Here is a 52,032-nt window from a genome sequence, read left to right on the forward strand (position 1 = left end):
TGACGCGACGTCAGCGCTTTTTGATCCTGTGCCGGTCCCCCGATGCGCGCGACTCGCGTGAACCACGTGGGTGATTGAGCACGCACCGCCATGTCGCCTTACGTTCGTCCCGCTGCGAGCCGCCGGGACAACGGCGGCTCCCCAAACGGGAGATCGGGGGTGCACAGTGCGCATCGGATTGCTTACGGAAGGTGGCTACCCGTTTGCGAGCGGTGACGCCGGACTCTGGTGCGACCGGCTCGTACGCGGGCTCGCGCAGCACGAGTTCGAGATCTACGCGCTCAGCCGCAGCCGGCAGCAGGAGGACGAGGGCTGGATCCCGCTCCCACCGCAGGTCGGCCGGGTGCGTACGGCGCCGCTGTGGACGGCCGAGGACGACGGGGTCACCCATGGTCGGCGCGCGCGCCGGCGCTTCGCCGAGTGCTACGGCGAACTGGTCGGAGCGGTGTGCGCCGGAGCCGACCCCGGATCGGACGCGGGACCCTCGGCATCCACGGGGCTTCCGGGGTCCTCGGGGGTACCGATGTCCGCCGGATTCTCCGGGTCCCCGAGGGCTGCCGGGTTCTCGGGAGAATCGCCGTCCCCGGGCTCTGCCGGGTTCTCGGGGGCGCCGTGGTCCCCGGGAGCCGACCGCTCCGACGACGTGGCGGACCGTTTCGGCAGTGCGCTGTACGGACTCGCCGAACTCGCCCGCGAGGAGGGCGGACTGGTCGGCGCCCTGCGCTCCGACACGGCCGTACGCACCCTGGAACGGGCCTGCCGCGCCCCCGGCGCGCTGCGCACGGCGCGCGAGGCGCGCGTGCCGGACCTGCTCGCCGTCGCCGCACATCTCGAACGCGCCCTGCGCCCCCTCTCCCTCGACTGGTACGGCGACGACGCTCTCGGCACGGTCGACCTCTGCCATGCCGCGGCCGGCGGCCCCGCCGCCCTGCCCGGGCTGCTGGCCCGCCACTTCTCCGGCGTGCCGCTGCTGGTCACCGAATACGGCGTCCAGCTCCGCTCGCACTACCTGCGGCCGGTTTCCGGCGCCGCCGCTCCCGCCGTGCGCGCGCTGCTCGCGGCCTTCAACGGCCGGCTCGCCACCGAGATCTACCGCCGGGCCGAGATCCTCACCCCCGGAAACGCCCACGCCCGCCGCTGGCAGGAACGGTGCGGCGCCGACCGGAGCAGGATCCGCACGGTCCACCCCGGCATGGAGGCCGGGCACTTCGCCGAGGCCGGCGAGTCCCCGGACCGCTCCGAGCCGGACACGCTGGTCTGGGTGGGGCGTGTCGAACCCGCCAAGGACCTGGTCTCGCTCCTGCACGCCTTCGCCGAGATCCGCAAGGAGGAGCCCACCGCGCGCCTGCGGATCGTCGGCGCTCCCTTCGGCCCCGAGGGTGAGGCCTACTCGCGTCACTGCCGGGCGCTCGCCGCGCAGCTCTTCCCCGACGAGGCGGAGGGCGTGCACGCCGTCGGCGACAACCCGGTCTCCTTCGCGGAGATCGGCGACCCGGAGGCCCCGGCCCTGCCCGACGCCTACGCGTCCGGCGCGGTCGTGGTGCTGTCCAGCGTGGTCGAGGGTTTCCCGATCAGCCTGATCGAGGCCATGTTCTGCGGCCGGGCCACGGTGTCCACGGACGTCGGCGCGGTGGTGGAGGTCATCGGCGGCACGGGCCTCGTCGTGCCCCCGCGCAACCCCCGGGCGCTCGCAGAGGCGTGCGTGGCGCTGCTGCGCGACCCGGAGCGCCGTGCGCGCCTCGGTGCCGCCGCACGCGCCCGGGCGCTCGAACTGTTCACCGTCGAGCAGAACATCGCGGCATTTCACAGCATTTACCTCGAGATCGTGTCGCACTGTCCGGTCCGCCGAGTCGTCCTCGACGACGCGGGCGAACCCCTGCCGTTCGCCGCGCCCGCCGAGTCCCACGTCCCCGGCCGCTGGACCGGCCCCACGGCCTCCGTCCTGCCCCGCCGCCTCCCCGGCTGGGCCACGGCCGCTCCGGTACGCGCGACGCCGATGGCGGCCGCGGAGGGGGCGTGATGAACGCGTCCGAGAACCGCTTCGAGGGTGTGGCCCGTGGGGATGGTCATGCCCCGGGAGAGCCCGTTGCTCCGGACCGACTCGGGATGCCCAGCGGCGGCGCCCCGTGGGACGCCCGCTCGGGGGAGTGGCTGCGAGGCGGGCCGTCCGAGGCGCCGCCGGCGACGGCCGACCTCGCGGCGGACGGCCTCGACGGCTCCACATCTCGGGCCCCCGCTCCCGCGAGTTCCGCCCCCACGACCGGCGTCGGCCTCTTGACGCCGACTCGGCGAGGGGACGGGCCCGGCACCGGGGCGAGCGCGACGCACGGGCCCGGTACCGGGGCGAGCGCGGCCCACGGGCTCGGCGTCGTAGCGGGTACGGAATCTGGGTCTGGCGCCGGGGGGAGCGCGGCCTACGGGCTCGGCATCGAGGTGGGTACGGCGCCTGGGTCTGGCACCGAGGCCCGTGCGGCACTGAAGCTCGGCGTCGAGGCGGGTTCGGCACCTGGGCTCGGCATCGAGGTGGGTACGGCACCTGGGTCTGGCACCGAGGCCCGCACGGCACCCGGGTCCGGCACCGAGGCCCGTACGACGCACGGCCCGGCGGATCCGCGGCCCGGGGAGCGACGTGCCCCCGCTCCCCGGCGCGGGGCCGGTGACCCGGTGAAAGCGTTGCTGCACCGCCACCGTGAGCTGTGCGAGCGCGCCGTCGACCCGCTGGAGATCGCGGCCGGTCTGGAGGCGCACGGGGTCACCGACCGGACCGCCGCCCGCTTCCGGCACCGGGACGTGTTCTCTCTCGCCGAGGAGCTGTACGCGCGCGTGCCGCGCAACGGCGACCCGCGCCCGGAACCCGAGCTGCTGCCCGCGCCCCGCGTCCGCGCCGGCTGGGTCCTGCTCACCGTTCTGCCGGGTGCGCTCGGCGCGCTCACCGTGGCCGCGCTGCGATTCACCCACGGACACCCCCGCCTGCCGGTGGCCCTCGGCGGCATACTCGCCGTCGCCCTCGCCACGCGCGCGGCACTGCGCCACGGACCCCTGGCCGGCGCGCCCGGCGCGCGCGCCCGGCGCACATGGGCCGGGCGCTCCACGGCGTGGGCCTCCCGCGCGTGGACGCTCTGGCTGCTGGCCTACGCCCTCTTCGGCGACGGTCTGCTCGACGCCCTCGTCAGGGGCGGTCCCGACGCCCTCCCCGGCGGAATCCCGGCAGGCCCCTGGCCCACCGCCACCGCGCCCGTCCTCGCCCTCACGCTCGCCTGCGCCCCGGCGGCCTGGAGCGCCCACCTGCTCAGCGCCGGCGCCCGCCGCAGGCTCGCCGGCAGCCGGGGCCTGGCGGACTTCACGTCGGCCGCGAAACCGCTGCTGCTCGGCACCCTCACCCTGTTCTTCGGCGCGCTCTCGGCGCTGCTCCTGCTGTGCGGCACCGTCCTGCGCGAACCCGCGGCCTACCCGCAGTCGCTCGCCCTGGGAGCCCTGCTGCTGCTCGCCCGGCTGCTCACGGTGCACCACCACCGGCGCGCCCCCGCCGTCGCGCTCGGCGCCGCGGCCGCCATGGAAGCGGTGGTCCTGGCCCTGCCGCTCGCCGCCCGGCTGCCCGGCTGCGCCTTCCTCGCGGCCCCGGCCCGGATCCTCGTGAACGCCTGGGGAGCCACCGCCGTCCCCGCCCTCGCCTGCGGCACCGCGGCCCTGGCCCTGTTGCTGCACGCCGCCCGCACGCTCACCCGGGCCTCGGCCCACGCACCCGCGGGAGCACCCGAGTGAACCGGTTGCCGCCGGTCCGACCCGGGCCACCCCGCCGGCCGCCCGGAGCGCCTGACGGCACCGGGCGACGACCGGCGGCGCCCGGTCCACGGCCGGAGGCCCGTACCACCCCCTTGAAGGAGACCACCAGATGACCACCTCCCGACCCGGAGCGCCCGGGGCCACCGGAACCTCCGGAGCGGCCGCAGGAGCCCTCGCAGCATCCGGTACCGCCGGCGAGCACACCCAGGGGGCCGCACGATGAGGGTCCTGCTGACCGGAGCCAACGGATACATCGGCCGCTTCGTCGCCGACCGTCTGCTGGCCGACCCCGCCGTACAGCTCACCGCGCTCGGCCGTGGCGACGACGCCGACGTCCGCTTCGACCTGGCCACCGGCAGCCCGGGCGCACTGACCCGCTTCCTCGACGCGGTGCACCCCGGGGTCGTCATCAACTGCGCGGGCGCCACCCGGGGCGGCGCCCGCGAACTCGCCCGGCACAACACCGTCGCCGTCGCCACCGTCTGCGAGGCCCTGCGGCGCAGCGGCTGCGGCGCCCGGCTGGTGCAGATCGGGTGCGGCTCCGAGTACGGCCCGAGCCAGCCGGGCTCGTCCACGGCCGAGGACGCCGTACCGCGCCCCGGCGGCCCGTACGGCGTGAGCAAGCTCGCCGCCACCGAGCTGGTCCTCGGCTCCGGTCTCGACGCCGTCGTCCTGCGCGTCTTCTCGCCCGCGGGCCCTGGCACCCCGGCCGGCTCCCCACTGGGCCGGCTCGCCGAGGCCATGCGCCGCGCCATGCAGTCCGGAGACGGGGAACTCAAGCTCGGCGGACTCGGCGTCCAGCGCGACTTCGTGGACGTACGCGACGTCGCGCGCGCCGTGCACGCCGCCTCGCTCTCCGCCGCACAGGGCGTCATCAACATCGGTTCCGGCCGTGCCGTCCGGCTGCGCGACGCCGCCGCGGTCCTCGCGCGCGTCGCCGGATACGGCGGCGCCCTGCACGAGCTCGACGCCCCGCCCGGCCCCCTGCGCGGCGCCATCGGCCACCCGCGCGTCGAATCCGACCACGTGAGCCCGATGGCGTACCCGTACCCCGACGGCTGCGGCAGCTGGCAGCAGGCCGACGTGCGCACCGCACGCGACCGGCTCGGCTGGCGGCCCCGGATCAACCTCGAAGAATCCCTGGCAGACATCTGGATGGAGGCGGCATGCCGCATCTGACCAGCACCACCGCAAGCGTGTCGAGCACCGGCGTGCGCACCGCCCTCGGCATCCCCGGGTACGCGCACCCGCTCGTCGCCCCCGCCCAGTGGGCCGAGCTCGCCCGCCCGGGCACCCCGCTGGACTGGGTGGTCCTCGACGTGGCCGGCGGCCCCGGCACCCGCCCCGACCCGTACTGCCTGGAGGCCGCGGGCCGGCTGCGCGACGTGGGCGTCCGCGTCCTCGGCCGGCTGGACCTCACCTACGGCGCCCGCGCCGTCGGCGACCTGCTCTGCGACGCCCACCGCTACCTCGACTGGTACCGCGTCGACGGCTTCCTGCTGGACCGCTGCCCCACCGGGCGCTCCGCCCTCCCCGAGGTCCGGCGCGCGATCACCACGCTCCGGGGGACCGGTGACGGCGTCCACATCGTCCTCGGCCACGGCGGCCACCCGCACCCCGGTTACGCGGAGAACGCCGACCAGTTGGTGACCTTCAGCGGCCCCTGGTCCGACTACCGCTGGTCGCAGGCCGCCGAGTGGACCGCGGACTATCCGCCCGACCGGTTCTGCCACTTCGTGCACGGCGTGCCCCTGGGCCATCTGGACGAGGCCCTGCGCATAGCCCGCTGGCAGGGAGCGGCGACGATCTACTTCACGGACCGCACCGACGGGGGCGGCCGCGCGGACCCCTGGGAGACCATGCCCGGCTACTGGGACGAGATCGTCTCGCGCATCGGAACGGGTGTCTCGGAATGAAGAAGGCCGTGGCAGTGTTACGGGGAGAACAACTGTAGTGATTGACCGACCAACGGAGTCCCCGTGTCGTTGCCACCCCTGGTCGAGCCAGCTCCTGAGCTCACCGTAGACGAGGTCCGCCGGTACTCCCGCCACCTGATCATCCCCGACGTCGGGATGGACGGGCAGAAGCGGCTGAAGAACGCCAAGGTGCTCTGTGTGGGCGCCGGCGGCCTGGGCTCCCCGGCGCTGATGTACCTGGCCGCCGCGGGCGTCGGCACGCTCGGCATCGTGGAGTTCGACGAGGTCGACGAGTCGAACCTGCAGCGCCAGATCATCCACAGCCAGGCCGACATCGGCCGTTCCAAGGCCGAGTCCGCGCGCGACAGCGTCAAGGGCATCAACCCGTACGTGAACGTGGTCCTTCACGAGGAGCGGCTCGAAGCCGACAACGTGATGGACATCTTCAGCCAGTACGACCTGATCGTCGACGGCACGGACAACTTCGCGACCCGGTACCTGGTCAACGACGCGTGCGTGCTGCTGAACAAGCCCTACGTGTGGGGTTCGATCTACCGCTTCGACGGACAGGCCTCCGTCTTCTGGTCCGAGCACGGCCCCTGCTACCGCTGCCTGTACCCGGAGCCCCCGCCCCCCGGCATGGTCCCCTCCTGCGCCGAGGGCGGCGTGCTGGGCGTGCTGTGCGCGTCCATCGGCTCCATCCAGGTCAACGAGGCCATCAAGCTCCTCGCGGGCATCGGTGAGCCGCTGGTCGGCCGGCTGATGATCTACGACGCCCTGGAGATGCAGTACCGCCAGGTCAAGGTCCGCAAGGACCCCGACTGCGCGGTGTGCGGAGAGAACCCGACCGTCACCGAGCTGATCGACTACGAGGCCTTCTGCGGCGTCGTCTCCGAGGAGGCCCAGGAGGCCGCCGCCGGCTCGACGATCACGCCAAAGCAGCTCAAGGAGTGGATCGACGACGGCGAGAGCATCGAGATCATCGACGTCCGCGAGCCGAACGAGTACGAGATCGTCTCCATCCCGGGCGCCAAGCTGGTCCCGAAGAACGAGTTCCTCATGGGCACCGCCCTGGAGGGCCTCCCGCAGGACAAGAAGATCGTCCTGCACTGCAAGACGGGTGTCCGCAGTGCGGAAGTCCTCGCGGTCCTGAAGTCCGCGGGCTTCTCCGACGCCGTCCACGTCGGCGGCGGCGTCATCGGCTGGGTCAACCAGATCGAACCGGACAAGCCGGTCTACTGACCGCCCTCCCCGCCCGCCGGCGGGGAGCAGAAGCCCACGGCACCGACCAGCTCGGCGGCCGTGGGCTTCTGCCGTGGCCGCAGCGCCCCCGCCACGGCAGCCCCCGCTGCTGCAGCGACCGCCGCGGCAGCCCTTGCCGCGGCGGCCCTTGCCGTGGCGGCCCGGGCCCGGCCGCGTCAGGAGCAGACCGTGCCGTCCTTCGGCACCGTCCCCTCCAGCAGATAGGCGTCCACCGCCGAGTCGACACAGTCGCTGCCGCTGCCGTACGCCCCGTGTCCCTCGCCCTTCCAGGTCAGCTCGACACCGACCCCTCTGCCCAGTTCGCCGGCCATCCGACGGGCGCCCTCGTACGGCGTCGCCGGGTCGCCGGTGTTGCCGACGAGCAGGATCGGCGCCGCGCCCGGAGCGCTGACCTCCGGGGTGTCGAACTGGCCGGACACCGGCCAGCCGTGGCACCAGCCGGCCGTGTCCCAGGCCAGGAAGGCGCCGAACACCGGCGAGATCCGCTCGAACCCGGCCAGTCGCCGCTCGGTCTCGGCGCCGGTCGGCCGCTGCCTGTCGTCCAGGCACGATATGGCCCGCTGGGAATGGGACGTGGTGCCGTAGCGGCCCGAGGAGTCCCGCTCGTTGTAGTCGTCGGCGAGCCTCAGCAGCCGCGAGCCGTCGCCCTTGCGCGCAGCCTGGAGCGCGGCGGTCAGCTCCGGCCATCTGGTCTCCCGGTACAGCGGCAGCACGATCCCGGTGACCGCGAGTGTCTGGGTCAGTTTCCGCCCGGACGACGTCGGCAGCGGCTCGGTGTCGAGCCGGTCGAGCAGGTCCGCGATCTCCCGCGAGCCCCGCTCGGGGTCCTGGCCCGTGGACTTCAGGTAGTCGTCGAGCGCCCTCTGGAAGCCGCGCGCCTGGTTCTCGGCGTGGCCCACCGTGTCCGCGGTCGGGTCCACCACCGCGTCGAGGATCAGCCGTCCCACCCGCTTCGGGAACAAGTGGGCGTACACCCCGCCGAGTTCGGTGCCGTAGGAGATGCCGAAGTAGTGCATCCGCGTGTCGCCGAGGACCTGGCGCATCACGTCCATGTCCCGTGCGGTGTCGGTGGTGGACACATGGCCCAGCAGCCGGCCGGCGGCCTTCCGGCAGCCCTCGGCGAAGTCGGCGGCGTCCCGGAAGTACGCCTTCTCCTCGGGCGGGGTGTCCGGGGTGGCGTCCACGTCCTCGGCGGCCTCCGTCTCCGGGTCGGCCCGGCACCGGATGCCCTCGCTCGCGCCGACCCCGCGCGGATCCCAGCTCACCAGGTCATAGCGCTCCCGGAGCGAGGAGACCGTGGCCGCGTAGTACGGCATCGACGAGACGCCGGAGCCGCCGGGACCGCCGAAGTTGAAGAGCAGGGAGCCGATGCGGTCGCCTCCGGTCGCCTGCGCGCGGATGAGGGCGAGGCCGATCGTCGCACCCTCCGGCTTCGACCAGTCCAGCGGCACGTTGAGCGTCGCGCACCGCCAGTCGCCATCCGGCGCCGGGGAGTCCGCGGTGGCCTTGCAGCGCCGCCAGTCCAGGTGCTGCGAGGTGAGGGACGCCGGGAGGTCCCCCGACGGCTTCGGCCCCGATGCCGACGCACGAGCCGTGTCCGTGCTCTTGCCCTCGCTCCCGCCCCCGGCTCCGTCCCCGCCCGACGAACCACCACCGCAACCGGCCACCAGCAGCGCCGCGGCCGCGGCGGCCGTCCAGCGCAGGAATCGCCACATGCGCACCCCCCTCACAGGCCCTTCGCGTCGTGCCGCGCCGGGCGTTCAGGCCATCGTAGGCGCAGCGGCTCGCGCCCGTTGCAGCCTGTGGATAACCCTCTGACCTGCACTTACTTGACGTGTGCCGGTTTCGCGGCTGTCGCCCGGGCGTCAGGAGCAGACCGTGCCGGCCTTCGGCACCTTCCCGTCCAGCAGGTAGCCGTTCACCGCCCCCTGCACGCACTTGTTCTTGCTGTCGTAGGCCCCGTGTCCCTGCCCCTTGTACGTCAGCTGCACGCCGACGCCCTTGCCGAGCGCGTCCACCATCTTCTTCGAGCCCTCGTACGGCGTGGCCGGGTCACCGGTGTTGCCGACGACGAGGATGGGTGCCGAGCCGGGGGCACGGACGACGGGATGGTCAGCGGCGCCCGGCACCGGCCAGTCGGTGCAGTTGACCATGCCCCAGGCGAGGTAGTCCCCGAACAGCGGGGAGGCGGCGCGGAATTCGGGCAGCTTCTTCTGCACGTAGTCCGCCGTGTAGCGGGGCTTCGCGTCGGCGCAGTTGATGGCGGTGTTCGCCGCGGTGAGATTGCTGTACTCCCCGTTCTCGGAGCGGCCGTTCATCGAGTCGGACAACAGCATGAGGACCTTGCCGTCGCCGTCGTACGCCTGCTCCAGTCCCTCGGTGAGGTACTCCCAGAAGTCCTTCGAGTACAGGGACTGCGCGATGCCGTTGGTGGCGGCGGTCTGGGTGAGCTGGCGCGGGAAGATGCCGGGGATCGGCTTCTTCTCCAGATCGCCCAGCAGCTTGGCGATGCGGTTCTTCACCTCTTGCGGGGTGGCCCCGATCGGGCACTCCGTGGTCTTCGACGTGCAGTCCTTGGCGAAGTTGTCGAGGGCGAGCTGGAAGCCCTTGGTCTGTCCGAGCGCGCTCTGCTCGGGGTTCTGCGTGGGGTCGACCACGCCGTCGAAGACGGCCCGGCCGACGTGCCGGGGGAACAGATGGGCGTAGACGCCGCCCAGCTCGGTGCCGTAGGAGATGCCGAAGTAGTGGAGCTTGTCGTCGCCGAGGACCTTGCGCATCAGGTCCATGTCGCGCGCCGCGTCCGTGGTGCGCACGTGCGGCAGGACCGGCTTGGAGTGCTTCTCGCAGGCCGCGTTGAACTGCTTGGTCCGCTTCAGCAGTTCCGCCCGCTCGGCGCTGTCGTCGGGTGTCGCGTCCTGCTGGAAGTAGGCGTCCAGCTGGGCGTCGTTCTCGCACTGCACCGGCGCGCTGCGGCCCACCCCGCGCGGGTCGAAGCTGACCAGGTCGTAGCGGGTGCGCAGGGCGCTGTAGTCCGGGGCGAACGCGGGCAGCGTGGATACGCCGCTGCCACCGGGGCCGCCGAAGTTGAACACCAGCGAGCCGATGCGCCTGTTCGCCGGGCCGCTGCTCCTGGCCCGGATCAGAGCGATGTCGATGGTGTCGCCCTTGGGGTGCGCCCAGTCCAGGGGCGCCTTCATGGTGGCGCACTGCCACTTCGTCCCGTTCGGCAGCGGGGACGGTGAGCTGCCGCCGCCCTCCGCCTCGGACGGTGCCGGGCAGTCCTTCCAGTCCAGCTTCTGCTTCGTGACGTCCCCGTCCTTCGGGCTGTCTCCGCATCCGGCCAGCAGGGCGGACAGCAGCACGGCTGTGGTCGTCAGGGCAGCGGCGCGCAGCCGGGAGGGGTTCGCCATGTCTCCATCCTGGGGGCGCCCGGGCCGAGGCGCGCGCGGGGCGCGGGCCGTACGAGGTACGCCCCCGCGCACGCCGCGCCCGTCCCCGCGGTGCTCCCACGAGGCCCCGCCGGTCATGCCGTGGCTAGAGGGCGCCCTTGCGGGTCAGGTGGTTGAAGGCCAGCCAGCCCGGCAGCACCGGCAGCCACAGGGTCAGCAGCCGGAACAGCAGCACGGCCGGGGCGGCGACCTCCTTCGGAAGCCCGAAGGCGATCAGGCCGAGCGTGAGGCTCGCCTCCACCGCGCCCACGCCGCCCGGGGTGGGCGCCGCGGAGCCGAGCGCGTTGCCCGCCAGGAAGACGACCGCGACGCTGGCGATGCTCAGCGAGGTCGTGCCGTTGCCGAACGCCCGGACGGAGGCGTCCAGGCACATCACGAAGCACGCGGTCAGCAGGAGCATGCCGCCGATGCCGGTGACGAGCTTCTGCGGCCGCTGGAGCACGTCGAGCATGCGCGGCACGACGCCGGCGAACAGTGAACGCACGCGTGTGACGACGAACTTCCGCAGGAACGGCACCGAGGTGACCACGAGGACCAGTACCGCCACGGTCAACAGGCCCGCGATGACCGTGCGGGACGGCGACAGGGACGGCGTCTTCTCGGTACCGGTCAGATAGCCGAAGGACAGCAGCATCAGGATGTGGCAGCCGAGCCCGAACAGCTGCGACGCGCCGACGCTCGCCACCGCGAGCCCCGGGCGCACACCGGTGCGCTGCAGGAAGCGGGTGTTGAGCGCCACGCCGCCGACGGCGGGCGGCGCCACGATCTTCACGAACGAGCCGGCGACCTGGGCCGCCACCGTCCTCAGGAAGGGGACGCGTTCCGGCACGAACCCCAGGAGCGCCATCGCCGCGGCCACGTAGCTGAGCGCGGAGAACAGCACCGCCGCGGCCACCCAGCCCCAGTGGGCCCGCGCGAACAGCGTGCCGAACTCGATGTGCGTGAGCTGTGTGAGCAGGTAGTACGCGCCGATCGCACCCGCGATGAAACTGATGAGCGTGCGCGGCCGCACCCGCTCGAGCCGGGCCGGCTCCACCGGGGCCTGCGGCCGGATCCGCAGCACCTGGTGCCGGATCTGGGTGAGCAGATCCTCCTCGCGGGCCTCCTCGAGGGCTTCGTCGATGGCCCGGCGCTCCGCGCGCTGTTCGGCGCGGACCGCCTTCTTGTCCGGCTTCTCGAGGACGGGCGACGCCGTCTCCGGCGCCTCCTCCAGGCGGGCTTGCTTGGCCTGCCGGGACGCCTCCAGCACGGCCTCGCGTTCCCGCTCGGCCCGCTCCCGGGCCAGTCGGCGCAGCGTCGCACGCGTGGAGCGCGTCAGCGCGATCGGCTGGAGCATCGGCAGGCAGTCGGCGACCGCGTCGGGGCCGAGCACGCCGACCGCGGAGGCCACCGCCCGTTCGGCGCCGGCCCGCAGGGCGAGCGTGGTGACCAGCTGGGCGACGTCCATGCGCAGCAGCAGATCGCCGGCCGCGATCTCACCGCCGCGCAGCTCGGTGAGGATCACCCTGCCGGAACGATCCACCAGAATCGCGTCTCCGGCCAGCCTGCGGTGCGCGATCCGCCGCGACTGCAGCGCCTGCACCTGCTGCCAGGTCTTGCGCAGCAGCTCGTCGGTGACGTCCTCGTCGGCCAGCGAGTCCAGCGTGCGGCCGCCGGTGTGCTCGTAGACGAGCATGACCGCGTCGGGGCCGAGCTCGGAGGTGGCGATCAGTTTGGGTGCGTTGGCGCCGGCCGCGATCGCCGCGTACGCCAGCAGGGCCTCCTGCTCCAGGGCCTGCCGCAGCGACTGGAGACTGGAGCGGGTGGCGAAGCCGCGCAGCGTCAGATTGCGCCAGGCGCGGTAGAAGAAGCCCTGCGCCTGCTGTTCCCGGTCGACGACCGTGACGTCCAGCGGCGGCCCGTCCTCCAGGGTGACGAAGTAGCGCCGGCCGCGGTCGCCGTTCTCCGTCTCGACGGCCTCCTCGCGGGAGGTGCTGACCGGGTGGAAGCCGACGTGCCGGAGACCCGCCATCAGGGTCTGCCCGGTGGGGCGGACGTTGGGGGAGCCGACCGCGTACAGGGTGCCGTAGGCGACGGTCCAGCCGATCAGCACCGTCAGGATGATCGAGAAGGGCGTCGTGTAGCCGGTGACGAGCATCGAGAACGCGTCGAGCAGCAGCACGATCCACAGCACCGCACGCCATCGGGGCCGCCGGGACATGCCGACGGCCGTCATGTAGGCGATGACGGGCGCCAGATAGCCGTGCACCGGGTCGGTCAGGGCGTGGATGTCGCCCGGCGAGGGCTGGGTGAGCGCCTCCTGGATCGAGTCCGGGGCGGCCTGCGCGACCCACAGATCGGTGGCGAGGGTGACTCCGTGGGCGAGGACGGCCGCCAGGACGCCGTCGGCGATGCGCAGCCCGTCCCGTTTGATCAGCCGTTCGATCGCGAAGGCGACCGGGACCAGGAGGATGGCGATGCTCGACGCCAGCCCCGCGATCTTGATGAGCAGGTCCGGGGCCTGCCCGGTGCCCTTGTTGATGTCCTGTTCGAGGCCCGAGGTGGTGCCGTGCGCGAACGCCGCGACCGCGAGCAGCACGCCGATGGCGAGCACGCCCACCAGGAGCCGCATGAGATCGGAGGGGCGGTGCACGCGTGCGGGGAGCAGCGGCTCGTCGCCCTCGACCTCCTCGGCGTGCGGGTCGCCGCCGGGACCGTGGCCGGGGGGCGGGGTCTTCGGCATGTGCGCCCCCTTGCCTGCGTCGTCGCCGTCCTCACGCGCGCGTGAGCCGTGATCGTCCTCATCCGCGCGTGCGTCGTGATCGTCCCCGCGCGCGTCCGAGCGGTGGTCCTCATGAGTCGCGCCGCCGTCCTCCCGCGCGCGCGTCCGGTCGTCGCTTCCACGTGGGTCCGTGGCGTCGCCCTGGTGCGGACCGGCGTCCGCGTGGTGCGCGTCGGTGCCGCCCTCGTGCGGGCGATCGGTCTCGGGACGTGCGGTGCCCTCAGGGGTGCCCGCCGCGCCGTCGGGGTGCACGCCCTGCCGCTTCATCTGCTCTTCTTGGTCTCGTATCACCGGTCACCGCCCGCACGATGGTGGCATGCTCCACCGGCACACCCGGCCATCAGGGTGCGTGTGCGCGGGCGCACAGTCTGCCGGAATCGCCGCCAAGGGGCGAGAGGACCGGTGCGGGCGGCCGGCGGCCGGATGTCGGTGGGGTGCGGCAGGATGGGACGAATGAGCGAGCAGAGGCCGGCCGGGGAGCCCCGCGAGGAGCACGCGGACGCGCTGCCCGAGTACGCCGAGCGGGTCCTCGAGGTCGCCGAGCGGGTGCCGCCGGGACGGGTCATGACGTACGGCGATGTCGCCGAGTGGCTGGCCGAAGGGGGCCCGCGCCAGGTCGGCCGGGTGATGGCCCTCTACGGAGGCGCAGTCCCCTGGTGGCGCGTGGTGCGCGCCGACGGTGTGCTGCTGACCGGGCACGAACTGCGCGCGCTCGCGCACTACCGCGCGGAGGGCACGCCGCTGAAGGAGGCGGGCAGGAGCACCGAGGGCCACCTGCCGCGCCTCGACATGAGACGGGCCCGGTGGGACGGCGGTGCGGGCACGGACGGTCACACCTGACAGCTTTCGCCATCGGAGACCGCCCAGGACGGCCTGTGGCCCGTACGGGTGACACAGGGGACGTCCGTGGCATGACGTACGTTCGTGAGGTGTGGGACGCGCGTGTCGTGAGCGTCGCGAGGGAAGAACCGGAAGCCCTGCTTCCGACCAGAGCGGCGGCGTAGCGTCGGCTGCGCGTGTCCCCCTCACCCCGCGGCCACCGCCCCCCGCGCCCGACCGACCGCCCGCCCGCACGACCACCAGGACCGGCCAACCACGTGAGCTCCTCTTCCTCCACCAGGCGCCTGCCGCACTCCCCGGTGCGGCAGGGGAGCCGTGGCGCTTACCGTCTGGTCCGTACCCCTGCGGCCACGGTGGATCCCCCCCGTCTGGACGCCGCGCAGCGCGCCGTGGTTGACCACCGCTCTGGACCGCTGCTCGTTCTCGCGGGCCCGGGCACCGGCAAGACCACCACCCTGGTCGAGTCCGTGGCCGCGCGGATCGCCCGGGGCGGCGACCCGGACCGCATCCTGGTGCTGACCTTCAGCCGCAAGGCCGCCGTCGACCTGCGCGACCGCATGGCCCTGCGCATCGGCGCGGCCCGCGCCCCCAGGGCGACCACCTTCCACTCGTACTGCTACGCACTGGTACGCGCCCACCAGGACAGCGGCCTGTTCGCCGAGCCGCTGCGGCTGCTCTCCGGCCCGGAACAGGACGTCACCGTCCGCGAGCTGCTCGCCGGCCAGCCGGCTCTCGAGCGGCTCGGACTGAACCACGTGCGCTGGCCGGACGAGCTGCGCGCCTGCCTGACCACGCGCGGCTTCGCCGACGAGGTCCGCGCGGTCCTCGCCCGCAGCCGTGAGCTGGGCCTCGCCCCCGACGCCCTCGACGCCTTCGCCCGTCGCATCGGCCGCCCCGACTGGCGGGCGGCCGCCGCGTTCCTCGCCGAGTACCTCGACGTGCTCGACATGCAGGGCGTGATCGACTACGCCGAACTCGTCCACCGGGCGGTCCTGCTCGCCCACCGCCCCGAGGCGGCCGCGCGGCTCACCGCCCGGTACGACGCCGTCTACGTCGACGAGTACCAGGACACCGACCCCGCCCAGGTACGGCTGCTGCACGCGCTGGCCGGCGGCGGGCGCACCCTGATCGCCTTCGGCGACCCCGACCAGTCGATCTACGCCTTCCGCGGTGCCGACGTCAACGGCATCCTCGACTTCCCCGAGGCCTTCCCGCGCGCGGACGGCCGCCCCGCCCCCGTCGAGGTGCTGCGCACCGCCCGCCGCTCCGGCGCCGGCCTGCTGGCCGCGACCCGCCTGATCACCCAGCGCATGCCGCTGCCCAGGTTGCCCGCCGACAAGGTGCGCGCCCACCGCGAGCCGGCCGCCGTACGCGACGGCGGACGCGTCGAGGTCTACACGTACCCGACGCCCGGCACGGAACTGGACAACATCGCGGACATCCTGCGCCGCGCGCACCTGGAGGACGGCGTCCCCTGGAGCGAGATGGCCGTACTGGTGCGCGCCGGGGCCCGCGCGCTGCCGACCCTGCGCCGCGCCCTCACCGCGGCCGGCGTCCCGGTGGACATCGACGGCGACGACCTGCCCCTGCGGCACGAGCCGGCGGTGGCACCCCTGCTGGCCGCCCTGCGGGCGGTGGCCACGGCCGAGGCACGCCGCCGCGGGGAGGAGCCCACCGCGGTGGCCACGGCCGAGGCACCACGCCCCGCGGACGAGCCCACCACATCTCTCGCGAACGACGGGACCGGTGCGCCTACCTCGCCCTCCGCGGTCGACCAGACCACTGCGCGCACCGCGCCTTCCGCGGTCGAGGAGCCCTCCGCGCCCACCCCGCCCTCCGCGATCGACGAGCCCGCCCCGCCCTCCGCGATCCACGAGCCCACCCCGCCCTCCGCGATCCACGAGCCCACCGCGCCCCCCGCCCAGGGTGAACCCCCCGCCCAGGGTGAACCGCCCGCCGGAGAAGCCGCGGCCGACGATCCGGCGGAGCGGGACCCGGACACATCCTGGCTCGGCACCGAGACCGCCCTCGCCCTGCTCGCCTCCCCCCTCGCCGGTATGGACACCGCCGATCTGCGCCGCCTCGGACGGGCCCTGCGCGAGGAGGAGCGCACCGCCGGGAACCCCCTGCCGCCCCCGTCCGACGAACTGCTCGCGCGGGCGCTCGCCGAACCCGAGCGCCTGGCCGTGCACGACCCGGCCTACGCGCGCGGGGCGCAGCGCCTGGGCGCACTGCTCCGCAAGGCCCGCGAACGCCTCTCCGGCGGCGGTACGGCCGAGGAGGCGCTGTGGGACCTGTGGGAGGGCACCCCGTGGCCCACGCGGCTGGAGCGGGCCGCACGGCGCGGCGGCGCGGCCGGCCGCAACGCCGACCGGGACCTCGACGCCGTGTGCGCCCTGTTCGCCACCGCCGCGCGCGCGGAGGAACGCACCGGCGGCCGCGGTGCCCTGAACTTCCTGGCGGAGATCGAGGCCGAGGACATCGCCGCCGACACGCTCGCGGGCCGCGCGGTACGTCCGGACGCGGTACGCCTGCTGACCGCCCACCGCTCCAAGGGGCTGCAGTGGCGGGTGGTCGTCGTGGCCGGGGTCCAAGAGGGACTGTGGCCCGATCTGCGCCGCCGGGGCTCGCTGCTGGAGGCCGACCGCATCGGCCGTGACGGACTCGCCGAACCGCTCACCCCCGGCGCCCTGCTCGCCGAGGAGCGCCGGCTCTTCTACGTGGCCGCCACGCGCGCGCGTGAGCGCCTCGTCGTCACCGCCGTGAAGGCACCCGCCGACGACGGCGACCAGCCCTCCCGGTTCCTGAGGGAACTGGGCGTCGAGGCGAAGGACGTCACCGGACGCCCCCGCCGGCCGCTGTCGGTCGCCGCGCTCGTCGCCGAGCTGCGCGCCACCACCGTCGACCCGCGCGCGTCCGAAGCGCTGCGCGAGGCCGCCGCCCGCCGGCTGGCCCGGCTCGCCGCGCTCACCGACGAGGACGGCCGCCCCCTGGTGCCGTCCGCGCACCCCTACCGCTGGTGGGGCATGTTCGAACCGACCGAGAGCAAAGTGCCGCTGCGCCACCGCGACCAGCCCGTCGTGCTCTCGGGCAGCGCCCTGGACCAGCTCGCCAACACCTGCGCCCTGCAGTGGTTCCTGGGCCGCGAGGTGAAGGCGGACGCGCCCGCCACCGCCGCCCAGGGCTTCGGCAACGTCGTCCACGTCCTCGCCGACGAGGTCGCGTCCGGCCGTACCCCGGCCGACCTCGACGTCCTGATGGAACGCCTGGACTCGGTCTGGAACGCGCTCGCCTTCGACGCCCCCTGGAAGTCGCGGCAGGAGAAGGACAACGCGCGCGTGGCGCTCGAACGGTTCCTGAACTGGCACGTACTGAACCGCACCGGCCGCACCCCCGTGGCCAGCGAACGGGACTTCGACGTCACCCTGGAGGCGGGCGACTACGAGATCCGCATCCGCGGCCAGATGGACCGCGTGGAGACGGACGGCGACGGCCGGGCCTACGTGGTCGACTTCAAGACCGGCAAACAGGCACCGAGCGCCGCCGAGGTCTCCCGCCATCCCCAGCTCGCCGTCTACCAGCTCGCCGTCCGTGAAGGCGCCGTCGACACGGCCTTCGACGGCCGCCGCCCGGAGCCGGGCGGCGCCGAACTGGTGCACCTGAGGCAGGGCGCCGCACAACGCGACGGCGGCGAGAGCCTGCCCAGGGTGCAGACCCAGGAGCCGCCGGCGGGGGAGTGGGTCGGCGAACTGCTGGCCGGCGCCGCGGGGAAGGTCCTCGACGAACGGTTCACGCCGAGCACCGGCCAGCACTGCACGCACTGCGCCTTCCGTGCCTCGTGCAGCGCCCGTCCGGAGGGACGCCACGTGGTCGAGTGAGCCGCGGCCGGGGCAGGGTGACGTACGGCACCCCACGCGCTGACCTGCGTCTCCTTCGCTCCGGGAGGCCGGTCCGTCCTCGGGTGTCAGTCCTCGCCGCTAGCCTCTTTCGACATGCCCGCCCGTATCACCGACCCCGAGCAGCTCAAAGAGCTCCTCGGCATCCCGTTCACCCCGGAGCAGACGGCCTGCATCACCGCGCCGCCCGCGCCGCAGGTGATCGTGGCCGGGGCCGGGTCCGGCAAGACCACCGTGATGGCCGCCCGCGTGGTCTGGCTCGTCGGCACCGGTCAGGTCGCCCCCGAACAGGTCCTCGGGCTGACCTTCACCAACAAGGCCGCCGGTGAGCTGGCCGAACGCGTCCGCAAGGCGCTGATCAAGGCCGGCGTCACCGACCCCGACGCCCTCCCGTCACCCGACCGCGGTTCCGCGACGGCGGCGCCGCACGCCGTCCCCTCCGCGTGGGACCCGGACAGCCCGCCCGGCGAGCCGGTCATCTCGACGTACCACTCCTTCGCCGGCCGCCTGCTCACCGACCACGGGCTGCGCCTCGGCCTGGAGCCCACCTCCCGCCTGCTGGCCGACGCCACCCGCTACCAGCTCGCCGCGCGCGTGCTGCGCGAGGCACCCGGCCCCTACCCGGCGCTGACCCGCTCCTTCGCCGACCTCGTCAGCGACCTGCTCACCCTCGACTCCGAACTCGCCGAGCACCTCGTCGGCCCCGGGGACCTGCGCGCCTGGGACACCGGCCTGCTGCACACCCTGCAGGGCGCCAAGCTCACGAATGCCGACCTGCGCAAGGTCCCCGAGGCGGCCGCGGCACGACGGGAACTCACCGAACTCGTCGAGCGCTACCGGGCCGCCAAACGCGAGCGGGATCTGCTCGACTTCGGCGACCAGATCGCCCTCTCCGCCCGCCTCGCCCGCGTCCCCGAGGTGGGCCGCCTGCTGCGCGAGGAGTTCCGCGTGGTGCTCCTGGACGAGTACCAGGACACCTCCGTCGCCCAGCGCGTCCTGCTCGCCGGCCTGTTCGGCGACGGCACCGGCCACCCGGTGACCGCCGTCGGCGACCCCTGCCAGGCCATCTACGGCTGGCGCGGTGCCTCCGTCGCCAACCTGGACGACTTCCCCGCGCACTTCGCCCACGCCGACGGCCGGACCGCCGCCCGGCAGGCGCTCAGCGAGAACCGGCGCAGCGGCGGCCGCCTCCTCGATCTCGCCAACGGCCTCGCCGAGCCCCTGCGCGCCATGCACGCGGGCGTGGAGGCACTCCGCCCGGCCCCCGGCGCCGAACACGACGGCACGGTCCGCTGCGCCCTGCTGCGCACCCATGCCGAGGAGATCGACTGGATCGCCGACTCCCTCGCCCACCTCGTGCGCACCGGCACGGCCCCCGCCGAGATCGCCGTACTGTGCCGCACCGCGAACGACTTCGCCGAGATCCAGGGCGCCCTCGTGGCCCGTGACGTCCCCGTCGAGGTGGTCGGCCTGTCCGGACTGCTGCACCTGCCCGAGGTCGCCGACCTCGTCGCCGTCTGCGAGGTCCTGCAGGACCCCGGGGCCAACGCCTCCCTGGTGCGGCTGCTGACCGGGCCCCGCTGGCGCATCGGCCCCCGGGACCTCGCCCTCCTGGGGCGCCGCGCCCGCCTGCTGGTCGCCCACGCGCGCGCGGGCGACACCGACGACCCGGACCGCCGGCTCGCCGCGGCCGTCGAGGGGGTCGATCCGTCGGAGGTGACGTCGCTCGCGGACGCCCTCGACACGTTCCTGGAGTCACCCATGCGGCAGGACTCCGAGGAAGGTGCCGACGACGGGCTGCCCTTCTCCCCTGACGCGCGCGTGCGCTTCGCCCGCCTGGCCGCCGAGCTGAGGGACCTGCGCCGCTCCCTGTCCGACCCGCTGATGGACGTCCTGCACCGCGTCCTCGCGGTCACCGGTCTCGAGGTGGAACTGTCCGCGTCCCCGCACGCCCTGGCCGCCCGCCGCCGGGAGACCCTGTCCAACTTCCTCGACGTGGCCGCGTCCTTCGCGGCGAGCGACGGCGAGGCCACCCTGCTCGCCTTCCTCGGCTTCCTGCGCACCGCCGCCCAGTACGAGAAGGGCCTCGACAACGCCCTGCCCGGTGGGGAGAACACCGTCAAGGTGCTCACCGCCCACAAGTCCAAGGGCCTGGAGTGGGACGTCGTGGCCGTCCCCGGACTCGTGCGCGGCACCTTCCCCAGTGCCCAGGGCCGCGAGAAGTGGACCGCGCAGGCCAAGGTGCTGCCGCACGCCCTGCGCGGCGACACCGACACCCTGCCCGACGTCGCCTCCTGGGACGCGCGCGGTATGAAGGACTTCCACGAGGCCATGAAGGACCACCAGCACACCGAGGAACTCCGGCTCGGCTACGTCACCTTCACCCGCCCCCGCTCCCTGCTGCTCGGCTCCGGCCACTGGTGGGGCCCCAGCCAGAAGAAACCGCGCGGCCCCTCCGACTTCCTGCGGGCCCTGCACGACCATTGCGCCGCCGGATACGGCGAGATCGAGGCATGGGCCGACGAGCCCGCCGAGGACGAGGAGAACCCGGCCCTGCACGCGGCCACCGCCGACCAGGTGTGGCCGCTCCCGCTGGACGACGACGCCCTGGCCCGCCGCCGCGCGGCCGCCGACACCGTCCTCGCCCATCTGGACGCCCTCGCCGCCCGGGGCGGTCACCCGCCGGTCCCCCAGGACTCCGTCGCCCCCGCCGCCGTCGACGACCCGGACTGGCCTGCCGCGCCGGACGACGACCGCTACGGCCAGGATCCGTACACGGCGGACGTCCCGGACGACGAGGACCCCTTCGACGACGAGTTCCCGTACGAGGAGCCTTTCGGTGACGAGCCCTCGTACGGAGATGCCCCGTACGAGGAGTCCTTCGGCAACGAGCCCCCGTACGAGGCCGCCCCGTACGACGAGGAGTTCTCCGGAGAGGAGCGCCCGGACGGGGAAGCGTTCGGCGAGGGGCCCCGGCACGGGGACGCGTTCGGCGAGGGGCCCCGGCACGGGGACGCGTTCGGAGGGGGGCTCCGGCACGGGGACGCGTTCGGAGGGGGGCTCCGGCACGGGGACGCGTTCGGCGAGGAGCGTCCCTACGGTGCGGATGCCTCCGCCCAGGACGGCCCCGCCGCCCGTGAGACCCCGAGGGCCGGCCGACCGGACGCGTCGAGGACCGGCCGGCCGACGGTCCCCCGCCAGGCACCCGCACCGCACGACCGCCCCCGGCCCGCCGGACCGCGGACCCGTCCCACCCTGCCGCCCGAGGAGGCCCGCACCATCGCCTCCTGGGACCGCGACCTCGACGCGCTCACCGGAGAGCTGCTGCGCGCCCGGCAGAGCGTCACGGACGTCCCCCTGCCCGCCGCCCTGACCGCGTCCCAGCTGCTGCGGCTGGCCGAGGACCCGGACGGGCTCGCGCAGGAACTCGCGCGCCCCATGCCGCGCCCCCCACAACCGGCAGCGCGCCGGGGCACCCGGTTCCACGCCTGGGTCGAAGCCCGCTTCGAGGAGCTGACGCTGCCCCTGCTCGAACCGGACGAGCTGCCCGGCAGCGACGCCGAGATCGCCGACGAAGAGGACCTCGAAGCCCTGAAGGAGGCCTTCGAGAACACCGAGTACGCCCGCCGCACGCCCTACCGGATCGAGGCCCCCTTCCAGATCACCCTCGCCGGCCGTGTCGTACGCGGCCGCATCGACGCCGTCTACAGGACGGGCGACGGCGACGAGGCGACCTACGAGATCGTCGACTGGAAGACCGGCCGCACCCGTACCGCCGACCCGCTGCAGCTCGCCGTGTACCGGCTGGGCTGGGCCGAGCAGCAGGGCGTGCCGCCCGAATCCGTCACGGTCGCCTTCCTGTACGTGCGCAGCGGCGAGGTCGTACGCCCACCGGACCTGCCGGACCGGGAGGCGCTGGAGCGGCTGCTCACGGGCGAGACGGAGAGGGCGCGGGAGCCGGCCCCGGAGTGACGACGGAGACAGCACCGGTGTGACGAACCGCCCGCCGAGGTTGCCGGTGCGTGCGGATAGGCTCGTGAGCATGAGCCAGACCCCGGACAGCGCCGTCCGCACGTACATCGAGCAGCATCGCGCCGCCTTCCTCGACGACCTCACCGCATGGCTGCGCATCCCCTCCGTGTCGGCCCAGCCCGAGCACGCCCCCGATGTACGGCACAGCGCCGACTGGCTCGCCGCCCATCTCCAGGAGACGGGCTTTCCCACCGTCGAGGTCTGGCCGACCCCCGGCGCCCCGGCCGTCTTCGCCGAGTGGCCCTCGGACGACCCCGACGCGCCCACCGTCCTCGTCTACGGCCACCACGACGTACAGCCCGCCGCCCGCGAGGACGGCTGGGACAGCGACCCCTTCGAACCGGTCGTCCGGGAGAACCGCCTGTACGCGCGCGGGGCGGCCGACGACAAGGGCCAGGTGTTCTTCCACACACTCGGCGTCCGCGCCCACCTCGCCGCCACCGGCCGCACCGCCCCCGCGGTCGGCCTGAAGCTCCTGATCGAGGGCGAGGAGGAGTCCGGCTCCCCGCACTTCCGCGCCCTCGTGGAAGAGCACGCGGGACGGCTCGCCGCGGACGCGGTGATCGTCTCCGACACCGGCATGTGGTCCGAGGACACCCCGACGGTCTGCACCGGCATGCGCGGTCTCGCCGAGTGCCAGATCCGTCTGTACGGCCCCGGCCAGGACATCCACTCCGGCTCCTTCGGCGGTGCCGTGCCCAACCCGGCCACCGCCGCGGCCCGCCTGGTCGCCGGACTGCACGACGAGGACGCGCGCGTGGCCGTCCCCGGCTTCTACGACGGCGTCGTCGAGCTGACCGACCGCGAGCGCGAGCTGTTCGCCGAGCTGCCCTTCGACGAGGAGCGCTGGCTGTACACCGCCAGGTCACGCGCCACCTACGGCGAGGCCGGCCACACCACCCTGGAGCGCATCTGGGCCCGGCCGACCGCCGAGGTCAACGGCATCGGCGGGGGCTACCAGGGCCCCGGCAGCAAGACGATCATCCCGTCCTCGGCGACGGTGAAGCTCTCCTTCCGGCTGGTCGCCGGCCAGGAACCGGACCACATCGAGAAGGCCGTCCGCGCCTGGGCCGCCGAGCAGGTGCCCGCCGGTATCCGTCTCGAGATCGACTTCGGTTCCGCCACGCGCCCGTGCCTGACCCCGCTCGACCACCCCGCGCTGCAGTCCGTGGCCCGCGCCATGGGCCGCGCCTTCGAGGGACCCGTCCGGTTCACCCGCGAGGGTGGCTCCGGACCCGCGGCGGACCTCCAGGACGTCCTGGGAGCCCCCGTGCTCTTCCTGGGCATCTCCGTCCCCTCCGACGGCTGGCACGCCCCCAACGAAAAGGTAGAGCTGGACCTCCTGCTCAAAGGCGTCGAGACCAGCGCCTACCTGTGGGCGGACCTGGCCGACACCTGGCGGCCCGCGCCCTGACCGGCCGGCGCCGTACGGACGGGCACCGCGAGCGGGGCACACTGGAAGAACCGCCTCGTACGCCCCGCCCGGCCCGGCCCGGTGCCCTCCCGACCTACGCCCTGCCGAACCGCCCGCCGATACGAACCGCTGCTCTGGGGGAGTTGGAAGCACCCGTGACCACCTGGACCGACGACACAGCAGACCGACCCATCTCGCTGACCGCCCCGAGCGGCATCGACCGCGCCGCCCACCACCGGCTGGACGAGGCCTGGCTCGCGGCGGCGTGGAGCCACCCCACGACCCGCTGTTTCGTCGTCTCCGGCGGCCAGGTGCTCATCGACGAGACCCCGGACGGCCGGACCGAACTCGTCATGACGCCGTCCTTCGAGGCCCCGCTCACCGAGGCGCACCGCTACTTCCTGGGCATCGACGAGGAAGGCGTGAGCTACTTCGCGCTGCAGAAGGACGCGCTTCCCGGCCGTATCGACCAGTCCGCCCGCCCGGCGGGACTGCGCGAGGCCGGGCTGCTGCTGTCGCCGCGCGACACCGGGCTCATGGTCCACGCGGTCGGTCTGGAGAACTGGCAGCGCACCCACCGCTTCTGCTCGCGCTGCGGTGAGCGCACGGTCATCGCCGCCGCCGGCCACATCCGCCGCTGCCAGGCCTGCGGCGCGGAGCACTACCCGCGCACCGACCCGGCCGTGATCATGGCGGTGACCGACGCGGACGACCGCATCCTGCTCGGCCGCCAGGTCCACTGGCCGGAGGGCCGCTTCTCCACCCTCGCCGGATTCGTCGAACCCGGCGAGTCCATCGAGCAGGCGGTGCGCCGGGAGGTGTCCGAGGAGGTCGGCGTCAGCGTCGGTCCCGTGGAGTACGTGGCCAGCCAGCCCTGGCCCTTCCCGTCCAGCCTGATGCTCGGCTTCATGGCCCGCGCCACGTCCACCGAGATCGACGTCGACGGCGACGAGATCCACGAGGCCCGCTGGTTCTCCCGCGAGGAGCTGCACGACGCCTTCGAGTCCGGCGAGGTGCTGCCGCCCTACGGCATCTCCATCGCCGCCCGCCTGATCGAGATGTGGTACGGCAAGCCCCTGCCGACGCGCAGCTTCGTCTGAGGGCATGTCCGGCGGCCGGTGCGGGCACACGACACGGCCCCGCCGGATCGGCGCCCGGGACACGGCAGGGCGGTCCCTGAGAGATCAGGAACCGCCCTGCCGTACGGTCACCGCGGCGGACCCGCGGGGTCTCACGCGGCGAGCTTCTGCTTCACCTGGGCGAGGGAGGGGTTCGTCAGCGTGCTGCCGTCTGCGAAAAGTACGGTCGGGACCGTCTGGTTCCCGCCGTTCGCCTTCTCCACGAACGCGGCCGAGTCGGGGTCCTGCTCGATGTTGATCTCGGTGTAGGCGATGCCCTCCCGCTCCATCTGGCTCTTCAGCCGACGGCAGTAACCGCACCAAGTCGTGCTGTACATCGTCACGGTGCCCTGCATCTCTCGCGCTCCTCAGGCAGCTCGGAAAAATCGTCCGGGGGTAGAACGTAGGCGATCGGCGGCTCATTCCCCGCCGGGGCATACCCACACCGCACCCGCCCGGTCACCGCGTCGCGTGTGACACCTGCCGCATAAGTACGACCGCGGGCACCCGCCTGTGGACAACCGGCACGGCAGTCTCCGGCGACCTGGCAGCATGGCGGTGTGACAGCAGCAACGCACTCCCCTCTCTTCCCGCAGGCACCGGACTCGGCCGACGCGGTGCTCGAAGGGCTCGACCCCGAGCAGCGCGAGGTGGCCACCGCCCTGCACGGCCCGGTGTGCGTGCTGGCCGGAGCGGGCACGGGCAAGACGCGGGCGATCACCCATCGCATCGCCTTCGGGGTGCGCGCCGGGATCCTGCAGCCGTCCAGCGTGCTCGCCGTCACCTTCACCAACCGCGCGGCCGGCGAGATGCGCGGCCGGCTCCGGCAGCTCGGCGCACACGGCGTCCAGGCCCGCACGTTCCACTCCGCGGCCCTGCGCCAGCTGCAGTACTTCTGGCCGAAAGCGATCGGTGGCGGCATGCCCCGGCTCGTCGATCGTAAGATCCAGCTCGTGGCCGACGCGGCCGCCGCCTGCCGCACCAAGCTCGACCGGGGAGAGCTGCGGGACGTCACGGCCGAGATCGAGTGGTCCAAGGTCACCCAGACGGTCCCCGCCGACTACCCGTACGCGGCTGCGAAGGCCGGCCGGGTCAGCCCGCGCGACCCCGCCGAGATCGCCCACCTCTACGCGGCCTACGAGGACCTCAAGCGCGATCGCGCGGTGATCGACTTCGAGGACGTCCTGCTGCTGACCGTCGCCGTCCTCCAGGACCGGAGCGACATCGCCGAGCAGATCCGCGCGCAGTACCAGCACTTCGTCGTCGACGAGTACCAGGACGTCAGCCCGCTCCAGCAGCGGCTGCTGGAGCTGTGGCTCGGCGACCGCGAGAGCCTGTGCGTCGTCGGTGACGCCAGCCAGACCATCTATTCGTTCACGGGAGCAACGCCCGACCATCTCCTCGACTTCCGTGCCAGGCATCCCGGCGCCACCGTCGTGAAGCTGGTCCGTGACTACCGCTCCACCCCCCAGATCGTCCGTCTGGCCAACGGGCTGCTCGCCCAGGCCCGCGGCCGGGCCGCCGACAACCGGCTGGAACTGGTCTCCCAGCGCGGCCCGGGCCCGGAGCCCGCCTACACCGAGTACACCGACGAGCCCGCCGAGGCCGAGGGCGCCGCCCGCCGCATCCGGGAGCTGATCGACGCGGGCGTCCCGGCCGCCGAGATCGCCGTCCTGTTCCGTACGAACGCCCAGTCCGAGACCTACGAGCAGGCCCTCGCCGACGCCGGGGTCCCCTACCAGCTGCGTGGCGCCGAGCGGTTCTTCGACCGGCCCGAGGTGCGCAAGGCCTGGGCCGCCCTGCGCGCCGCGGCCCGTTTCGGCGGCAACGACTCCCTGCTGGACGACGTGGTCGATCTGGCCTCGCAGGTGCGCGCGGTGCTGTCCGGCGAGGGCTGGACCACCGAGCCCCCGGCCGGTTCCGGCGCCGTGCGAGAGCGCTGGGAATCGCTCGCCGCGCTGGTCGGCCTCGCCCACGACCTGGCCGCCGCGAAGCCCGGCGCCACCCTCGGCGACTTCGCGGCCGAGCTGGACGAGCGGGCGAACGCCCAGCACGCCCCGACCGTCCAGGGCGTGACCCTCGCCTCCCTGCACGCCGCCAAGGGCCTGGAGTGGGACGTCGTCTTCCTGGTCGGCGTCGCCGAGGGCATGCTGCCCATCAGCTATGCCAAGACCGACGAGCAGATCGAGGAGGAGCGCCGGCTCCTCTACGTCGGCGTGACCCGGGCGCGCGAGCGCCTCCATGTCTCCTGGGCCCTGTCCCGCTCACCCGGCGGCCGTCCCAGCCGTCGGCCCAGCCGCTTCCTCGACGGCCAGCGCCCCGGCACCACCGCCACCGTCGGCCGCTCCGGGCCCGGCGGCGCCGGGGGCGTCGAGCGCGGGATCACCGGGAGCGCCGTCGCCGTGCCCCGGCGTGCCCAGCGCGTGCCGGCCCGCTGCCGGGTCTGCGGCCGCACGCTGACCGAGGCGGGCGAGATGAAGCTGATGCGCTGTGAGGACTGCCCGTCGGACATGGACGAAGGACTCTACGAACGGCTCAGGCAGTGGCGGGCGGTCCAGGCCGAGCGCAGCGGGCAGCCGGACTTCTGCGTCTTCACCGACCGGACGCTGATGGCCATCGCCGAGGCGCGGCCGGAGAGCCCCGCCGAGCTCTCCCGCATCCCGGGTGTCCTCAGCCGCAAGTTGCGCAGCCACGGGGCCGACGTTCTGGCCATCTGCGCAGGCCGGGAACCTGTCGGGGACGACGAGGGGGACTGATGCGAACTCGACGGAAAAATAGTTTGCGCATGCCCCGGCAATCCCCATAGGTTCTAGGCACGGAAGCAGCGGCCTTCTAAAAGACCGCGGCTTCGTGTTGTACTTGCATACCCGAGTGGGCTGGTTCATCCCAGCTCCTGAGACGCCGAGAGGAGGCGAGTCCTGTGATCAGCATCAACTTCAGCACCATCAGCGCGGCCGAACTGACCGATCGCCCGACCGTCTCCACGTGCATGCTCGGCGCCTCGAACAAGGGCACCGGTCTGTCCGGCATTCGTGCCGTCCGTCCGGCGTCCTCCGCGTCCTCTGCGGGCCTTCCCGTCCGCGAGCGCAATGAGCGACCGACCAAGGCACTGGAAGCAGTAGAGGCACAGGCGCATGCCTATGCCTTCGCGGCGGCCGGTGCCGGATTCCGGAAGCAGACGACGCAGCACCACCTGATGTGGGCCTTCCGTGGGCCAGAACCCTGGAGTGATCCAGCCTGATCGCCGATCAGGCCGGCGCCTTCAGGGCCGCGGAACCCCACCCGGGATCCGCGGCCCTTCTGTTTGCCCCGAACGGGGCAACGGAGCGAAGGGGCCTCGGGACAGGAATCGAACCCGGTACCAAGCCGCCACCGGTCAACCGGCCGGACCGACAGACGAGGAAGACGAACCGTGCAACTCGAAGCGCACGCCCCGTCCGTACCGCCTTCACGAACGCTCCCCCCGCCCGGTCTCACGGAGGACTCCGCCTTGACCCCCCTCACCACGCTCACCGCGCTCGACGACGCCATCGAGAACCTCGGCGTACCCGTCCCCTGCCGTTCCTACGACCCGGAGGTCTTCTTCGCCGAGTCGCCCGCGGACGTGGAGTACGCCAAGTCCCTCTGCCGCACCTGCCCGCTGATGGAGGCCTGCCTCGCCGGCGCCAAGGAGCGGCGTGAGCCCTGGGGCGTCTGGGGTGGCGAGCTCTTCGTCCAGGGTGTCGTCGTCGCCCGGAAGCGGCCGCGTGGCCGCCCGCGGAAGAACCCGGTCACGGCATGAACACCGCAGGAACGATCGACCGTCCCCTCACGCACGACCCCAAGAAGCAGGCCCCGATGAAGCCGTCCACCAGCGAGCCCGCAGGCTCCGCGATTCCGGAATTCACCACCACCGGCGCGACCGAAGCGCGTCAGGACAGGAACCGAGAGATGCAACTCATGCAAGAAGCCCTGGCTCGTGCGCATATGCACGAGCGACTGGATGACGCCGTGCGCGAGCGCCGCGCCATGCGCCTGGCGGTCGCCCAGCGGATGCAGCGCCGGGCCGAGCGTGCCTCGCTGCGCGCCCGCCGCGCGCTCGCCATGGCGGTCATGCAGTAACCCTCACACCACGGAAGCGGTGGCCTCCCGGTCAGGGAGGCGAAGAGTTCCGCGCGGGGCCCGGTCCGGCCGAACGGACCGGGCCCCGCGGTGCGTTGCTTCCGGCGATCCACCGGCCGCGGGGTTATCGTCGCGGCGTGACGAGTCTTCCCGGGGGCAGTGATCAGGGCGGCTCCGGCCCGGAGCCCCGTACTCTCCTGTGCGCCCGCTGCGGCACTCCCGCGGGCGGTCCCCAGCCGGCCACCTGGACCTGCTCCGTGGAGAACGGCATCCGCCGCTACTTCTGCGAGACCTGTTCCAGGGAGAACCTGCGGGCGATCGAGGGCCGGCTGGATCCTTCCTGGTGGTGAGTGCCCCCTTCCCGGGAAACGGCGACGCGACGGAACGCGCCCCGGGAAGGTGGCGGCGCCGGCAGGTCACGCGCCCGCAGGTGAAACGCCCGCTGGTCAATCGCCCGCAGGTCACGCGCCCGCCGGTTCCTCCTCCGCCGATTCGTCATCGGAGCGGAAGCCGGGAAGCCACTCCTGCAGTTCCTCGCGCATCCGCACCGTGGCGCCCAGCTGGCAGAGCACCCCGATCGTGCTGAGCGTCACCCGGTGGATCAGCAGATAGGCCGGCGGCAGGTTGAGCTGCTTGCCCAGCTGGTAGGCGGGGGAGCGGGGGTCGGCGACACGCGCGGCCTGGCTGCGCATCCACGACCGGGTGAAGGTGAACGCCTCGGCCCGGGCCGGCTCGATGATCGGCAGCAGGTAGTCCAGGACGGCGTCCGGGTGGAGCTCTATGGACTCCTTCACGAACCCCTCCGCGCAGAGCAGTTCGTAGACCGACTCGGCGTCGCCGTCCAGGGTCAGGCGCAGCGAGACGCCGATCGGCAGGGGCAGACCTCCGGGGAGCCGGTCGACCGTGCCGAAGTCGAGGACGCCCAGCCGCCAGTCCTCCTCGCCGGCCGGGCCGCCGGGCAGCAGACGGAAGTTGCCCGGATGGGGGTCGGCGTGCAGCAGCCCGGTGCGGGCCGGCCCCGAGAACAGGAAGCGGGCGAGCAGCTGGCCGGCCCGGTCGCGCTGCTCCGGGGTGCCATCGTTGATGATCTCCGACAGCGGGATGCCGTCCATCCACTCGGTGACCAGGATCTGGTCGCACTGGTGCACCACCGCCGGGACCACCACGTCCGGGTCGTCCGCGAACTCCTCCGCGTGCGCGCTCTGGGCCTGGGCCTCCAGTGCGTAGTCCAGCTCCTCGGAGACGCGGTCCCGCAGCTCCGCGATGAGCGGCTTGATGTCCATGCCCGGGATCAGCGGCCCGAGCAGCCGAGCGAAGCGGCTCAGTTGGCCGAGGTCGGACAGCAGGGCCTCACCGGCGCCCGGGTACTGCACCTTGACGGCCACCTCCCGGCCGTCGTGCCAGACCGCCCGGTGCACCTGGCCGATGGAGGCCGCGGCCGCCGGCTTGTCCTCGAACTCCTCGAAGAGGTCGCGCCAGTCCGGCCCCAGCCGCTCGGTGAGGACCGCGTGCACCGTGCGCGTCGGCATCGGCGGTGCCGCTTCCTGGAGCTTGGTCAGTGCCGCCCGGTAGGGGCCGGCGACCTCCTCGGGCAGCGCCGACTCGAAGACGGACAGGGCCTGCCCGAACTTCATCGCGCCGCCCTTGAGCTCGCCGAGCACCTTGAACAGCTGCTCCGCCGTGCGCTGTTGCAGCTCCCGGCCGACGATCTCCGCCGACTCACCCACGATCCGCTTGCCCAGCCCCCACGTGGCCCGGCCGGCGAAGCCGAGCGGGAGCGCGGCGAGCTTGGCGGTCCGGGTGACCGCCTTCCGGGGAAGATCAGACATGCGCCCTCCAGGTCCCAGTCGGCCGCGCCGCTCGCGCCTCGCGTCGTCGGTGCGCCGACGGCCGTTGCACCGCCATTGTCGCGCGCCGCTTCCCGATGGTTGCGGACTGCCTCCCCCTACCTCTCTCCGCCGCACCGCATCCGCATGCCGGATGCGGCCGGACCGGCCGGGAGCCCCAGCTCAGGCCGGGTAGGGAGGCCTCCCAGCGGGCCCCGACAGCGGAGGGTGACCCGCCGTCGAGGAAGGCCAGGGCGTGTGCCGCGGCCAGTCCGGCGACCGCGGTGGCCAGCGTCAGGTCGCAGGCACCGGCCGGGCGCGCGTGGCCGGACCGCCACTGGGAGAGCAGCCGGGGCCAGGCCGGGTCCCGGTCCGTGCGGTCCTCGTGCAGACAGCGGGCGCAGCCGGTCTCGCCGGGCAGCACGAGCGGGCCGACCACGCCGGTGCCCTCCACGACCCCGGCGTACAGATGCGGTGTGCCGGAAGCCATGAGCGGTTCGGCGGAGAGGGGATCGGGTGCGTGCACGGCCACGTCGTCCCGGGGGGCGAGGATCACCAGGGAGAGGCCGGGGTCCGCCGCGCCGGAGCCGGGGGAGTGCGGGCGGCGCGGTGCGCTGTCCGGTGCCGCGCGGCGGACGGCGGCCCGCGCCGCCGCCTCCCTGCGCTCACCGAGGGACTCGGGAGGCAGCCCGCCCGGTGCCACGTCCCAGGGCTCGACGTGGCCGACGTCGCGTACGTCGACCTCGCCCACGCCGGCACCCGACAGCGCCGCCGCCAGCACGGCGCCGACCCGCCCGGCGCCGTGGACCTGCACCCGCAGGGCGCGGCGGGCGGCGAGCCGGTCCAGTGCGCCGCCCGGCTCGCTCGTGGTCAGGGTCAGCGACGCGAGGTCGGGGCGCAGCCGCCGCAGGACGTCCGGCTTCTCCCGCAGGGCGGTCGCGGCCGGTCCGCCGCCGCGCGCGTCGTCCACGAGGCCCGCGCGGGCCAGCCGGCCCACCAGTGCGTCGACCCGTCCGTCCGGGAGGGCCATGCGGCGGCCCTCCTGGCGCAGCAGCGGCAGCCCGCGGGTGCCGTTGAGCAGGTCGAGGAAGCCGCCCGTCGCCGTGTCCACCGGTCCGAGTGTCAGCGCGTGCGCCGGGGTCATGCCGAATTGCACGGTGTCGAGATCACGCCAGCCGCGCCGCAGCGCCGGCTTCACCATCGGATGCATGACTGCCCCCCCCGTATCCGTTGAAAAATCCCATAACGTCCGTGCACGTCTTCGGCCGGCGGAACCGGTCACGCTCCGCCCACGGCCGCCAGCATGCCCGGCCCGGGCGCCGAGTGCGGAAAGTTATCCACAGGCTGGGGGTGTTCGTCGTACAAATCAATCGAATGAATCGGAAAAATAAGCGGAGTAAAAGCGGTAAAGCGGACATCGTGATCGGTCATACGATTCCAACGCATGGTGAGGGATCTTGATCGAAGCGTCCCGCAGCCGGGACTTTGCCGGTACCCAGCAGGTAACGTCGGGGCGTGCCCGCCGACCCACTGCACCGCGCCGGAAAGCCACAGCGCAGCACGACGAGCCAGCCGCCCGGCGGCTCCAGGGCGAGCGCGATCGAGGTCCGCAGGAGTGCCCGGCGCCGCCGGACGGTCTCCGCGTACCGCGAGGGCGATCGCACCGTCGTGCTCATCCCCGCCCGGATGTCGAAGGCGGAGGAGCAGCGCTGGGTCACCGTCATGCTCGACAAACTCGCCGCCCAGGAGAGCAAGCGGCTCCTGGGCGACTCCGAGCTGGCCGAGCGCGCCGAGCGGCTGTCGGCCCAGTACTTCGGCGGCCGGGCCCGGCCCGTCTCGGTGCGCTGGGTGACCAACCAGAACACCCGCTGGGGTTCGTGCACGCCCGCCGAGGGCAGCATCCGGCTCTCGCACCGCCTGCAGGGCATGCCGGAGTACGTCGTGGACTACGTGCTCTGTCACGAGCTGGCGCATCTGCTGGTCCCCGGGCACGGACCCGACTTCTGGCGGCTGCTGGAGACCTATCCGCGCACCGAGCGCGCCCGCGGCTACCTCGAGGGCGTGGTCGCCGCCGAACGGCTGCCGCACGCGCCGGGCTCGCCCGGCGAGTGACCGCCCCGCCGGCGCGCGCGTCCCGCCCGCCCACCGGCACGCGGGAACCGCCGGCTCGCCCCGCGTTCCCCGGCCGGCGCCCGCGTTCCCCGGCCGGCGCCCGCGTTCCCCGGCCGGCGCCCGCGATGCCCGGCCCGCCCAGCGTTCCCCGGCCCGCCCCCGCGTGTGAGCGGCCGGGCGCGGTTGTGTACCGGGTGTGTACCGACCCGGCCCGATCGGGGCTGACGCCGGTCGTTGCCGTTAGCCTGGCGCGACGCACTCGCATTCGGGATGGGGGACGGTCGTAACGCATGGCCAGGGAATTCCAACGCGGCCACAAGGCCAGGATCAGTGACCTCACGGCGGGCACGGATCTGTACGTAGGCGTGCAGATCACCGGCCCCGGACTGACCTTCGACATCAGCTGCTTCGGTCTGGACGCGGACGAGCGCCTGTCGGACGACCGGTACTTCGTCTTCTTCAACCAGCCGAAGTCCCCGGAGGAGTCCATCCAGCTGCTGGGCGCCCAGGCGGGCGACACGGAGTCCTTCCGGATCACGCTCGACCGGATCCCGCAGCAGATCCGCAAGCTGTCCTTCACGGCGACCATCGACGGCGCCGGCCAGATGTCCCAGGTCGCACCCGGCTATCTGCGCGTCGTGGCGGGCGGCGAGGAGGTCGCCCGGTACTCGTTCAACGGGTCGGAGTTCTCCACCGAGCGGGCCGTGATGCTCGGTGACTTCTACTTCAAGGACGGCTGGCGGTTCGCCGCGGTCGGGCAGGGTTTCGACGGCGGCCTGGACGCGCTGCTGAAGAACTTCGGCGGCGAGGTGCTGGAGGAGGAGGCGCCGGCCGCTCCGCAGCAGCCGCACTCCGGTGCCGCACCCGGCTTCGCCCCGCCCGCCCAGGCCGCCGCGGCGCCCGCGTTCGGAGCCCCGGCCGCCCCCGCTCCGGCCCCCGTGCCCGCACCCGCCCCCGCCCCGCAGGGCTTCGCGCCGCCGCCCGGCCACACGCCGCCCCCGGCTCCCGCGCCGAACGTGCACGCCGCGCCGACGATCGTCGCCCCCCTCACCCCGCCCGGCGGCGGCACCGTCCCGCCCCCCGCCCCGGCACCCGCGCCCTACGGCCAGCCGCCCCAGCAGCCGTCGTACGGCGGCGGGCCGGGCGCGCCGATGCCCCCGGGGTACGGCCAGCAGCCGCCTGCCCACGGCGGCGGGCCCACCGCGCCCATGCCTCCGGGCTACGGCCAGGTACCCGGCCCGCAGGCCGCCCCCTACGGCGTGCCGCAAGGCGCACCCCAGGGCGGCGCCGGGGTGACGGCCGCGCTCCAGGCGTTCAAGGAGACGCCGACCGGACAGCGCTGGACGCAGCAGAACAAGAAGCTCGTCCGCGTCGACCTCGGCATCGGCGGACAGCCCGTGCTGGCCCGGCAGGGCAGCATGGTGCTCTACCAGGGCAAGGTCGACTTCAGCTACAAGGGCGCCGGGTTCACCGGGCGGATCGTCGGCAACGCCACCGGCCAGGAGATGCAGCTGATGCGCTGCACCGGCCAGGGCCAGGTGTTCCTCGCCGAGAACTCCACCCATCTGCACCCGGTCGAGCTGCAGGGCGACGCCCTCTGCGTCTCCGCGGAGAACGTCCTCGCCTTCGACGAGAGCCTGCGGTACGAGGTCCGCCGCGTCGAGGGCCACGGGATCCCCGGCGGCGCTCTGTTCACCATGCAGTTCCAGGGCACCGGCACGATCGTCGTCAAGACGCACGGCACGCCCGTGGTCCTGCCGGTCACGCCGACCACCTTCGCCGACTGCAACGCGGTCGTGGCGTGGTCGGCCGCCTCCCAGGTGATCGTCTCCAGCCAGGTCCGCATGCGCCGCAACGCCTATCCGGGCGACACGGGGGAGGGCGTCAATCTCCAGTTCCGGGGTGCGCCCGGCAACTTCATCGTCGTCCAGCCGTACGAGGTCTGAGGGAGCCCGTCATGAACCAGCCGCTCGCGGGATACGCCCCCGCACCCGTCACCGCGCGCATGGAGAACCACGGCAACCACATGCTGAAGGTCGCCATGCAGACCGGAAGCGACCTCCTCGCGCGCGTGGGGTCGATGGTCGCCTACGAAGGCTTCATCCAGTACGAGCCCAACCCGCCGGCCGTCCGGCAGATCGCCCGTGACTGGATCACCGGCGAGGGCGCGCCCCTGATGAAGTGCTCCGGCGACGGCCTGCTCTACCTCGCCGACTACGGCGCCGACGTCGTCGTGATCAACCTCAACGGCGACGGCATCTCCGTCAACGCCACCAACCTGCTCGCCTTCGACGCCCACCTCAGCTGGGGTGTGGAGCGGGTCAAGGGCCTCGCGAAGTTCGCCGGGCAGGGTCTGTGGAACACGAAGATCTCCGGCCAGGGCTGGGTCGCGCTGACCTCCCGCGGCAAGCCGATCGTCGTGGACTGCGGTGGCGGCGAGGACGAGACGTACGTCGACCCGGACGCGCTCGTCGCCTGGTCCCCGAACCTGAAGGTGAAGGGCAAGCGCAGCTTCAAGGCGCAGTCGCTGATCGGCCGGGGCAGCGGCGAGGCCTACCAGATGGCCTTCTCCGGCCAGGGCATCGTCGTCGTCCAGCCCAGTGAGGACAGCACCGACCGCCTCCGGGTCCGGGGCTGAGGGGGAGCCAGAACACCATGCAGAGCCCGCTTTTCGCGCACAACGACCTGCAGACCCAGGAACGCTGGAGTCTGCAGAACAAGCAGATGCTCCGCGTCACCCTGGAGGGTCACGACGACATCCTCGCCCGCAAGGGCACCATGGTCGCCTACCAGGGCCTGGTCGAGTTCGACGCCGAGTACCGCAGCAACAACCAGTCACGCGCGCGTGCGTACACCGGCGAGGGCCTGGACCTGATGCGCTGCCACGGCCAGGGCACGGTCTACCTCGCCAACCTCGCCCAGCACGTGCACGTCATGGACGTCGAGCAGGACGGGCTGACCGTGGACAGCTCCTACGTCCTCGCCATGGACTCCTCGCTGCACCACGAGGTCATCGCCGTCGACAGCCTCTACGGCATCTCCGGCTCCGGGAAGTACCAGCTGAACATCACCGGACGCGGCAAGGTCGCCCTGATGACCTCGGGCGCGCCGCTGCTGATGCAGGTCACGCCGGACAGGTACGTCAACTGCGACGCGGACGCGATCGTCGCCTGGTCCACCGGTCTGCGCGTGCAGATGCAGGCGCAGACCCACTCCTCCGGTGTGTGGCGCAGGCGCGGCAACACCGGTGAGGGCTGGGAGCTGAGCTTCATGGGCGCCGGCTTCGCGCTCGTCCAGCCCAGCGAGCTGCTGCCGCCGCAGAACGCGCAGATCGGGCAGGGCCTCGCCGCGCAGTTCGGCATGGGGCAGCAGGGCGCGCGCGGACACAACCAGGGCAACGTCTGGAGCTGACCGTCGGCAAAGCGGGCGCGGGGTGCGCCCGGCAGCAGACGTCAGCGACGATCGGGAGCAGAGGTAAGGGGCGACCGCCCAGGCGGTCGCCCCTTACGCCCACGCAGCGTGCCGCCCCGTTCAGAACCGGGCGCGGGTCGCCTCCAACAGACGCACGACCGACTCGTCCGCCACGTCGGCCACCTCGTCGTAGGCGAACCAGCGCAGATCGAGGGACTCGTCGCTGATCGCCTCGACGGCACCGGCCGGGGCGAGCGCCGCGTACTGGACGTCGAGGTGCCAGGCGCACGGCGTCTGGTGGCGGTCCAGGCGCACCGGACCACCGGGCAGCAGGGTCAGCCCCGCGACGCCCGACTCCTCCGTCGCCTCGCGCAGCGCGGCGTCCGCCAGCGTGGCGTCGACCGGCTCGCAGTGGCCGCCCATCTGCAGCCACATCCGCAGCTTCCTGTGCAGGGTGAGCAGCACCCGGCCCCGCACCGGGTCGATCACCAGCGCACTCGCCGTGATGTGGCCGTCCCCGCAGGCCTTCCACATGCCGTCCGGGTGCGCCTCCAGGTGGCTCAGATAGGCCTGGCGCAGCTCCTCCTGGCCCTCGTACTCCTTCAGGACGAGGACCGCGTCGTCGTACAGGCTCACTCGGTGCCGTCGCCCTCTGTCTCGCCGTCGTCCTTCTTGCGCAGGTCGGGCTGGCCCCCGGAGCCGGAGCCGGTTCCGGGGTCGCTCGCGGCCTCGCCGAGCAGCTTGTCCAGCTCGGAGAAGTCCAGCTGCTCGCGGTGCACGAAGCCGTCCGGGTCGTCCAGGTCGCTCGCGGTCGGCAGCATGTCCGGGTGGTGCCACAGCGCGTCCCGGCCATCGACCCCGCGCGCGTCCGCGAGCGAGGCCCACAGGCGGGAGGCGTCGCGCAGCCGGCGCGGGCGCAGCTCCAGACCGATCAGCGTGGCGAACGTCTGCTCCGCCGGGCCGCCGGTCGCACGGCGCCGGCGCAGGGTCTCGCGCAGGGCGTCGGCGGACGACAGACGCGGCTTCGCGGCCGCGTGGACCACCGCGTCCACCCAGCCCTCGACGAGCGCCAGGGCGGTCTCGAGCCGGGCCAGCGCGGCCTTCTGCTCGGGCGTGTCCTCGGGCTGGAACATGCCCTGCTGCAGGGCGTCCTGCAGCTGCTCCGGATTCTGCGGGTCGAACTGGCCGACCACGTCCTCCAGTTTGGCCGTGTCGACCTTGATCCCGCGTGCGTAGCCCTCGACCGCGCCGAACAGGTGCGAGCGCAGCCACGGCACGTGCGCGAAGAGGCGCTGGTGAGCGGCCTCGCGCAGCGCCAGATAGAGCCGCACCTCCTCCTGCGGGACACCGAGGTCCTTGCCGAAGGCCTCGGCGTTCGCCGGGAGCAGCGCGGCCTTGCCCGCCGGACCCAGTGGCAGGCCGACGTCCGTGGAGCCCACGACCTCGCCCGCGAGCACGCCGACGGCCTGTCCGATCTGCGTGCCGAACATGGCACCGCCCATCGAGCGCATCATGCCGATGAGCGGGCCCGCCATGGCCTGCATCTCCTCCGGCAGGACATCGCCCATGGCGGCGCCGACGCGCTCGGCGACCGGGTCGACCAGCTCCTGCCAGGCGGGCAGGGTCGCCTCGACCCACTCCGCGCGCGACCAGGCGACCGCGGACGCGGAGCCCGACGGCAGGGACGTCGCGTCGTCCAGCCACAGGTCGGCCAGGCGGACGGCCTCGTCGACCGCCTTGCGCTCGGCCGGCCCGACACTCGCGTCCTTCGTGCCGTCCGGCGCGCCCTGGGCGACCGTCTGGCGGGCGATCTGCTTGGCCATGTCCCAGTTCACCGGGCCGCCCTCGTAGGAGAGCATCTGGCCCAGCTGCTGGAAGGCGGCGCCCAGGTCCGTTGGGTTCAGGGAACCGAACATGGCTGCGAACGGATTGTCGGCGCCCGGGCCGCCAAAGCCTCCGGCTCCGGGCATGCCGCCGAAACCGAACGGATTGGCCGGTCCCTGCTCACCGCCGCTCTGCTGGTCCTTCTTCTTGCCCTCGTCGCCGTCTTCCGGCTCCTCCGGCGGAAGGCCGAATCCGAATGGGGTGTCACTCACGGGATTCCTCGGCTGGTAAGGCCACCGGTTCTCTCCGGCGGCGCGGCTGCCCGACGTCACCACCCAGCGTAGACACCCGGACCCGATCGGGGCTCGGTGCTTCGCCCACGGAAGGCCTGCGGCAGGATGGATACACCTGGTACGCACGCGTCACACGCGCTCGTACTGAAGACAACCGCTGGAGACGCCCGGTGAGTTCCCCAGATCCACAGGTTCGCGCAGCGCGAAACCCCTCAACCCCTCCCGGCGTGCGCGGGCCCGTCGTCGCGGTCACCGGCGCCGCCGCCGGGATCGGCGCCCTGCTCACCGAGCGGCTCGCCGCATCCGAGGAGATCAAGCAGGTCATCGCCATCGACGAGCGGCGCGGGGAGTGCGCCGACGCCCAGTGGCACATCCTCGACGTCCGCGATCCGGCGATCGCGGACAAGCTGCGGGGCGCGGACGTGGTCGTGCACCTCGCGCTCGACCTCGATCTGGAGACCGATCCGGCGGCCCGCACGGCGTACAACGTCCGGGGAACCCAGACCGTGCTGACGGCAGCGGCGGCGGCCGGTGTGCACCGGGTGGTGCTGTGCACCTCGGCGATGGTCTACGGGGCACTGCCGGACAACGAGCTGCCCCTCTCGGAGGACGCCGAGCTGCGGGCGACGGCCGAGGCCACGGGCGTCGGGGACCTGCTGGAGATCGAGCGGCTCGCCCGGCGGGCGCCGCGGGCCCACCCGGGCCTGAACGTCACCGTCGTGCGGCCCGCCGTTCTGGTCGGGGGCACGGACACGGCCCTGACCAGGTACTTCGAGTCGCCTCGGCTGCTGGTGGTGGCCGGGTCGCGGCCCGCGTGGCAGTTCTGCCACGTCGAGGATCTGTGCAGCGCTCTGGAGTACGCCGTTCTCGAGAAGGTCGACGGGGAGCTGGCCGTCGGCTGCGACGGGTGGCTGGAGCAGGAGGAGGTCGAGGAGCTGAGCGGGACCCGGCGGATGGAGCTGCCGTCCGCGGTCGCGCTGGGCGCGGCGGCCCGGCTGCACCGGATCGGGCTCACGCCGTCCCCGGCGGGGGACCTCGCCTACACGATGTATCCCTGGGTGGTCAGCGGCAGCCGGCTGCACGACGCCGGATGGCGGCCGAAGTGGACCAACGAGGAGGTCCTCGCGGAGTTGCTGGAGGAGGTCTCCGGGCGGCACACGGTGGCCGGGCGGCGGCTCGGGCGCAAGGACGCGACCGCCGCGGGCGCGGCGGGGGCGACGGTGGCACTGCTGGGCGCGGCGGCCGTCGTACGGCGTGCCCGGAAGGCTCGCCGGCGGGTGTGACGCGAGGGCATCACGGGCGTGTGGCGCGAGGGCCTCGCCGGCGTCTGACGCGAGGGCGCGCTGTAGGAGGCTCCAAACCCGCCCGCGCGCGTGCCTGGTGAATCTCGTATTCCCGGTGTCGCGGGCGTGCGGCACGATGGGGGTATGGCACACGCGAACGAGCACCCCGGTGAGCAGGCGGCACAGGATCCCATCAAGCTGATCGGCATCCGGGAGACCGCGCTCTCCGTGGACGAGGTGTTCCAGGCGGTCGGGGACGCGGCGGCCGGGGGCATCGCGCTGTTCGTGGGCACCGTGCGCAACCACGACGGGGGCGCCGACGTGGACGGGCTCGGGTACTCCTGCCATCCCAGTGCCGAGGCCGAGATCCGGCGGATCGCCGAGAAGGTCGTCGCGGACCACCCGGTGCGCGCGCTGGCCGCCGTCCACCGGGTCGGCGACCTGCGGATCGGGGACCTCGCGGTGGTGGTCGCCGTCGCCTGCCCACACCGGGCCGAGGCCTTCACGGCCTGCCGGAGGCTGATCGACGACCTCAAGCACGAGGTGCCCATCTGGAAGCACCAGAAGTTCTCCGACGGCACGGAGGAGTGGGTCGGCGCCTGCTGACCCCGTCGGGGGACCGCGCCGAAAGCCACGTCGGCGCACGGCGCCGATCCGGAGGCCTGCGCCGAACCCTGCCTGCGCCGCCCTCCCCCGACCGACCGGTGCCGACCGGTGCGAATCCGTTCCCCCGTTTCGCGCCGCCTCCGTGGAAGAGGTCCGCGCCGATCCGGGCAAATGGGTCACAACGGGCACATCCGTCCCTCCGGTTGCGTAACCGGACCCCTCGCGTGAGCGTTGTCAGTGGGGCTGGTTAATCTGCTGATCAGTCAGTTGCGGACGCTCATGGGGTTGGGAGGTCGGCATGGCGGCGCTCGTCTGGTTGCTGATCCCGCTCGTGGCCGCGATAGCGGCCGGAGTGTGGGGCGGTTGGGCCAATCGGACCCGCAGGGTGCGCGGTGACGGCCCCGAGCTGGACGGGTACGCCCGCTTCCGCGCGGCCATGGAGAAGACCGACTCCGGTGCGCGCGGCGCCTGACCCCGGCGCCCTGACGGTGCGCTGACAGAGGCGTCCCGTACTGTCGTGCCATGCCACGCCGCACCGCGACGATGCTCGCCTCCACCCTGATGCTGATCGCACTCCTGTGCGCCGGGGTGCTCATCCCCGTGCCGTACTCGGAGATGTCTCCCGGCCCCACCGTGAACACGCTGGCGGAGCACGACGGCGAGCCGGTGCTGCAGATCTCCGGGCACAAGACGTATCCGGCGAACGGCCACCTGAACATGACGACCGTCCGGGTGACCAGCGCGGACTTCCGGATGAACCTGGTCGAGGCCGTCTACGGCTGGCTGGCGCACGACAGCAAGATCGTGCCGCACGACACGCTCTACCCGGACGGCAAGACGGAGGAGCAGTCCACCCAGGAGAACGCCGAGGAGTTCAGCCAGTCCCAGGAGAGCGCCAAGGTCGCCGCCCTGAAGGAGCTGCACGTCCCCGTGAAGTCCTGGGTGATCGTCTCCACCGTCGTCAAGAACTCCCCGGCCGAGGGCAGGCTGCACGCGGGCGACGTGATCAAGGCCGTGGACGGCACGGCGGTGAAGCAGCCGACCGACGTGGCCAAGCTGGTGACCAAGCACAAGGCGGGGCAGGACGTCGTCTTCACCGTCGTCCCGGCCAAGGAGCAGGCGGCCGCCGAGAAGGCACACAGGACGGCCACCGGGACCCGGGACGTGAAGATCACGACCGCCACGTCCGCCGACAGCGGCGCCAAGCGGGCCATCGTCGGGATCTCCGCCGGGACCGACCACACCTTCCCGTTCACCATCGACATCAAGCTCGCCGACGTCGGCGGGCCCAGCGCCGGTCTGATGTTCGCCCTCGGCATCTACGACAAGCTCACCCCTGGCGACCTGACCGGCGGCAAGTTCGTCGCGGGCACCGGCACCATCGACGACGACGGCACCGTCGGCCCGATCGGCGGCATCGAGATGAAGACGGTCGGCGCGCGCGACAAGGGCGCCCAGTACTTCCTGACGCCGGCCGCCAACTGCGCGGCGGCCGCCAAGGACACCCCGAGCGGCCTCACCCTGGTCAAGGTCAAGACGATCCGGGACGCGCTGGACGCGCTGAAGGACATCCGCAGCGACAACACGGCCGCGCTGCCCACCTGCGCCGCCAAGGGCTGAACGGGCCCGGACACGGCTGGGGGCGCCCGTAGTGCCGGGGCGCCCCCATCGCCGTACCCGCAGCGACCTCAGTCCGCGAACGTGGCGGCCAGCGCCTCCGCGAGGCCCGGCACCAGGGCCGGGCCGGTCAGGACCTCCGTGGCGGAGTCCTTCTCGCGCAGCCGCAGCGCCGACTCGCGGCTGCCGTCCCGCAGCACCGCGACCGTCATGCGGACCTCCTGGCGCTCGGGGTGCTCGGCCACCCACTTGGTCAGCTTCGCCTCGCTGAGGCCCTGCGGCACCTGCGCCTCGGCCGACGGCGGCAGCATCAGGCGCTCCACCGTGAGCGCGCAGCCGACCACCGCGTCGGGCCAGGCGATGGTGCCGAGGAACTCGTCCAGCGGTTTGCCGGACGGGATCTCGTCCTGCTCGATCGGGGTGAGACCGGTGGCCCCGGACTCCTCCCCGAGGCCCAGCTGGGCCGCGAGCGAGGGTTCCTGAACCCGCAGCCGTGCGGTGTCGACGAGGGCGAAGAGGCGGGCGGGCTGGTCCCAGCCGAGGCCGGAGGCGTACTCGTCGATCTCGAGTACGGCCCGGGTGAGCGGGCTCGCTGCCATGGGAGTGTTGGACATGGTCACAATCCTGCCTCGTTCCCGGCCGGAACCGGGAACCGAGTAAGCCGTGAGTAAGTTGCATAGGTGTGGGCCCGAGATCACGGCGGGCCACGGGGGGCCCGCGAACACGAGGGCCTGACGGATCGACAGCGAACATCGAGGTGCGCACCTTGGCTTTCCAGATGCCGGACCGCGGCGGAAGCCCGACGGGGCCGCGGATCAGAGCGGGCCGCCCGTCCCGGCGCGTCCGGACCCTGCTCGTGACACTGGGCGTCCTGGCCGTCCTCGGCATGGCGTTCACCATGTTCGCGGGCTTCTGGACGGACTGGCTGTGGTACCGGTCGGTGCACTACTCGTCCGTGTTCACCACCACTCTGTGGACCAAGATCGGGCTGTTCTGCGTCTTCGGTCTGCTCATGGCGGTCGCCGTCGGCGTCAACATCTGGCTCGCGCACCGGCTGCGGCCCCCGCTGAGCGCCATGTCCATGGAGCAGCAGAGCCTCGACCGGTACCGGATGGGGATCGCGCCGTACAAGAAGTGGCTGCTGCTCGCCGTGACCGCCCTCGTCGGGCTGATCGCCGGCGCCTCGGCGGCCGGCCAGTGGCGGACCTGGCTGATGTGGGTCAACGGCGTGCCCTTCCACCAGAAGGACCCGCAGTTCCACCTCGACGTCGCCTTCTACGCCTTCGATCTGCCCTGGTACCGCTTCCTGCTGGGCTTCGGCTTCGCCGCCGCCGTCCTGAGCCTGATCGCCGCCGCGCTGACCCACTACCTGTACGGCGGGCTGCGCGTCACCAGCCCGGGCGCGCGCGCCACGGCCGCCGCGACCGGGCATCTGTCGGTGCTCCTCGGCATCTTCGTGGCGCTGAAGGCGGTCGCCTACTGGCTCGACCGGTACGGCCTGGCCGTCAAGTCGAGCGACTTCAAGGCGACCGACAACTGGACGGGCCTGCGCTACGTCGACGCCAACGCCTATCTGCCGGCGAAGACGATCCTGTTCTGCATCGCCGTCATCTGCGCCCTGCTGTTCTTCGCCACGCTGTGGCGGCGCACCTGGCAGCTGCCGGTCATCGGCTTCGGCCTGATGGTCCTCTCGGCGATCCTGATCGGCGGCCTCTATCCGGCGATCGTGCAGAAGTTCCAGGTCCAGCCCAACGAGCAGGCCAAGGAAGCGCCGTACGTCCAGAAGAACCTCACGGCGACCCGCGAGGCCTACGGCATCGACGACACCAAGGTCACCGAGTACCCGGGCAAGTCCACCGCCACGGACAAGACCAAGCTCCGCGACGACGTGAACGACGCGGCCGGCATCCGCATCATGGACCCGAACATCGTCTCGCCGACGTTCCAGCAGCTTCAGCAGATGAAGAACTACTACGGGTTCCCGACCAACCTGGACGTCGACCGGTACCCGACCAAGGACGGCAAGGACCAGGACACCGTCCTCGGCCTGCGCGAGCTGAACCTGGACGGAGTCCCGAAGAACAACTGGATCAACGACCACTTCCGCTACACCCACGGCTACGGCGTGGTCGCCGCCAAGGGCACCGAGGCCAACGCCAACGGCGAGCCGGTCTTCACCGAGTACGACCTGCCGTCCAAGGGCGACCTCGGCTCATACCAGCAGCGGATCTACTACGGCGAGAAGACCGGCACCTACTCCATCGTCGGCGGTCCCCAGAAGGAGATCGACTACTCCGACGACAACGGTGACAAGACCACCAGCTACCAGGGCAAGAGCGGGGTCAACCTCGACAACCCGGTCAACCGGGCGGCCTACGCGGTGGCGTTCAACGAGCCCCAGATCCTGTACTCGGGCGCGATCGGCAAGGGATCGCGGATCCTGTACAACCGCACGCCCAAGGAGCGCGTGGAGGCGGTCGCCCCCTGGCTGACCATCGACGGCGACGCCTACCCGGCGGTGGTGAACCACCGTATCCAGTGGATCGTCGACGCCTACACGACCACCAACGGCTACCCCTACGCCTCCCGCACCACTCTCGGTGACACGACGGCCGACTCGCTGACGGCGACGAACAACTCGCGCGCGGTGGTGGCCCAGCAGAACCAGGTCAACTACATCCGCAACTCGGTGAAGGCGACCGTCGACGCCTACACCGGCGATGTCAAGCTCTACGAGTGGGACACCAAGGACTCGGTGCTGAAGACCTGGATGAAGGCCTTCCCCGGCACGGTGCAGCCGAAGAGCGCCATCTCCTCTGACCTGATGGCGCATCTGCGTTACCCGCAGGACCTGTTCAAGGTCCAGCGCGAGCTGCTCACCCGGTACCACGTGACCGACGCGCAGACGTTCCTCACCGGCAGCGGGGTGTGGCAGGTGCCGGACGACCCGACCAACAAGTCGGGCAACGCGGTCCCGCCGTACTACCTGAGCATGAAGATGCCCGACCAGGCCGAGCAGGCGTTCTCGCTGTCGACGACGTTCACGCCCAACGGCCGTTACAACCTGGCGGCGTTCATGTCGGTGGACGCGGAGGCGGGCAGCAGTGACTACGGCAAGATCAGAATCCTGAAGCTGCCGACCAGCACGACCGTCGACGGACCCAAGCAGATCCAGAGCCAGTTCAACTCCGAACAGGACATCGCCGCCGCGATCAAGCTCCTCAAGGGCGGAGATTCGGAGGTCGAGTACGGCAACCTGCTGACGGTGCCACTGGACGGCGGACTGCTCTACGTGGAGCCGGTCTACGTACGCGGTGGCGGACTCAAGTACCCGTTGCTGCGCAAGGTGTTGGTCACCTACGAGGGCAAGACGGCCTTCGAGGACACACTCGGCGAGGCGCTCGACAAGGTCTTCGGTGCGCAGGGCCCGACCACCACACCGCCCGGCACCACCAACCCGCCGCCCTCGTCGAGCAGTCCGACCGTCAGGCAGGCCCTCGACGACGCCCAGAAGGCCTTCGAGGCCGGCCAGAAGGCCCTGCAGCGGCCGGACGGCCCGGACTGGTCCGCCTACGCCGCTGCGCAGAAGGACCTGCAGGACGCGCTCAAGCGGGCCCGGGACGCGCAGGCCGCGGCCGGCGGCGGCAAGAACGCCGACAAGAGCGCCGACAAGAGCGCAGACAAGAACGCCGGCAAGAGCGCCGGTGGCGCCGCTGACAAGGCCGCCGGCGACGGCAAGAGCGGCAGTTGATCAAGCACCCCCCGCGCCGTGGTACGGTTGGATCACAACGGCGCGGGGTGGAGCAGCTCGGTAGCTCGCTGGGCTCATAACCCAGAGGTCGCAGGTTCAAATCCTGTCCCCGCTACTGAAGTCGAAGGCCCGGATCCAAAAGGATCCGGGCCTTCGTGGTGTGCGAACTCATGTACTGCGGGCAACGACGGCCGCGCCGCCGTGGGGAGTTGGCCGGCTTGTGTTTGACTTGTCTCCCTGTGGGCATGTCGACAAAACGCTGAAGTGACCTCACGGGCTGCGGTATACCGGGTGTACCCAGGTTGCAGGTGGTGCGACGATGGATGTTATGGGGGACAAGGCAGCTCTGTTCGAGTCAAGGCGATTTGTGCAGCCTTCCGGTACGGAGCCGGCCCGCGACGAAATGGTGGACATGGGGGAAACCGCCGAGGAGACGCGCCTCGCGCTCGCCGCCCAGAGCGGCGACGCCGAGGCGTCGAGCGTCCTCGGTGCCATGCTGCTGCGCCGTGGTGACCTCGACGGAGCCGAACCCCACCTGCGCGCCGCCACCGCGGACGGCGACCGGGCCGCGGCCAACAACCTGGGCGTCCTGCTGCACCAGCGCGGCTATCCCGACGAGGCGGCCGGCTGGTGGCGGATCGCCGCCGTCGCCGGCTCCGCAGCGGCCGCGCACGCGCTGGGCCGCCACCACCGAGAGCGCGGGAACGAGCCGGCCGCCGAGTACTGGCTGCGCCAGTCCGCCGAGCAGGGCCACGCCCTCGGCGCCTATGCGCTCGCCGACCTCCTGGAGCACCGCGGGGACCCCGGCGCCGAGTACTGGATGCGGGCCGCGGCCGAGCGCGGACACCGGGAGGCCGCCTACCGGCTGGCGCGCGCTCTCGACCACAGGACCGGCCACGAGGACGAGAGCGGCGCCGACAGCACCGTCGACGAGGCCGAGCAGTGGTACCGGCAGGCCGCCGCCCGGGGGCATCGCAGGGCCGCCCTGCACCTCGGGGCGATCCTGGAGAAGCGCGGGCAGCTGAAGGAGGCCGGGCGCTGGTACCTGACCTCGGCCAAGGACGGAGAGGCGCGCGCCGCCTGCGCGCTCGGCTTCCTGCTGCGGGACGCCGGGGACACCGACAGCGCGGCCGTGTGGTGGCTGCGCGCGGCCCAGGACGGCGACGGCAACGCGGCCAACGCGCTCGGCGCGCTGCACGCCGAGCGCGGGGAGACGCAGACGGCCGAGCGCTGGTACCGGGCCGCGCTGGACGCGGGCGACGACAACGGCGCCTACAACCTCGGCCTGCTCTGTGCCGAGCAGGGGCGGACCGCGCAGGCCGAGCAGTGGTACCGGCGGGCCGCCTACGCGGGGCACCGGGAGGCGGCCAACGCGCTGGCCATCCTGCTGCTCCAGGGCGGCGACACGTCCGGATCCGAGCCGTGGTTCTCCAAGGCGGCCGAGGCCGGCAGCGTGGACGCCGCGTTCAACCTCGGCATCCTGTACGCCGGGCGCGGCGAGGAGCGGGCGGCGCTGCGGTGGTACGAGCGGGCGGCCGCGGCCGGGCACACCGAGGCCGCGCTGCAGGTCGGCATCGCGCGGCTGCGCGAGGGCGACGACCGGGACGCCGAACGGCATCTGCGGTGTGCCGCCGGTGGCGGCAGCGCGGAGGCGGCATACCGGCTGGCCACCCTGCTCGACGCGCGCCGGCCGCCGCAGCCCGAGCACGAGCTGGGCGAGGTCGTCCACGAGAAGACCGAGTGCGAGGAGTGGTACGAGCGGGCCGCCTCCCAGGGCCACCGGCGGGCGCAGGTGCGGGTGGGCATGCTCGCCGCCGCCCGGGGCGATGTCGTGGAGGCCGCGCAGTGGTACCGGACGGCGGCCGAGGCCGGCTCGCGCAACGGCGCCTTCAACCTCGGCCTGCTGCTGGCGCGCGAGGGGAGCGAACCGGAGGCGGCCGTGTGGTGGACGCGGGCCGCCGACGCCGGGCACGGCCGGGCGGCGTTGCGGCTGGCCCTGGTCTACGCGCGTCGCGGCGAGCTGGCCGAGGGGCAGAAGTGGGCCCACAGGGCGGTCGCCCTGGGTCCGGCCGAGGTGGCCGAGCGGGCCGGGCGGCTCCGGGACGCGCTGCGCGAGGAGCTGTCGGCATGACGCGCGCCGGCGGGCGTGAGTGACCCCCGCCACCTCGGCCCCCACGGATTTGCTTCTGCGGGACCCCCTCGCGTAGTGTCGTATTCACCGACGCGGGGTGGAGCAGCTCGGTAGCTCGCTGGGCTCATAACCCAGAGGTCGCAGGTTCAAATCCTGTCCCCGCTACTGAAGGCCGAGGGCCGGAATCCAGAGATGGATTCCGGCCCTCGGTTTTTTGTGCCCTGATCTTGCGTGCCCTGTGCGCGCCCGCGGCTCCTTGTCCGCGTGGTTGCCGAGCCCGCGGTTGCGCACGCGAAGAGCCCCGGCGGATGCCGGGGCTCAGGGGAAGCGGGTCGGTTACGCGCCCGTGCAGTCCGGGCACAGCCCGCGGTACGTCACCTCGACGTCCGACACCGTGAAGCCGAAGCGCTCGGTGTCGGGGAGGTCGGCGAGCGGGTTGCCCGTCGGGTGGACGTCGCGGATCGAGCCGCAGCGGGCGCAGACCAGGTGATGGTGCGGCTGGTGCGCGTTCGGGTCGTACCGCTTGGCGCGCTTGTCCGTCGTGACTTCCAGCACCTCGCCGAGGGAGACCAGCTCGCCCAGCGTGTTGTAGACGGTCGCCCGGGAGATCTCCGGCAGCTTCACGACGGCCCGCGCGTGGACCTCGTCGGCCGTCAGATGGACGTGCTCGCCGTTCAGGACCTCGGCCACCACGCGTCGCTGCGCGGTCATCCGCCATCCGCGTCCACGCAGCCGTTCCAGTAGGTCGCTCATAGCCACCAGCCTAACAGCAGGGAAGACCAGGTCGGGAACAGGTGTGAGATTAGATCAATGCCTGACTTAGACGAAGTCTATTGTAGGATCGAGACCGGCTTCGGCCATGGGACAGGACCAGTCAGTAAGGACGCAGGAGGCGCACGTGACGCAGGGACCGCTCACCACGGAGGCCGGGGCGCCGGTCGCCGACAACCAGAACAGCGAGACGGCAGGCGTCGGCGGCCCGGTTCTCGTCCAGGACCAGCTGCTCCTGGAGAAGCTCGCCCACTTCAACCGGGAGCGCATCCCGGAGCGCGTGGTGCACGCCCGCGGCGCGGGCGCCTACGGCACCTTCACGGTGACGGCCGATGTCACGAAGTACACGCGCGCCGCGTTCCTCTCCGGGATCGGCAAGGAGACCGAGGTCTTCCTGCGCTTCTCGACCGTGGCCGGCAACCTCGGCGCGGCCGACGCCGTCCGTGACCCGCGCGGCTTCTCGGTGAAGTTCTACACCGAGGAGGGCAACTATGACCTCGTCGGCAACAACACCCCGGTCTTCTTCATCCGGGACGCGATCAAGTTCCCGGACTTCATCCACACCCAGAAGCGCGACCCGTACACCGGCAGCCAGGAGGCGGACAACGTCTGGGACTTCTGGGGCCTGTCGCCCGAGTCCACGCACCAGGTGACCTGGCTCTTCGGTGACCGGGGCATCCCCGCGTCCTACCGCCACATGGACGGTTTCGGCTCGCACACCTTCCAGTGGAACAACGCGGACGGCGAGGCCTTCTGGGTCAAGTACCACTTCAAGACCGACCAGGGGATCCGGAACCTCACCGCGCGGGAGGCCGAGCTGCTCGCGGGCCGGGATCCCGACTCCCACCAGCGCGACCTGCGCCAGGCGATCGAGCGCGGCGAGTTCCCGAGCTGGACCGTGGGCGTGCAGATCATGCCGGTGGCGGACGCGGCGACGTACCGCTTCAACCCGTTCGACCTGACCAAGGTGTGGCCGCACGCGGACTACCCGGTCGTCGAGATCGGCAGGCTGGAGCTGAACCGCAACCCGCGCAACGTCTTCGCGGAGGTCGAGCAGTCGGTCTTCTCCCCGGCGCACTTCGTGCCCGGCATCGGCCCGTCCCCGGACAAGATGCTCCAGGGCCGGCTCTTCGCCTACGGCGACGCCCACCGCTACCGCGTCGGCATCAACGCCGACCACCTCCCGGTGAACCGCCCGCACGCCACCGAGGCGCGCACGAACGCGCGTGACGGCCGGCTCTACGACGGCCGGCACGGCGCCGCGAAGAACTACGAGCCGAACAGCTTCGGCGGGCCGCGGCAGACCGGCCGCCCGCTGTGGCAGCCGTTCGACGGCTTCACGGCGGGTACGGGTGACCACCCGACGCCCGCGCACGCCGAGGACGACGACTTCGTGCAGGCGGGCAACCTCTACCGGCTGATGTCGCACGAGGAGCAGGAGCGTCTGGTCGCCAACCTCGCCGGCGCGATCTCGCAGGTCTCGCGCGAGGACATCGCGGAGCGCGCGATCGGGAACTTCCGCAACGCCGACGCCGACTTCGGCAAGCGGCTGGAGGCGGCGGTGCGGGCGCTGCGCGGCTGAGCCGGCCGCCGTCGCGGCCGGGCGGGCCGGACCCCGAGGTGCTCCGGGGTCCGGCCCGCTGCGTGCGTCCGGGGCCGTCACCCAAGGTCCATGCGTCCGGGGCCGTCACCCAGGTCCATGCGTCCGGGTCCGTCGCCCAGGTCCATGCGTCCGGGTCCGGCGCCCAGGTCCGTGTGCTCAGTGCATGGGTGCGGGTTCCGATGACGGGACCCAGCAGCGGATGATGTCGCGGACCGAGACGATGCCGGCCACCTGGCCGCCGTCGAGGACGATCAGGTGTCTGAAGCCGCCGTGGGTCATGGCGCGGGCGGCGTCCCGCAGGGTCCAGTCAGGGGAGGCGAAGACGACCTCGGTGGTGGTGTGGGCATGGGTGCGTTCGGTGTCCGGGTCCTGGCCGAGCCCGATGGAATCGAGGATGTCGCGCTCGGTGAGGATGCCGATCCCGCCCGCGTCCGGATCGAGGACCACGGCGGCGCCGACGCGGCGCGCGGACATCAGGGCTGCTGCCTGGCGGAGGGTGTGTGCGGGGCCGACGGTGAGGACCACCGTGCTCATGGCGTCACGGACGAACATGGATGGGGCCACCTCCTGGGGGGTCTCGGAAGCTGTGCGGCCGGGCGCCGGAAGCGCCTGTGCGGCTTTTCACAAGTTCACAAGTGAGGGCAGGTCCCAGAGTGCCAGGCAAAGCACGGGTCAACAAGAGGGCGCGCGACGTCGATCAAGGGCGTGCGGGGGCCCTCTCGGTGCTCATGAGCGCCGGCCGAGATACCCCAGCATCTGTTCGTGGAGCAGGCCGTTCGACGCGGCGGCGTTGCCGCTGTGCGGACCCGGGCGGCCGTCGAGGCCGGTGAAGGTGCCGCCCGCCTCGGTGACGATGACCGCGTTGGCGGCCATGTCCCACAGGGACAGCTCCGGCTCGGCGCACAGGTCGACGGAGCCTTCGGCGACCATCATGTACGGCCAGAAGTCGCCGTACGCGCGCGTGCGCCACACCTGGCGGGTCAGGTCCAGGAAGCCGTCGAGCTGGCCCCGCTCCTCCCAGCCGGACAGCGAGGAGTACGCGAAGGAGGCGTCCGCCAGCTCGCCGACGCGGGAGACGTGGATGCGGCCGGCGGAGGTGAGGCTGCGGCCGGTGAAGGCGCCGTGGTCCTTCACGGCCCACCAGCGGCGGCCGAGGGCGGGGGCCGAGACCAGGCCGACGACGGGCTGGTAGCCGCCCTCGGTCGCCTCCGTCAGCGAGATGAGGGTGGCCCAGACCGGGACGCCGCGCACGTAGTTCTTGGTCCCGTCGATCGGGTCGATCACCCAGCGGCGGGGGCCGGTGCCCTCCACGCCGTACTCCTCGCCGAGGATCGCGTCCCTCGGGCGGGCCCGCTGGAGGTGGCCGCGGATCAGTTCTTCCGCCGCCTTGTCGGCTTCGCTCACCGGCGTCATGTCCGGCTTCGTCTCCACCTTCAGGTCGAGAGCCTTGAAGCGTTCCATGGTGGTGGCGTCGGCGGCGTCCGCGAGGACGTGGGCGAGGCGCAGGTCGTCGAGGTAGTCCGGCATGTCACGAACGGTATCGGTCGCCGCCGGTATGGGGCGACAGGGGGCAGGTGGGCGGGCGTGGCGAGGCGCTCGGGGGGCGCGGCCGCCGGAGCGCGCCCCCCGGTGCACCGCCGCCGGAACGAGGTGACCGCGCGACCGGTCGTGGTGCACCCGGCGGCGCCGCCACCTCGCGCGGCGGGAAGCGGACGCCGTATCACCGCGAACCCTTGACAGTGCATACAAGCGCGTCAAATCTGGGCGCAGAGTTGCTCCGCCCCAGGGAGGCGACGATGCCTGCGGCCCGGGAATCCCTACTGGACGCCGCCTGTACGGCCCTTGCGCGCCGGCCGTGGTCCGCGGTGCGGATGGTCGACGTGGCCGCGGCGGCAGGGGTGTCCCGGCAGACCCTGTACAACGAGTTCGGCAGCAAGGACGGGCTGGCCCGGGCCCTGGTCCGGCGGGAGGCCGACGGCTATCTCGCCGGGGTGGAACGGGCGCTCGGCAGTTCGGCCGAGCCCGCGCAGCGGCTCACCGCGGCGGCCGAGTGGACGGCGGCCGCCGCCCGGGACAACGCGCTGGTCCGGGCCCTGCTCACCGGCAGCTGGAGCGAACGGCTGCCGGCGCCCCCACTGGCCGGCGTGCCGTCCTCCTCGGCGGTGCCCGCGCAGCGGGCTCGCGGCGCGGGGCGTCGGCGCAGGGCGGGGCGCGGCGGCGGGAGACCCGGG

Annotated in this window: 40 protein-coding genes and 2 tRNA genes; 29 read left to right on the forward strand and 13 right to left on the reverse strand. The window is 72.8% G+C overall.

Going from position 1 to position 52,032, the window contains the following annotated elements; genetic code table 11:
• Positions 1-166 precede the first annotated feature (166 nt).
• From ABVB68_RS18005 to moeZ, 5 genes are all read left to right on the forward strand, one after another.
• Positions 167-2,020, forward strand: a complete 1,854-nt coding sequence (locus ABVB68_RS18005) for a glycosyltransferase (RefSeq protein WP_353602058.1) — start codon at positions 167-169, stop codon at positions 2,018-2,020.
• A 644-nt stretch (positions 2,021-2,664) separates the two neighbouring features.
• The gene (locus ABVB68_RS18010) at positions 2,665-3,762 is read left to right on the forward strand and encodes a hypothetical protein (protein ID WP_503006155.1); all 1,098 of its coding nucleotides are present in this window, start codon (positions 2,665-2,667) and stop codon (positions 3,760-3,762) included.
• Between the two features lie 240 nt (positions 3,763-4,002).
• Positions 4,003-4,962, forward strand: coding sequence for an NAD-dependent epimerase/dehydratase family protein (locus ABVB68_RS18015; RefSeq protein WP_353602060.1), 960 nt, complete (start codon positions 4,003-4,005; stop codon positions 4,960-4,962).
• The gene (locus ABVB68_RS18020) at positions 4,950-5,699 is read left to right on the forward strand and encodes a spherulation-specific family 4 protein (protein ID WP_353602061.1); all 750 of its coding nucleotides are present in this window, start codon (positions 4,950-4,952) and stop codon (positions 5,697-5,699) included. The genes ABVB68_RS18015 and ABVB68_RS18020 overlap by 13 nt, the downstream gene beginning before the upstream one ends.
• Positions 5,700-5,762: 63 nt before the next feature.
• Positions 5,763-6,941: an adenylyltransferase/sulfurtransferase MoeZ gene (gene moeZ / locus ABVB68_RS18025; protein WP_353602062.1), complete on the forward strand. Its 1,179-nt coding sequence runs from the start codon at positions 5,763-5,765 to the stop codon at positions 6,939-6,941.
• 176 nt (positions 6,942-7,117) lie between these two features.
• Here moeZ and ABVB68_RS18030 read toward each other — a convergent pair whose 3' ends face one another.
• The 3 genes from ABVB68_RS18030 to ABVB68_RS18040 all read right to left on the reverse strand — a co-directional run bounded on the left by ABVB68_RS18030 (position 7,118) and on the right by ABVB68_RS18040 (position 13,439).
• On the reverse strand, positions 7,118-8,677 hold the full coding sequence (locus ABVB68_RS18030; protein WP_353602063.1) for an alpha/beta hydrolase: 1,560 nt from the start codon (positions 8,675-8,677) through the stop codon (positions 7,118-7,120).
• Positions 8,678-8,827: 150 nt separating this feature from the next.
• Positions 8,828-10,372: an alpha/beta hydrolase gene (locus tag ABVB68_RS18035; protein WP_353602064.1), complete on the reverse strand. Its 1,545-nt coding sequence runs from the start codon at positions 10,370-10,372 to the stop codon at positions 8,828-8,830.
• Positions 10,373-10,496: 124 nt separating this feature from the next.
• Positions 10,497-13,439, reverse strand: coding sequence for a lysylphosphatidylglycerol synthase transmembrane domain-containing protein (locus tag ABVB68_RS18040; RefSeq protein ID WP_353602065.1), 2,943 nt, complete (start codon positions 13,437-13,439; stop codon positions 10,497-10,499).
• Between the two features lie 186 nt (positions 13,440-13,625).
• Between ABVB68_RS18040 and ABVB68_RS18045 the strand changes: the two genes are divergently transcribed.
• From ABVB68_RS18045 to nudC, 5 genes are all read left to right on the forward strand, one after another.
• Entirely contained in the window at positions 13,626-14,012 is a 387-nt protein-coding gene (locus ABVB68_RS18045; protein WP_353602066.1) for an MGMT family protein, read from the forward strand.
• Positions 14,013-14,269: 257 nt separating this feature from the next.
• Complete coding sequence (locus tag ABVB68_RS18050; RefSeq protein WP_503006156.1) at positions 14,270-17,890, forward strand: ATP-dependent helicase; 3,621 nt, start codon at positions 14,270-14,272, stop codon at positions 17,888-17,890.
• A 114-nt stretch (positions 17,891-18,004) separates the two neighbouring features.
• Positions 18,005-21,880, forward strand: coding sequence for a UvrD-helicase domain-containing protein (locus ABVB68_RS18055; protein WP_353602068.1), 3,876 nt, complete (start codon positions 18,005-18,007; stop codon positions 21,878-21,880).
• A 70-nt stretch (positions 21,881-21,950) separates the two neighbouring features.
• Positions 21,951-23,354 carry a dipeptidase gene (locus ABVB68_RS18060; RefSeq protein ID WP_353602069.1) on the forward strand — a complete coding sequence of 468 codons (1,404 nt, stop codon included), beginning with the start codon at positions 21,951-21,953 and terminating at the stop codon, positions 23,352-23,354.
• Positions 23,355-23,509: 155 nt separating this feature from the next.
• Positions 23,510-24,454, forward strand: coding sequence for an NAD(+) diphosphatase (gene nudC, locus ABVB68_RS18065; RefSeq protein ID WP_353602070.1), 945 nt, complete (start codon positions 23,510-23,512; stop codon positions 24,452-24,454).
• Between the two features lie 131 nt (positions 24,455-24,585).
• Here the strand turns inward: nudC and ABVB68_RS18070 are convergent, their stop codons facing one another.
• On the reverse strand, positions 24,586-24,828 hold the full coding sequence (locus tag ABVB68_RS18070; protein WP_250403424.1) for a mycoredoxin: 243 nt from the start codon (positions 24,826-24,828) through the stop codon (positions 24,586-24,588).
• 204 nt (positions 24,829-25,032) lie between these two features.
• Between ABVB68_RS18070 and ABVB68_RS18075 the strand changes: the two genes are divergently transcribed.
• From ABVB68_RS18075 to ABVB68_RS18095, 5 genes are all read left to right on the forward strand, one after another.
• Entirely contained in the window at positions 25,033-27,228 is a 2,196-nt protein-coding gene (locus ABVB68_RS18075) for an ATP-dependent DNA helicase UvrD2 (RefSeq protein ID WP_353602071.1), read from the forward strand.
• Between the two features lie 164 nt (positions 27,229-27,392).
• The gene (locus ABVB68_RS18080) at positions 27,393-27,713 is read left to right on the forward strand and encodes a hypothetical protein (protein WP_353602072.1); all 321 of its coding nucleotides are present in this window, start codon (positions 27,393-27,395) and stop codon (positions 27,711-27,713) included.
• Positions 27,714-27,884: 171 nt separating this feature from the next.
• Positions 27,885-28,253, forward strand: a complete 369-nt coding sequence (locus ABVB68_RS18085; protein WP_353602073.1) for a WhiB family transcriptional regulator — start codon at positions 27,885-27,887, stop codon at positions 28,251-28,253.
• Entirely contained in the window at positions 28,250-28,573 is a 324-nt protein-coding gene (locus ABVB68_RS18090; protein ID WP_353602074.1) for a putative WhiB-interacting protein, read from the forward strand. The genes ABVB68_RS18085 and ABVB68_RS18090 overlap by 4 nt, the downstream gene beginning before the upstream one ends.
• 137 nt (positions 28,574-28,710) lie before the next feature.
• On the forward strand, positions 28,711-28,923 hold the full coding sequence (locus ABVB68_RS18095; protein WP_353602075.1) for a hypothetical protein: 213 nt from the start codon (positions 28,711-28,713) through the stop codon (positions 28,921-28,923).
• A 111-nt stretch (positions 28,924-29,034) separates the two neighbouring features.
• Here the strand turns inward: ABVB68_RS18095 and ABVB68_RS18100 are convergent, their stop codons facing one another.
• The 3 genes from ABVB68_RS18100 to ABVB68_RS18110 all read right to left on the reverse strand — a co-directional run bounded on the left by ABVB68_RS18100 (position 29,035) and on the right by ABVB68_RS18110 (position 31,830).
• Positions 29,035-30,402, reverse strand: a complete 1,368-nt coding sequence (locus tag ABVB68_RS18100) for an ABC1 kinase family protein (protein WP_353602076.1) — start codon at positions 30,400-30,402, stop codon at positions 29,035-29,037.
• Positions 30,395-31,609, reverse strand: coding sequence for a TOMM precursor leader peptide-binding protein (locus ABVB68_RS18105; protein ID WP_353602077.1), 1,215 nt, complete (start codon positions 31,607-31,609; stop codon positions 30,395-30,397). Before ABVB68_RS18105 ends, ABVB68_RS18100 begins: the two co-directional genes overlap by 8 nt.
• 68 nt (positions 31,610-31,677) lie before the next feature.
• Positions 31,678-31,830, reverse strand: coding sequence for a hypothetical protein (locus ABVB68_RS18110; protein ID WP_353602078.1), 153 nt, complete (start codon positions 31,828-31,830; stop codon positions 31,678-31,680).
• An 84-nt stretch (positions 31,831-31,914) separates the two neighbouring features.
• On the opposite strand from ABVB68_RS18110, the gene ABVB68_RS18115 reads away from it, so the two are divergent.
• The 4 genes from ABVB68_RS18115 (at position 31,915) to ABVB68_RS18130 (ending at position 35,922) form a co-directional block, all read left to right on the forward strand.
• On the forward strand, positions 31,915-32,511 hold the full coding sequence (locus ABVB68_RS18115) for a M48 metallopeptidase family protein (protein WP_353602079.1): 597 nt from the start codon (positions 31,915-31,917) through the stop codon (positions 32,509-32,511).
• A 290-nt stretch (positions 32,512-32,801) separates the two neighbouring features.
• On the forward strand, positions 32,802-34,457 hold the full coding sequence (locus ABVB68_RS18120; protein WP_353602080.1) for a TerD family protein: 1,656 nt from the start codon (positions 32,802-32,804) through the stop codon (positions 34,455-34,457).
• 11 nt (positions 34,458-34,468) lie between these two features.
• Positions 34,469-35,149, forward strand: coding sequence for an AIM24 family protein (locus ABVB68_RS18125; RefSeq protein WP_353602081.1), 681 nt, complete (start codon positions 34,469-34,471; stop codon positions 35,147-35,149).
• A 17-nt stretch (positions 35,150-35,166) separates the two neighbouring features.
• Positions 35,167-35,922, forward strand: a complete 756-nt coding sequence (locus ABVB68_RS18130; RefSeq protein WP_353602082.1) for an AIM24 family protein — start codon at positions 35,167-35,169, stop codon at positions 35,920-35,922.
• A 120-nt stretch (positions 35,923-36,042) separates the two neighbouring features.
• On the opposite strand, the gene ABVB68_RS18135 is transcribed toward ABVB68_RS18130, so the two are convergent.
• Together ABVB68_RS18135 and ABVB68_RS18140 are read right to left on the reverse strand one after the other, a co-directional pair.
• Positions 36,043-36,558, reverse strand: coding sequence for an NUDIX hydrolase (locus ABVB68_RS18135; protein WP_353602083.1), 516 nt, complete (start codon positions 36,556-36,558; stop codon positions 36,043-36,045).
• Positions 36,555-38,018, reverse strand: a complete 1,464-nt coding sequence (locus tag ABVB68_RS18140) for a zinc-dependent metalloprotease (RefSeq protein WP_353602084.1) — start codon at positions 38,016-38,018, stop codon at positions 36,555-36,557. Before ABVB68_RS18140 ends, ABVB68_RS18135 begins: the two co-directional genes overlap by 4 nt.
• Before the next feature lie 191 nt (positions 38,019-38,209).
• Here ABVB68_RS18140 and ABVB68_RS18145 point away from each other — a divergent pair, with 191 nt between their 5' ends.
• The 4 genes from ABVB68_RS18145 to ABVB68_RS18160 all read left to right on the forward strand — a co-directional run bounded on the left by ABVB68_RS18145 (position 38,210) and on the right by ABVB68_RS18160 (position 41,548).
• Positions 38,210-39,322 (forward strand): SDR family oxidoreductase, encoded by a 1,113-nt coding sequence (locus ABVB68_RS18145; RefSeq protein ID WP_353602085.1) that lies wholly within the window; start codon positions 38,210-38,212, stop codon positions 39,320-39,322.
• A 144-nt stretch (positions 39,323-39,466) separates the two neighbouring features.
• Positions 39,467-39,928 carry a molybdenum cofactor biosynthesis protein MoaE gene (locus ABVB68_RS18150; protein WP_353602086.1) on the forward strand — a complete coding sequence of 154 codons (462 nt, stop codon included), beginning with the start codon at positions 39,467-39,469 and terminating at the stop codon, positions 39,926-39,928.
• A 298-nt stretch (positions 39,929-40,226) separates the two neighbouring features.
• On the forward strand, positions 40,227-40,400 hold the full coding sequence (locus ABVB68_RS18155; RefSeq protein WP_353602087.1) for a hypothetical protein: 174 nt from the start codon (positions 40,227-40,229) through the stop codon (positions 40,398-40,400).
• A gap of 50 nt (positions 40,401-40,450) precedes the next feature.
• A complete protein-coding gene (locus ABVB68_RS18160; protein ID WP_353602088.1) occupies positions 40,451-41,548 on the forward strand; it encodes a YlbL family protein in 1,098 nt (365 codons plus the stop codon).
• 68 nt (positions 41,549-41,616) lie between these two features.
• Here the strand turns inward: ABVB68_RS18160 and ABVB68_RS18165 are convergent, their stop codons facing one another.
• Positions 41,617-42,159 (reverse strand): PPA1309 family protein, encoded by a 543-nt coding sequence (locus tag ABVB68_RS18165; protein ID WP_353602089.1) that lies wholly within the window; start codon positions 42,157-42,159, stop codon positions 41,617-41,619.
• Positions 42,160-42,323: 164 nt separating this feature from the next.
• Between ABVB68_RS18165 and ABVB68_RS18170 the strand changes: the two genes are divergently transcribed.
• The 4 genes from ABVB68_RS18170 to ABVB68_RS18185 all read left to right on the forward strand — a co-directional run bounded on the left by ABVB68_RS18170 (position 42,324) and on the right by ABVB68_RS18185 (position 47,592).
• Positions 42,324-45,296: a UPF0182 family membrane protein gene (locus tag ABVB68_RS18170; RefSeq protein ID WP_353602100.1), complete on the forward strand. Its 2,973-nt coding sequence runs from the start codon at positions 42,324-42,326 to the stop codon at positions 45,294-45,296.
• A gap of 41 nt (positions 45,297-45,337) precedes the next feature.
• A tRNA-Met gene (locus ABVB68_RS18175) sits at positions 45,338-45,411 on the forward strand.
• A gap of 204 nt (positions 45,412-45,615) precedes the next feature.
• Entirely contained in the window at positions 45,616-47,427 is a 1,812-nt protein-coding gene (locus ABVB68_RS18180; RefSeq protein WP_353602090.1) for a tetratricopeptide repeat protein, read from the forward strand.
• Between the two features lie 91 nt (positions 47,428-47,518).
• Positions 47,519-47,592, forward strand: a tRNA-Met gene (locus ABVB68_RS18185).
• A gap of 171 nt (positions 47,593-47,763) precedes the next feature.
• Here ABVB68_RS18185 and ABVB68_RS18190 read toward each other — a convergent pair.
• On the reverse strand, positions 47,764-48,180 hold the full coding sequence (locus ABVB68_RS18190; protein ID WP_353602091.1) for a Fur family transcriptional regulator: 417 nt from the start codon (positions 48,178-48,180) through the stop codon (positions 47,764-47,766).
• A gap of 145 nt (positions 48,181-48,325) precedes the next feature.
• On the opposite strand from ABVB68_RS18190, the gene ABVB68_RS18195 reads away from it, so the two are divergent.
• A complete protein-coding gene (locus ABVB68_RS18195) occupies positions 48,326-49,780 on the forward strand; it encodes a catalase (protein WP_353602092.1) in 1,455 nt (484 codons plus the stop codon).
• Positions 49,781-49,957: 177 nt separating this feature from the next.
• Here ABVB68_RS18195 and ABVB68_RS18200 read toward each other — a convergent pair whose 3' ends face one another.
• Both ABVB68_RS18200 and hisN read right to left on the reverse strand, forming a co-directional pair.
• Positions 49,958-50,353 carry a CBS domain-containing protein gene (locus ABVB68_RS18200; RefSeq protein WP_353602093.1) on the reverse strand — a complete coding sequence of 132 codons (396 nt, stop codon included), beginning with the start codon at positions 50,351-50,353 and terminating at the stop codon, positions 49,958-49,960.
• A 174-nt stretch (positions 50,354-50,527) separates the two neighbouring features.
• Entirely contained in the window at positions 50,528-51,328 is an 801-nt protein-coding gene (gene hisN, locus ABVB68_RS18205; RefSeq protein ID WP_353602094.1) for a histidinol-phosphatase, read from the reverse strand.
• Between the two features lie 269 nt (positions 51,329-51,597).
• On the opposite strand from hisN, the gene ABVB68_RS18210 reads away from it, so the two are divergent.
• Positions 51,598-52,032, forward strand: a 435-nt coding sequence (locus tag ABVB68_RS18210) for a TetR/AcrR family transcriptional regulator (RefSeq protein WP_353602095.1), incomplete at its 3' end; no start/stop codon positions are given.

The organism is Streptomyces sp. NPDC096012, from assembly GCF_040426375.1.
In the GTDB taxonomy this organism is placed as follows: Bacteria; Actinomycetota; Actinomycetes; order Streptomycetales; family Streptomycetaceae; genus Streptomyces.

Excerpts from the sequence above, each read along its gene's own strand:
- ABVB68_RS18015 (WP_353602060.1), top strand. The coding sequence starts at position 4,003 with ATGAGGGTCCTGCTGACCGGAGCCAACGGATACATCGGCCGCTTCGTC.
- ABVB68_RS18020 (WP_353602061.1), top strand. The coding sequence starts at position 4,950 with ATGCCGCATCTGACCAGCACCACCGCAAGCGTGTCGAGCACCGGCGTG.
- ABVB68_RS18030 (WP_353602063.1), bottom strand. The coding sequence starts at position 8,677 with ATGTGGCGATTCCTGCGCTGGACGGCCGCCGCGGCCGCGGCGCTGCTG.
- ABVB68_RS18035 (WP_353602064.1), bottom strand. The coding sequence starts at position 10,372 with ATGGCGAACCCCTCCCGGCTGCGCGCCGCTGCCCTGACGACCACAGCC.
- ABVB68_RS18040 (WP_353602065.1), bottom strand. The coding sequence starts at position 13,439 with ATGAAGCGGCAGGGCGTGCACCCCGACGGCGCGGCGGGCACCCCTGAG.
- ABVB68_RS18045 (WP_353602066.1), top strand. The coding sequence starts at position 13,626 with ATGAGCGAGCAGAGGCCGGCCGGGGAGCCCCGCGAGGAGCACGCGGAC.
- ABVB68_RS18055 (WP_353602068.1), top strand. The coding sequence starts at position 18,005 with ATGCCCGCCCGTATCACCGACCCCGAGCAGCTCAAAGAGCTCCTCGGC.
- ABVB68_RS18060 (WP_353602069.1), top strand. The coding sequence starts at position 21,951 with ATGAGCCAGACCCCGGACAGCGCCGTCCGCACGTACATCGAGCAGCAT.
- ABVB68_RS18070 (WP_250403424.1), bottom strand. The coding sequence starts at position 24,828 with ATGCAGGGCACCGTGACGATGTACAGCACGACTTGGTGCGGTTACTGC.
- ABVB68_RS18090 (WP_353602074.1), top strand. The coding sequence starts at position 28,250 with ATGAACACCGCAGGAACGATCGACCGTCCCCTCACGCACGACCCCAAG.
- ABVB68_RS18100 (WP_353602076.1), bottom strand. The coding sequence starts at position 30,402 with ATGTCTGATCTTCCCCGGAAGGCGGTCACCCGGACCGCCAAGCTCGCC.
- ABVB68_RS18105 (WP_353602077.1), bottom strand. The coding sequence starts at position 31,609 with ATGCATCCGATGGTGAAGCCGGCGCTGCGGCGCGGCTGGCGTGATCTC.
- ABVB68_RS18110 (WP_353602078.1), bottom strand. The coding sequence starts at position 31,830 with ATGACCGATCACGATGTCCGCTTTACCGCTTTTACTCCGCTTATTTTT.
- ABVB68_RS18120 (WP_353602080.1), top strand. The coding sequence starts at position 32,802 with ATGGCCAGGGAATTCCAACGCGGCCACAAGGCCAGGATCAGTGACCTC.
- ABVB68_RS18125 (WP_353602081.1), top strand. The coding sequence starts at position 34,469 with ATGAACCAGCCGCTCGCGGGATACGCCCCCGCACCCGTCACCGCGCGC.
- ABVB68_RS18130 (WP_353602082.1), top strand. The coding sequence starts at position 35,167 with ATGCAGAGCCCGCTTTTCGCGCACAACGACCTGCAGACCCAGGAACGC.
- ABVB68_RS18150 (WP_353602086.1), top strand. The coding sequence starts at position 39,467 with ATGGCACACGCGAACGAGCACCCCGGTGAGCAGGCGGCACAGGATCCC.
- ABVB68_RS18155 (WP_353602087.1), top strand. The coding sequence starts at position 40,227 with ATGGCGGCGCTCGTCTGGTTGCTGATCCCGCTCGTGGCCGCGATAGCG.
- ABVB68_RS18160 (WP_353602088.1), top strand. The coding sequence starts at position 40,451 with ATGCCACGCCGCACCGCGACGATGCTCGCCTCCACCCTGATGCTGATC.
- ABVB68_RS18165 (WP_353602089.1), bottom strand. The coding sequence starts at position 42,159 with ATGTCCAACACTCCCATGGCAGCGAGCCCGCTCACCCGGGCCGTACTC.
- ABVB68_RS18170 (WP_353602100.1), top strand. The coding sequence starts at position 42,324 with ATGCCGGACCGCGGCGGAAGCCCGACGGGGCCGCGGATCAGAGCGGGC.
- ABVB68_RS18180 (WP_353602090.1), top strand. The coding sequence starts at position 45,616 with ATGGATGTTATGGGGGACAAGGCAGCTCTGTTCGAGTCAAGGCGATTT.
- ABVB68_RS18190 (WP_353602091.1), bottom strand. The coding sequence starts at position 48,180 with ATGAGCGACCTACTGGAACGGCTGCGTGGACGCGGATGGCGGATGACC.
- ABVB68_RS18200 (WP_353602093.1), bottom strand. The coding sequence starts at position 50,353 with ATGTTCGTCCGTGACGCCATGAGCACGGTGGTCCTCACCGTCGGCCCC.
- hisN (WP_353602094.1), bottom strand. The coding sequence starts at position 51,328 with ATGCCGGACTACCTCGACGACCTGCGCCTCGCCCACGTCCTCGCGGAC.